The organism is Candidatus Nanopelagicales bacterium, from assembly GCA_037045355.1.
Lineage (GTDB): Bacteria > Actinomycetota > Actinomycetes > S36-B12.
Map to the genome: position 1 here is coordinate 230,685 of JBAOHO010000026.1, position 57,671 is coordinate 288,355.

A 57,671-nucleotide genomic window follows, 5' to 3' on the forward strand; every position below is an offset into this window, starting at 1 on the left:
GTCGAGCAGCAGGACATCCGGTTCGCGGATCAGCGCAGCAGCCAGAGTGAGGCGGCGCAACTCCCCGCCGGACATTCCCTCCAGCGGGGTCGCCAGGCCTTCCCGGAAGAAACCGGCCGAGACGTCCCCGAGCAGTCCGGTCATGATGCCGCGGATGCGGGCCGACGATGCCCACTCATGATCGGGCGCATCACCGACCAAGGCGTCACGGGCGGTGCGTCCGGGCATTGCATCGATCTGGCTGACAACGGCCGTGGTGGTCGCTCCTGTGCGAGTGACCCGACCGGAGTCGGGTTCGACCTCGCCGGCGAGGATCCGCATCAGGGTTGTCTTGCCGCTTCCGTTCCGTCCGACGATCCCCACTCGGTCCCCCGGGTGGATCCCCACTGACACGTCGTCGAGGATCACCCGGGTTCCACGTTGGACATGGACACTCCTCAGCGACGAGGTAGGGCGTCGGCTTCATCCCCGCCTCCGAGTGGCGGGCCGAATGAGCTGCGGTTGGACTGTCATGGTCGGACCACAACGACGAGTTCTGTCGTCGTCCCGGTTGCGAGGGCATGCAGTTGCTCAATGACAACTTCCACCGGCGCCCCGGGGGGCGGTGCGATCCGGCCGGCCAGATGGCTGACCGCGCGCTCGGCGAGGCGACGGGCACCGACGGTGTTGCCACGACGCAGGTGTGTGAGGGCCACTGCCGCTTGAGCGAGCCCCTGCCAGTACTCCCTCTCCGAAGCCGGGCAGGACTTCCAGCGGGTTTCGAGGACCTCATGCGCCTGGAACGGCAAGTCCCGGTCCAACAACTCCTGTGCCCGCAGGAGGGTCTGGTCGGAGGGGAGTGCACTGCTCGGCAGGTTCCGGCAGGATACCGACAGCGTCGCGCGGCAGGGGCCGTCCGAGGGCGTCGCGCGGGCGTGCGTTCAGGGGTCGACCTGATTCGTCGCGGTCACGTGGCATCCGACGTCCGTTCCGGCCACAGCAGCACCGAGGCCACCAGGAATCCGATGGCGCCCAGCAGCGTCCCGGCGTTGTCCCAGTAGATACTGCGATACACGCCAGGCGCCAGCAGTTCCGCACCCCATGCTGACAAGGCGAAGAAGATCGAGCCTGCGAGGTTGGCCCAGCAGATGGCCCGGGACTTCAAGGAGACCAGCGCGTGTCGTCGCTCGCGGGCGATGGGGTACCACGCAATGCCACTGGAGATCAGGAACGCCATGGAGCCCAAGACATCGGGGGTCCAGATCGACGCGTAGTTGGCATCCAACAACGCGCGGATGGTCATTGCGTTGAAGTAGACGGTGCCGACGAGTTGGATGGCAGCACTCATCAGGTCGGGGTTGCGGATTGCCTTGTGAAGACCCACGCGCTCGTCCTGAGGACGGTGGTCCAGCGCCGTGAACAGTTGGACTCCGGCAGCGAAGGTGAAGAACACAGCCCCCACGGCATAGAGCACGTTGATCAGGTTGGTGGCGGCGGAAGTGATCGCGCACGCCGCGCCGGCGCCGAAGAGGACCGAACCGATCCCGAACCCGAGTGCCATCTCACGCAGCCGCCGGAGGTCCCGATGGCGCTCCAGTAGGTCCGGGGAGCGGGCGGACGTGGTCATCCCGCTCAGAATAGAGGCGGCTTCGGAGCGAACGAGCCACTAGCCTCAGTAGATGCGAGCGCTTCGGATCGCCGTGGTCGCGGTGGTGGTCCTTGCCGTTCTGCTCGTCACCGGAACCGCTGGCTACTACTGGTTCCGACAGTGGCAGGCAGAACAAGAGCAGGCGCCCCTGGAGGCCTTCTACACGCCCCCCGAGCCACTGGAGGGCAGTCCGGGCGTCGTGATCAGATCCGAACCGGCACCGCTGTGGGATGTGCCTGGTGCTCGAGCACAACGGATCTTGTACGTGACGCAGGGATATGACGGGGGCCGTCGGGTCAGCGGTGGGACGGTGTGGATCCCGGAACGTCCGGCCCGCGGCCCGCGCAAGGTCGTGGCCTGGGCCCACGGAACCATCGGGCTAGGTGATCAGTGCGCACCGAGCCGGAACCCCGCAGCGATGCCGTTGATGAGTCAGTGGCTGCAACAGATGATCGCCAACGATTGGATCGTCACTGCCACGGATTACCAGGGTCTGGGAACTCCGCCACCTGCCACGTACCTCTTGGGACGCGCTGAAGCCAATGACGTCGTGAACTCCGTTCGTGCCGCGCGCTCGATGCCCGGTGCCGAGGCCGGTAGCGATTGGGCGGCGTACGGCCTGTCGCAGGGCGGTCATGCCGCGCTGTGGACGGGGCAACTCGCTCGCGACATCGCGCCGGAGCTCCGACTGACGGCGGTGGCGGCGGCAGCGCCGGCGGGGCCACTCGAGGTGATCCTCGCGCAGCAGTGGGACACGGCTGTCGCATGGGCCATCGGACCGGAGGTCATGGTCTCCTGGCCGGTCGTGGACCCCTCGTTGACGCCCGCCGCCATCGTCAGCGATGCGGGACTGGCGGCCACCGAGGCGCAAGCCGAGGACTGCATCATGACGGCGGCACTGTTCGGCCTCGCCCGCCAGAAACTCGGACAGCAGTACTTCGATCGCAGTCCGCTGTCAGATCCGAACTGGCTTGCCGCTCTGCGGACTCAGACCCCGGACCCACTGCCCGCCGACCTGCCGTTGCTGGTGCCGGTGGGCACCGAGGACAACGTGGTGCTTCCGTCCTCGATCGCCTGGCTGCAACGGCGGTGGTGCCGGGCGGGTTCTGACCTCACGATGGATTGGATGGGGGGCGTGGATCACATCCATGCGGCGACCGTCGCCGGTCCGCAGGTCGTGGACTGGCTCGACCAGCGGTTTGCCGGCAAACCGACTCAACCGAACTGCGATCAGAAACCGCCGGTGGCCCCGTATCGCGCGAAATAGGGTCCCTTCGGGTGGGGCCGGGAGTGCAGCGCCACCAATCCGACATCGGAGTCCACGACCTCCGTGGACCAGCCGTCAAGGATCGGCGGTGCACGGTGCACTCGTCTAGGTTCCGATCGGATGTCGGAGGTCGGATGTGGTGGAAATCGGCCCGCCGGCAGGCTTAGATGGCGCTATGAAAACCGCCTCCGCTGTTGCCGCGTCCGTCCTCGTCGCCGCTGGACTGCTGTCCGGCTGCTCAGGGTCCGTATCGATCGGGGGCGACACCTCGGCCAGTCCCACCCAGGCCACCCCTGATGCCACCACCGGAGTCGAACTCACGGAGACCTTGAGCAACTCCGAGTTCGGTTTCTCGTTCGGTTACTCACCGCCGTTCGAGGAGCGCGACGACGCCTCCTTCTCGAACGAGGGAGGCGCCACCACAAGCCAGACGTTCGCCGTGTTCGACACGGAGGGATCGCAGATCGCGGGGCAGTATCGGGATGCGTTCGTGGTCAACGTCTACCCGCTGCAGGTCGAGATCACCGAGGCCGATCTTCCCGCAGCCAAGCAGGAGTTGGAGCAGAACGTCATTCCCCAACTCAAGGCGAGCAGCCCCGGCATGAAGATCGCTCCTCTGACTGACAGCACGTTGGGCGGCAAGCCGGCGTTCTACACGGAGACGACGTTCGATGTCGAGGGAAAGCCGATCAAGTCCGAGATGTACTTCGTCTTCGACGGTGCCACCGAGTACCAGGTCCTCGCACAGTCCGCGGAGCAGAACTGGGAGCAATTGAAGCCCACGTTCGATGCGATGTTCAGCTCGTTCACGCTGACGGGTGCATCGGCCTCACCGAGTTCCTGAGGTAGGTTCCTGAGGTAGTTCCTGAGTTCCCGAACCCCGCGCAGAGAGCCTGCCCGACTCCCGCAGTGATCCTGGCGCCAAGGTCGCCTGGCTCACTGGGTGAATCAGCGAGAGCCGGTTCAGTCGGTCAGTCGGATCCGAGCAGGCGATCGACGTAACACCAGCGCCAGGACTCACCGGGTTCGATGCTGCGCATGACCGGATGTCCGGTCTGCTCGAAGTGGCCGGTGGCATGGCGGCGCTCCGACGAATCGCAGCATCCGATCTGTGCGCATGTCAGGCACATCCTCAGGTGCACCCATTGCGTTCCCTCCGCGATACATCCGGCGCAAGCGTGCGGCGGGTCCGGTACCGGAAGCGGCAGTGCACTACTCAGGTGCGGGCATCTGCCTGCGACGGCCTCGGGTGCCGTCAGTTCCGAGTCAGCCGTATCGTCATCGACGGCCCCACCGTCGAGCATGCCCTCCTCGACGTCCAACTGACGGATCACCCGGCGGATCACCTCGTCGGGGTAACCGCCGTGGTCGCGTGCTTCGATCACCGCTGTGCGCTCGCTGGCGAGCATCGCAAGTCGTAGTCGGGCGTAGGCCCGACTGGGGGTCTCGCCCCGACCAGATCGGGCCACCAACTCCCATGCTGCGTTGGAGCGCTCGACGGGGCGCTGCCGCAGCCGAGCGAGGACCTCGGGGGGATCCGACGGTCCCCCCACTTCCTCCAGGCGCGCGCAACCAGCGGCGGCGACGGCGTCGAGCAACGCGGCTTCCTGCAGCGCGAGTTCCGCTCGGTCAGGGGGCTGCAGGTGGAGGCGCCGGACCAGCCACGGAAGGGTGGTTCCCTGAAGCAGCAACGATCCCACGACAACGATGAAGGCGATTACCACCAGGACCTCTCGGTGTGGCAGTGCCAGCGGGAGCGTGAGCGCCGCCGCAAGGGTGACAACACCTCGCATCCCGGCCCAGGAGACGGCAGCGAGTTCCCCGGCGTCCATGGTGGTGCGTCGACGTCCGAACCAGGTCACCCGGGCGAGGCCGCCCCCCGCGAAGACCCAGGTGAACCGGGTGGTGACGGTGGCCAGATAGACGCCGATCGCGGCGATGGTCACGGTGGCCACCGGCAGTGGATCCGACGACAGGCCCTGCATCAGACTGGGCAGTTGCAGGCCGATGAGCAGGAAGACGATGTTCTCCAGCAGAAAGGCCACGGTCCGCCAATTCGCATCGGTCGTGAGGCGGGCTGCGCCGGACTGCACCAGAGGAGCCCGATGGCCGATCAAGAGGCCGGCGACTACAACCGCGACCACGCCGGAAGCGTGGATGGCCTCGGCGGGGACGAACGCGACGTATGGAACGGTGAACGACAACGCGGTGTCGAAGGCGGGCGTGGAGATCTTGCGTCGCAGGGGGATGTACAAGCCGGCCACAATCAGGCCGATCACGATGCCGCCGCCGGCGGCCAGTAGGAACTCCAGGCCGACCTCGAGGACCGTCAGCGAGCCGGCCAGGGCGGCGATGGCTGCGCGCAACGCGGTCAGCGCGGTCGCATCATTGACCAGGCTTTCGCCTTCGAGTACTTGGACCACCGAAATGGGCATTCCAACCCGCTTCGCGATGGCGGTGGCGGCCACCGCATCCGGAGGTGCGACGACCGCACCCAAGGCGATTCCCGCAGCGAGGGGAATCCCCGGTATCAACCACCAGGCGATCACTCCGACAACAACCGTCGTGAAGATCACCAGTCCGACCGAGAGTGAGGCGATCGTCCCCTTCCTCGCCCGGAAGTCGATGAATGACGTGTTGTAGGCCGCGCCATACAACAGTGGGGGGAGGATGCCGATCAGCACGACCTCGGGTTCGAGTACCACCTGCGGAATGAAGGGGACGAACGAAGCGGCGATCCCCACGACCACGAGCAGCAGTGGTGCCGACGTGCGCCACCGTTCCGCCAGCGCGGCGACAGCGACGACGCACAGCACTGCGGCGACCAACCAAAGGGCGACCTGCACCCGGCGAGTGTAGGGGCCACACCGCTCGCACCGTGTCTCGTTACGAGGTGACCGCCCGTCGACGGGAACTCTCGGTGATCCGGTCACAGACGATCAGCTGGCTGGCGTAGTCCCCCATGAGCCACACCTCGATGCCGTGATTCATGAGATAGGACCCGGATTTCTCCTGCCAGGCCCAGTTGGAGTAGAAGCGGTAGCGGGCATCGGGTTGGAGCCCGCGCAGCCGGACCCTTGTGCCGCGGCGGCCGATCCGGCTCGACGGGAGAAACACGAAGACGACTGCGCGGATGTCGTCGGTGTACTGGAACAGTCGGTAATCGTTGGGCGAGGGATTGTCCAGACGATCGAAACGGCCGTTCTGGATGGTGGCACGCAACTCCTTGTACTGCGCGACGAGCCGAGTCGAGGTAGCCATGTCATCGTCCGTGAACTTCGTAAGGTCCGCCCCGATGCCGAGACTGCCCATCATGGCCACGTGGAACCGGAACTCCAGCGGGATCGTGCGCTGCGTCAGGAAGTTCTTAGCGTCCGTTACCCACGCCCGCATGGCCTTGATCGGATAGACGAATGAGTAGCTGCTCTGGATGGTGAGGCGATCCAGTGCATCAGTGTTGTCGCTGGTCCAGAAGTCATCGAACACGGACAGGGCGCCGAAGTCGATCCGTCCTCCGCCCGAGGCGCACGCTTCGATGAGGACCTCCGGATGGCGTGCCTTGAGACGTTCGACGATGGCGTAGAGGGCCTCGATCTGGCGCAGCCACACATCCTGAGTCACACCCACCTGCGACATCGGTCGGTTCGCGTCCCATTTCACGTAGGCGATGTCATGACGGGTCAGCAGGTCGTCCACCATGTCGAAGACGAATTCGCCCACCTCAGGGCGGGTCAGGTCCAACACGAACTGGTCTCGGGCTGTGTCCGGCTCCCGATTGGGGTCGCGATGGATCCAGTCGGGATGCTGGTGGTATAGGTCAGAGCGCGGGTTGACCATCTCAGGCTCGACCCAGATACCGAACTTCATCCCGAGTCGATGGACCTCTTCGATCAGCGGTTCCAGACCGTTGGGGAACTTGCCGCGATTCACCTGCCAATCACCGAGGCCGTCGGCCTCCTCACCGCGCCGACCGAACCATCCGTCGTCGACCACGAAGAGTTCTGCCCCGATGCCCTGCGCCCGCTCGGCGAGGGCCCTCTGGTTCTGCTCGGTGACATCGAAGCCCGTCGCCTCCCAGGAGTTGTAGAGGACGGGACGAACGCCGACAGCCATCATCCGACGTCCGTACTCATGCAACCGGTGACTCATCGGGGCAAACCCACGATCGCTGTAGCCCGCCACGACTGTGGGCGTGCGAATGCTCTCGCCGGGGGCGAGCTCGAGGGCGAAGTCGTAGTCGTTGAGGCCGATCTGCAGACTGGTCCCGCCGTATTGGCGTTGCTCGACAGCAGCGCGGAAGTTGCCGCTCCAGTGCAACGCCGCGAACCACACCTGCCCCGACGTCTCTGACGCGTGACGGCTGAGAATCACGTACGGATTGTGGTGGTGATTCGATGAGCCTCTGCGACTCTCCACGACGACCTTGCCGTACCCGATCTGCTGCGTGAACTGCTGTTGTTCAGCCGCCCACAGGCCATGGACGTTGCGGAATTGCAGATCCTCGAACGGAATCGTGAACTGCGCTGAGTAGGCGCTCGAAACTGTGAACGGCTCGCTCGACCGGTTGGTGGTCACGGCCCACCGTTCGATCAGATCCAGTTCCGGCACGACTCGGTAGTGCAGGTCTATCCCGACGCCGTAGTCCGAGTCGAGCAGATGCACCACCAACTCATCTGGCGGCGCCTGATCCTCATCCGGCGGCGACGGCAACTCATCTGGCGGATCGATCTGGGAACTGCCGGTGAACTCCGGACGCAACTCGCGGGTCCCGTCGGCGAAGGTGATGCTCAGGCACTGTTCCTTGTAGCGGAACCGCCCGTGCACGGGATACTCCTCAGCTGCAATGTCGGCGAGCATGTCGTTCGTCGACAGGTCCCACAGTGGGAGCGGATCAAGATCGCCCGCGTCGTCAATACGGCCACCCCAATGGATGTGCCGCAGCAGCCCGGAGTCATCGACCGCCATCGCGTACGTCGTGTTCCGTGTGTTCAGGATGAAGCGTTCCACCTGTCGACGCTATCGGGGGTGATCCGTGGTCTCCACTGCGGCGATCAGCGTCGGGCAACCGACCTGGCCCGCGCATTCAGGCGCGGCTTCCCTGATCGCCGGGCCCGCTCCTGCTTGATCGACTTCGGATAGCGCCAGGGATCCACTTGCATCGTGTGACAGGCGGGGTCGAGGTACCGCTTCTCGCAGTCGGCGTGGTCACGTTCGATCCAGGTGCGCATGCTGCTGCGGCTGGGGAGCACGGTGGTGCCGACGATCAGGTCGCCGACCCACTGAGCCTGAGCCTCCAGCGCCGGGATCGTGGGACCGAACGAGTCGATGAACCCGACGAACCACAGCCCTGGCCGCTGCGGTGCGACAACCCGTTGGTAGAGCGGAAGTCGGTTGCCCGAGCAGTCGAGGACGTCTTTGGTGAGGAACGGGATGTTCACGTCGTAGCCCGTTGCATAGACGATGACATCGACTTGTTCCCGGCTCCCGTCGACGAATTCGACGGAGTCACTGGCCAGTCGCCGAACTTGCGGGCGGAGTTCGATGCCCCCCGTCTCGACTCGGTCGGCGAAATCCGACGACACACACGGAACACTCTCGGTTCCTGACTCACCGGGGCCTGTCGGTTGACCTGCAGTGACCTTGACTAGAGCCGCCAGCAGTGATTGCTCGACCGAGACGGGCAGCAGTGACGCGACGCCGGGACGCACCTGATCGCTGGGTCGGCCGAACATGTGACGAGGGATGACACGGAGGGCGGAACGGGTGGAGAGAAGCGTGCGTTCAGCGCGCCGAGATGACTCCACCGCGATCTCGACCGCCGCCGTGCCCGAGCCGATGACCAGTACCGTTCCCGCGATGAGGTCGTCCGGTGTCGCGTGGTCGCGGGAGTGCAGGGCACGCCCGCTGAATGCTCCCGGTAGCGGGGGTAGATGAGGGACCTGGTGGTGGCCGGTGGCGACGATGACGTTCTCGTAGTACCGCCGCGGACGTGATCCGACACTGACCGCCCAACCGTTGTGCCCGGGCAGGCCGGGTCCAGGTACCGCCTCGATGGCGGTGACCTCCGTGCCGAACTCGACGCGCGAGGCCAACCCCATGGTCTCGGCGAAGGTGAGCAAATACTCGTTCATCTCTTGAGCGCTGGGATAGTCCGCGCCGTTGCGCGGCAAGGGTGCGGCGGAAAAGGCGCTCATGGATCGAGAGGAGATCAACTGCAGTGATCCGTTCACCGGAGAGTCAGGAGACCCGTTCCAGACACCACCGATTCGGTCGGACTTCTCAAACCATTCGAAGTCGATATCCCGCTCGACCAGTGCCTGTGCCGCGGCCAGACCTCCCGGCCCGGCGCCGATGATCAGACACTGCGAGTCGAAGCGTTCCTCGGACTCTGATTCCGAGTGGGGCGACATACCCCGACCGTATCCTGCGGCCGGAAGTGATGGTTCAGCCGGCCGTGATGCGGGTGCCGATCATTCCGGGGCGTCATCGCCTGTGGCCGGGGGCTGGGCCGACTGCTCGGCCAGGGCCGCCGTCAACGTCGCGGATCCGTAGGTAACCAGGGTGAGCAGGTAGAGCATCAGCAGGATTGTGATGGGAACTGCGAAGGCGCCGTACTGTGGCTTGCCGAGCGACCAGGACACGATCTGCGACGAGAACGCCTTCAACACCTCGACGCCGACGGCGCCGACGAGGGCTCCCACTACGACCGGGCGACGGGCCGGCCGGATCCCGCCGAGGTGGTTGAACATCAGGTAGATGACCGTGAAGCTCAGCGCCGTCGCGATCGCGTTGGCGACCACCCAGACGACGACCGGTGCGACGCTGAACGAAGTCCCCAGCCAGTTCTGCACCTGTTGGGTGGAAAGTGCGAGCACGAAGCCGGGAGCGAAGGACAGCAGCATCAGCGGTGCGAGGACGAACAACCAACCCGCCATACGGATCCGCACGAGCACGAAGTTGCGCCCGTCCTGTGCGGTTCCGTAGATCTGGTGCAGGCTGTTCGTCGCCGCCGCCACTGACCCGGTGCCGGAGTACATCAGGATCAGCAAGCCCACGATCGACGACGTCTGCCCGAACGATTTCAGTTGCTCGGCGTTGATGCCTTGGTCACCCGTCAGGCCTGGGAATGCGTTGGACAAGGTCTCGTTGAGCAGGTCGGACAACGCGTCTGCACCGACCAGTGCCGCGATGCCGAAGGACACTGCGATCACGGCGAACAACGACAGGAACAGGTAGTACGTGGTCCCCGCAGCCAGCAGTGTGCCCCGGGCGTGAGTGAAACGGGTGATGGCGCGAAACCCGACGCCGGCGGCGACACTACGGTCCTCGATCGTGAGCAGAGTGCCCTCGGTGGGTTTGGGCAGTGGTTCGATTCGGCGGCCGGGAATGGGCGGCGGGGCGGCAGTGTCCCTCATGTGCGCCTCGCATCCGGACTCTCGGTTCGACCTCGCTACTGTGGCCATCATGGCGGACGTGCGGCCCGTGGTGGTGGTGCATAACTCCATTTCCGCGGACGGTGCGACAACCGGATTCCTGCCGCATCTCGGTCAGCATTACGACATCGCCCATCGGCTGGGGGCCCGAGCGCGACTGGTCGGCTCCGTCACCATGGCCAGCGGGTTGGACCATGTGTCAGCACCGGCGCCCGCAGACCCCGGCCCAGCAACCGACGTGCCGCCCACGGATCGCGATGAACTGCCATGGTGGTTTCTCGTGGATTCCACCGGGCGCCTGGATGGTCGACTTCACGAGCTGAGGGCCTTCCCTGGACTGCGGGACGTCGTAGTCCTGGTCTCGCGCTCAACACCACGCACCTACCTCGACTATTTGGATGAGCGTGGCTACCGGTATCTCGTCTCCGGAGGTCAGCGGGTGATGCTCGCGCAGGCGTTGCCGTGGATCCGCGACACGTTCGACGTCGATCGGATACTCGTCGACAGTGGCCCGGTGTTGACCCACGTCATGCTCGACCATGAACTGGTCGATGAACTCAGCCTGATGGTGCACCCCGTGGTCGTGGGCGATGCCGGACGCAGGGTTCTCGAGGGTTCGGCGACCAAGCATCGTCTCGAGTTGATCGCCGCTGAACGTCTGGACTACGACGTCCTGCACCTGCACTACCGGGTGCGCGATATCGAACCGGTCTGATCAGGTCACCGGGATCTGACGGTGGATTCCGTCAGTCGGGGTTGCAGCCGGCGAGCATCATGTCGACCATTCCGACGGTCGGGCGCCACGACTCCAGGTCCCACGTCGGTTTGGCGCGGGCGACGATCGACATCGGGTGGCAGAGGAACTGTCGGCGCAAACCCTTGCGGTCGGGGACGCCGGCACGGACCGCTTGCCGCCAGGCGATGTCGAGTTCGGAGTTGCCCGCCATCCGGCCGGCTCGAGTGGGACGAACCCGGTAGGTGGTTCCCGAGTAGTCCTGTTCGACCGTGACCGACGCGATGAAGTCACGGTTCACCGGGTTGTCGGGAGTGCGCTCCGCTCGCGACGAGCCCTGCATGCCCAGGATCGACTGGGATGTCACGGCGGAAAATCCGAGGTAGCCGGCAACAGCCAGAATCGCCGCTGCGATCACGACTTTCACCATGTCGACCTCCCCGACGCCCGGCTCCGCCCGACGGCCCTCACAACGCTACCCGCCACCGGTCCCATCCTTGACCGTGTGCGGTTCCGATTCGGTCTCGGCGGGTTGTTCGCCACGGACCACCATGGCGACACCGACCACGATCAGGGCGCCGCACCCGACGAGCGCCCATGTGAGGTTCTCGTCTTTGATCCACCAGCCCAGGGCCACGGCGACGACGGGATTCACATAGGCATAGGTCGCGACCAGCGACAGTCGGGCATTCGCGAGCAGCCATGTGTAGCACAGGAAGGCGAGGATCCCCGCCACCACGAGATACAGCCACGCGGTGACCGCCCGGGAGTCCCAGGTCGCTGGTGGGGGCAAGCTCTCGCCATCCAGCAGGCCGGCCATGAGCAAACCGACCCCACCAGTCGCGAACTGCCAGAAGGTGAGCACCAGCGGGTCGGTCGGGAGTCGTTCCTGCCGGGAGAATCGCGCGGCCAGGAACGATCCCAGAGCCCAGGATAGGGACGCGGCGACCACGGCCAACGTCCACATCAGCACAGCGGTCTCGCTCACATCCTGGTACCCGTAGCCGGGGCTGTCGGTGCTCCGGCTGGACGCCAGAACCAAGGCCGCGACACCCGCGAATCCGATGACGACACCCAGCACGGTCAGTGCTGCGGGCCGGTCGCCGGACATCCGTCGGAACACGACGACCCACACAGGTGTGACCGCGATCACCAGCGCCGCGATCCCCGACGGGACGAACCGTTCTGCGGCGGCGACGACGCCGTTTCCGCCGGTCAGCAGCAGGACTCCGATCAGACCTGCGAACAGGAGTTCTCGTCGAGTCACCCGAAGTGCGCGGACTCCCCGCACTGCCGCGATGATCAGCGCCATGACGACCGCGGAACAGACGAATCTGGTGCCCATTCCCAACAGCGGCGGGACCTGTTCGACCAGGACGGCCATGCCCAGGTAGGTCGATCCCCACACGACGTAGACAACGCCCAGCGCGCTCCAGACGGCAGCGTCAGTTCGCTCCCCACTGCTGGCCATGGATCCTCCGGGTCGTTCCCGGAACACGGTAGACCGCTGGGCTCGTGGTCCCGCCGGGCGGCGTCAGGGCACGGACTTGATGGGTACCACCGCGATTGCACCGATCAGGGTGATCACCGCGGTGGCGAGGTACAAGGACGTGTAGCCGCCCAGCACGGTCACGAACAGGGCACAAAGGACCGGCGCCAGAACCTGGGGCATCGAGTTCGCGATGTTGATGACGCCCAGGTCGCGAGCCCGGTCTCCGGCGGTGGGCAGCACCTGCGTGATGAGCGCCTGGTCGACGCTGAGGTACCAGCCGTATCCGAGGCCGAGGATGACGGCGGCGATCATCGCGAGACCGTAACCGGCGTTGTTCGCCGGTGTGAACGCCAGAATCACCCCGGCGATTGCCATGACGATCGTGGCGACGATGACGAACACCTTGCGCTTGCCCAGACGGTCCGAGATGTAGCCGCCCAGCACCGCCGTGATGATGATGCCCAGTGTGTAGCCGAGGAGCAGGTTGGTCTGGCGGGTCCCCGCTTCCTGGGCGGGGAAGCCGAGGTGGTCCTGGAGGAAGAACAGCAGGTACAGCGTCGACATCGCGAACCCCAAGGACACTAGGAATCGGGCCAGCCAGGCCCAGGCGAAGTCGGGGTGGGCCTTGGGTGACACCCAGAAACCCTTGATGAACGCCCCAAGGTCGAACGGGGGTTGCTTGTCTTTCGGTAGCGGTGGGTCCTTCAGGATGAACATGAACGGGAGGACGAACAGCACGAAGAGGAACGCGGTCAGGTACGAGCCACCGTTCAAGGACAAGACCACGTAGGTCACCAAACCGACCCCGATCACCGGGCCGATCGCCTGGGCGAGTCCCACCAGACCGGAGGCAACGCCTCGTTGATCGACCGGTACCTGGTCGGGGATCGTCGCGGTCAGCCCGGCGTAGGCGGCATTGACGGCGAACTGAACCACCAGCCACAGCGCGGTCAGGGCTATCACCGACGTCATGTGGGGCATCAGGAACAGTCCGACGAGTCCGAGGAGTGACCCCCCCAGCATCCATGGCCGGCGGCGCCCGAAGCGCGATGTCGTGCGGTCCGACAACGCGCCGGCCAGTGGGTTCCCGATGACTGATCCGATGACGCCGACGCCGGTGACGACAGCCAGGGCGGCCTCCTTGCCGTCAGAACCCGCGATTTCCTCGGAGAGGCGGGGCAGCAGGTTCAGAATCGGCGTGAAGAACGCCAGCATGATGCCCAGGTTCGCCAGCGCGAGGCCGATCATGAACACGGCCCGCACTCGGACGGTCGGTTCCGCAAGTGCCTCTGGGACAGTGCCCGGTGTCGTTGCGTCGCTCATGTCCGCAGGGTAGTGGCGCCGGGGCGCGAGTGTCGTGACAATCTGTGAGACACCCACCGTGCGGAACGAGGTAGTAATGGCCGACCTGTACGACTTCGCTCTTCCGGCGGCCGGCGGCGAGAAGCTGTCGATGTGGGACCTCCACGGCTTGGTCGTGCTGGTGGTCGTTCTCCCTCCCCAGGCCCGGTCCACTCCCCAGGCTGAGGGCGTCCAGAAGCTCTATCGCACGTTCTCCGGTCAGGGCTTGGTGGTCGTCGGTGTCCCGATGTCCGACCGGCCTGGATCCGGAACCGACTTCGGGGTCACTTTCCCGGTGATGGCACCGACACCGGTCGACGGCCCCGCGCCGGATCCGTTGTTCGCGTGGCTGCACTCCGAGCTCCCAGGCCCCTACGGAACAACGGATGTCAGCGGGTACACGAAGTTCCTCGTCGCCCGGGATGGCTCGGCTCTCGCCCGGTTCGAACCGACCGCCGACGCGCGGGGTCTGATCGACGCAGTCCAGCACGCCCTCGCGGCACCTGTCCCGGCGCCCCCGCCACGCCCGATTCCTGTCGTGACGCCAGAGGCAAGGACCGCCCCGGATGACACTCCTGAACGCCCGGTCAGCTCTGCCACGCATGACGCCTCCGGTCGTCTGCCTGTGCTGCCCGACCCGACGCCGCGCGGCGCGGATGGCGGCGAGATCGTCGATGCGGAGATCGTGTCGATGTCGGCAGCCGCCGAGATCACCGCCATCGAGGCCGACCTCGCCCAAGAGCCGCGGTCGGTCAGCGCGGAGCTGATGGACTTGGCGCAGGAGTTGCGGGTCATCGAAGGCGAATCCGCGGTCATCGACGAGCAGCGCAATCGGCCGCTGCCATGACCTGGGCCCGCCCGCTGTTCCTGACTCGCTACCGGGGTGAGTCGGGTTGGGTTGATCCGCCATAGGGTGGGGTCATGGCCACGCCTGTCAACCGACAGCGAGTGGGGCCCTTGCAGATCGCGGCCCTGTCCGTCGGGCTGACCGTCGGCTACCTGGCGGGTGATCTCCTGCCCGAGGTCGTCAATGCCCTGCAGGCCGACCTGGGGATGTCGGACTCCATGGCCGGTTCTCTCACCACGGCCCTCTTGCTGGCGACGGCGCTGACCGGACTGGTATTCGCCCGTCGAGCGGGTCGTCCCGGTCGCGCGCGGTTCGCGTTGGCCGGCGCGCTCGTGAGCGGGGCCGGGTTCGCATCCGCCGCATTCGCGCCGACGACCGGGGTTTTGATCGCCGGCTTCGTGGTGGCGGGCGTGGGCAGTGGTGTCGTCCTTGCTTCGGCAACCGCGGCTATCTCCACTGCTCCCGATCCAGAACGGGCCTCGGGGCTCGCCATCCTTGTGAATACTTTCGTGGGCGCGATGCTGTTGACCGTCCTTCCTCGGATCACAGGCACGCAGGCGACTGCGACCTTCCTGTTCCTGGCTCTGATTTGCCTGCTCGTTCTGCCGTTGTTCCGATGGCTACCCGACGCCGCCACACCGGAGTCCGAGTCACGGGCCGAAGACGCGCCCCTTCCAACGCCGGCGTTGGGGATCGTCATCTTCCTGGGGGCTCTGATCCTGGACCTCACGGACAACGGGCTGTGGGCATTCGTGGGAACGATCGTCATGGACAACGTCGGTCTTTCCAGCGCTGATCTCGGCACGATCCTGGCGGTGGCGACGATCGCCGGTCTCGCGGGTGCAGCATTGCCCATCATCGTGGGCGATCGGTGGGGATTGTTCCTGCCGATCATCGTCATGGTCGGCATCGATGCCCTCGCCAAGATCCTGGTAGTCGTCGTCTCGCAGCCCGTCGCCTACATCGTCTGCCAGTTCCTGTGGACCGGATCGTACGCGGTGCTCTTCGCGTATCTCCTGGCTGTCGGCGCCGCCCTCGATTCGCTGGGCCGCTGGGCGGCGATCGTCGGCTCGGCGTTCGCGATGGGAGACGCCATCGGCCCCATCGTGTTCGGTTTCACCAACGATCTCGGTGGCACCGGCTCTCTGATCGGCCTGGTGGTGATCAGTTCGATCGCGGTTGCGCTGTTGCTCGGGCCGGCGACCTTGACCTTGGACCGGCGCCGCAAGGCCGGCCGCTCGCCGGGCGATCCTGCAGACGTTGGTGCGGACGCGCTCGGCCCCTGACGCGGCGAATCACACACGCACCGGATACGCCAGGCCGCTCGAACTGCGAACAGCGCGAACAGGCCGAACCGGCCATCAGTTCGAGCAGCCTGAACAGGCGAACAGCAGAACAGGCGAACAGACAGACGCGAACCCGCCATGGGTTGCGCTGACCTCGCCGAATCCGGCGCGATCAGCGCAGCGGGGGGCGGCGGGGTGGCGCAGGACCGGCTCCAAGCGCGGACTGCCACAGGGCCATCAGGATCAGCAGGTTCAGCACCGCCGACGCGGGAAACCCCAGCATCCCCATTCCCCACCAGGTCGCGAAACCGGTCACCGAGATGTTCAGGATCATGACACCCGCCGCCACGGCGACGAAGACCGCCGGCATCGCGATGAGCCGGGGCACCCGGCGCAGCAGGGCTTCGCCGCGCCCGGCGACACCCGCCAACCACCACGCACCGGGCAGGACGACGATCACAACAGCGACGTGGAGGACCCACCACGTCGGGGACAGGGGGTCGGGGCGCAGACCCGAGACGAGCGTGAGTCCCACAGCCAGGGTCACCAATGGGATATGCCACAGGTAGATGCCCATTCCCCGTGCCCCCACAACGGCGACGGCCGTCCAGAGGCGGTCGCGCGTCAGCAATCTCCGCAGCGCTGGCCACAAGGCGGCGAGCAGCAGGATCTGGGCTGAACCGTAGAGAAGCAGCACGATGCTCGGAGGAGCCAGATTCGACAGTCGCGGGTCTGCTCCCACACTGATCATCGATCGGGAGTACGGGCCCACGATGGCCATCGCGACCGCGCTTGCGAACGCTACCGCCGCACCCGCCACCAATACGGGGCGCGCGGTGTCGCGCAACCGAGGCAAGTAGTAGCCGATCTGGTGCAGCAGTCCCCACACCAGAATCAGGTTCAGCCAGCTGATCGCCGTCGGACCGCCCGCCACGCGCTGCACGTCGATGATCACGACAACGATCGCCCACAGGCCGATCGTGACAAATGGCCGACTGGTCCAGCGCACGGTCAAAGGCACCGCGGCAACGACGATCAAGTAGACCCCGGCGAACCACAGCAACTGCGCGAGGAACTGGCCGACCCCCAGCGCGATTGCCGCCCAGCCGACAATCGGCAGCAGGACCACAGTCCACACGAGCGTGTACATCACGACAGGTGTCGTGAGGCGAAGGGTGCGGATCCGCAGGAATCCGTCAGTCCCGTGTCGGCGAAAGGAAGCGGCGTTCGAGACCGCACCCGCCGCGAAGAACAGGGGCAGAATCTGGAACAACCACGTGAGCACGGACATCGCCGGTGCCACTTCCAGGATGTTGGTCGCAGTTCCAGTGGGTGTCACATGCCAGGCGAGGCTGTGTCCGACGACGACGAGAACTAGGGCGCCCGCCTTCACAGAGTCCAGGACTCGATCGCGTCCCTCGGTGGCGACCACCACTCGCTCGACGAGCATGAGCCCACTGTGCCGGGGCTGAGCCATCAGAGGGACCTGTTTCGACGGTTCGTGTACTCCCCTCGTGGCCTCTGTCGGGCAGGCACCCGCGCCACTCAGGGCGCTAGGGTCACAACCGTGGCGGAGCTACTACTGGGAAGAACGGTTGGTGACGCGGCGCCCACGGCTGCAGCGGATGCGGCGCCTGCGCCGGGAGTGTCGGTGTCCACCGGCGATCTGGTGACCCACGGGGTCATCGTCGGCATGACAGGATCGGGTAAGACCGGACTCGGCGTCGTGCTGATCGAGGAGTGCCTGGCCGCCGGAGTGCCCGCGTTGCTCATCGACCCCAAAGGGGATCTCACGAATCTGGCCTTGGTGTTCCCCGGCTTGACCGGTGCCGAGTTCGAGCCCTGGGTGGATCCAGCCCAGGCTCAGGCCGATGGTTCCGATCTGCCGACCTACGCGGAGAAGCAGGCGACCCTCTGGCGGAACGGCTTGCAGCCCTGGGGCATCGGCCCCGATCAGATGGCGGAGTTCAAAGGGACGTTTGACCTTGCCATTTACACCCCGGGTTCGACGGCCGGGATTCCACTCGACGTCCTCGGCTCACTGGCTGCGCCGCAGGGCGCTGATCTGGAGATCATGACCGATGAGATCGAGGGCTACGTCACCAGCCTGCTGAGCGTGGTAGGCATCGCCGCCGACCCGTTGTCGTCGCGCGAGCACATCCTGCTGAGCAACATCATCAATGCCGCTTGGACGGCCGGCGAGGATATCGACCTGCCCACCCTGTTGGCCCGGGTGCAGCAGCCCCCCATGCGCAAGCTGGGCGTGTTCGAACTCGACCAGTTCTTCCCTGCCAAGGACCGCATGGAGTTCGCTCTGCGCCTGAATGCGGTCCTGGCGGCGCCTGGGTTTCAGAACTGGATCACCGGCCAGCCGATCGACATCCAGTCGATGTTGTGGACCGCTGACGGCAAGCCGCGGTGCGCGGTGATCACCACAGCGCACCTGTCCGACGCTGACCGACTGAACGCCACCTCATTGATCCTCGCCAAGCTGGTGACATGGATGCGGAGGCAGAGCGGCACCACGGACCTGCGCGCCCTGCTCTACATGGACGAAGTGGCCGGCTATCTGCCTCCCACGGCCAACCCGCCCACCAAGAAACCGATCATGCTGCTCATGAAGCAGGCCCGAGCTTTCGGTGTGGGAGTGGTGCTTTCGACGCAGAACCCCGTCGATGTCGACTACAAGGCGTTGAGCAATGCCGGCACTTGGATGATCGGCCGGCTTACGACAGAACGAGACAAGTCGAGGTTGCTCGAGGGCATGTCCTCCGCAGCGGGAGGAGTCGATGTCGCCGCGGTGTCAGACAGCATCTCGGGTTTGGGCAAGCGTCAGTTCCTGCTGCGCCGGGCCGGTGGCAACGAGGTGTCGGCATTCGCCACCAAGTGGGCTCGAAGCTACCTGCGTGGTCCGATGACGCGCGACCAGATTGCCCAGGTCATGGCCGGGAGACCCGTGCCCGCGGCACCAATCTCGCAGGCAGTGCCCGCGACTCCGACTGTGCCCGCAGCTCCGGTGACTCCCATGGCTTCCCCTACGGCGCAGGTCACGGAGGTGGGCGCTTCGCCCGCGCTGTCCCAACCGAACGGCTCCGCTCCCCCTTCAGCTTCAGCTGCGGCCCTGGCCGCTGACGAGACTCCGGTGATGCCGGCGGTGGCCACGGGGACCACGGCAGCATTCCTCGATCCAGCAGCGCCGTGGGCGGGTCAGATCGGGGCGGTGCCTCCGACTGCCGCCGGCCCGCGCCTCGAGGCTGGGGCTGCGGCTCGGGTCATGCTGCGGTATGACGATGCTCGTGCGGGCGTGGTGCATGACGAGGAGTACGAGGCGGTGGTGTTCCCACTGCCCGCCCAAACGGCCGCACTCGCCCCGCTGGTGGTCGACTACGACGACCGTGACCTACTCGCCGACGTGCCGGCCCAGGCGAGGTTCGTCCTGCCGACGGCCAAGATCGACACCAAGACCTACTGGACGCAGTTGACCCGGGACCTGACCGATCACCTCGTGCGCAGCAAGGCGGTGCAGGTGTTCGCGAACAAGACACTGAAGGTCTACTCCAGGCTGGGGGAGACGGAGGAGGACTTCCGAGCGCGGTGCCTGGCTCTCGCCATGGAGCAAGCGGACAAGAAGACCGCAACTCTTCAGACCAAGTACCAGACCAAGTTGCGGTCGTTGCAGACCAAGTTGGCAACGGCGTCGGGTCAGGTGCAGGCCGCCGAGGCGCAGCGGAACACGGGAATGCTGGATTCCGCGGCATCCGTGCTCGGCGGCTTTCTGGGCGGCCGCCGGTCGACTGCATCGATCGGGGCTGCCGCTCGTCGCGCGCAATCCGCCCAGGCCAAGGCGAACGCAGCGCAGGCGAAGGTCGGCGACCTTCATGGCCAGGTGGCTGACCTCGATGCCCAACTCGCCGGGGAGGTCCAGGCCATCAGCCAGGAGTGGCAGGCCAAGGCGGCCGAGGTCGTCCCGGTACCGATCACCTTGGCCAAGTCCGACGTCCGCATCGTCGACCTGCGCTTGGTCTGGGTGCCCGTCTCCTGATCCGACCTGCACGTCTGCTCGCAAGGGAGCATCATGGGCGAAAGCGCGCTCTGGACACTGGTTGTGCGGGCGATCCGGGAGGTGATCGTGATGCCCATGTGGGAGATCATCATCATCGCCACCTGCATCGCGGTCCCGATCATCGTCATCGCCATCATCGCAGTGCTCAAGATGCAGCGGGATGGTCGCGAGATAGCGATCATCGAACGGCGCGGCCACTACTACCGTTTGGTTGCGGAGAAGAAGTGCGAGGCGCTGGTCGATGAGGCGATGCGCAGTCGAGAGACCCGGACTGCGCTCATCGACATCATCAACCGCTCGGGATACGAAATCTTCACTCCCGTCCCGCTGGGGACCCCGCTGGCCGCACGTGCGCAGCGCCTCCTGGCTCTGCCAGAAGCGACCGATCGTGCCATGGGTGTCTACATCCTCAACCTGTTCCAGGAACCCGCGGGACTGGACGCCGCCCGCACGGCGATCCACGACGCCGATCCCGACGTCCACCTGACTGCGGTCCGGGTCCTCGGGCTCATCGGGAACGACCATTCGGCGAGCATCCTGGTCGATGCGCTGAGGCGCGGTGAGGTGGCGTGGGAACGCGTCGTGGAGCGGTTCAACGGCCCGTGGGCGCTCCCTGAACTGATCAAGGCGATCCAGACACCGATCACAGAGAGCACCCGGGAGAAGCACTTTCACGCCCGACTCGCGCGGGCGCTAGGCCTGCTCGGCGATGCGGCCGCCGAGCCCCACCTGCAACGCCTGCTGGGGGAGGGAAACGTCGAGGAACGCATCAACGTCGTCCGCGCCCTCGGGCAGTGAGGTACACATGAGTCCCTGGCGCTCATCCAGGATTTGCTCAGAAACGACGAGTCGCCGCATGTCAGGGCGCAGGCAGCAACAGCTTTGATCCCTCTGCCTGACCGAAGCAGCGTGCCCATTCTGGTGCAGTCGATGTTCGACTCATCTTGGTGGGTGTGCTCGAACTCCGCACGCGCACTGGGCTCCTTGGGTCTCAGGGGCAAACGCGCTCTCGAAGAGGTCAGGGAACGCGCGCCTGGAACCCTGGCCGCGCGGCGCGCCTCGGAGCAGCTGTCCATTCTCGAAGTCACTGCCTGAAATCAGGTCAATGGTTCTCGTCGTCCTGCAGTTCACGCTCTCGGTGGTATTCCTCCTTTACTACGCCTACGTGAATGTGGTGTCCCTGGCGCTCACCTACTGGGGGCTACGCGGTGTGTCGGACTTCGTGCAGCGGCGACCGTTGCGCGTCTATCAGGAAGTCGCGGAATCGCCGCTGAGTACGCCCATCTCGATTCTCGTGCCTGCCTATAACGAGGAACTCACCATCGTCGATTCGATCGGAACTCTGCTCTACAGCAACTTCGCGAACTTCAACATCATCATCATCAACGACGGATCACAGGACAAGACGGTCGAGCAACTCGTCAATGCTTTCAAGATGGTCGAGATCGATTTGACCGCCAACGCTCATATCCCCACGCAGGAGGTTGTCGGGACCTACATGAGCACCAAGGATTCTCGGATAGTCCTCATCGACAAGGTGAATGGAGGAAAGGCAGACGCCCTGAACACGGGGATCAACTATGCACGGTATCCACTGGTGTGCTGCCTTGACGCGGACACCCTGCTCGACGAATGGGCGCTGGCCCGTATCGTCTTCGAGTTCGAGGCGGACCCGACCACTGTCGCCATCGGGGGGATCGTTCGCGTCGCCAATGGCTCAACAGTCCAGAAGGGGCGGCTCACCAACGTCAGCACACCACGAGGCTTCCTTCCCAACGTCCAGATAGTCGAGTATCTGCGCGCATTCCTCGGATCACGGATCGGGTGGTCCACCGCCCGATGTCTTCTCATCATTTCGGGAGCGTTCGGCGTCTTCAAACGGGAGACCCTGCTCAAGGTCGGCGGGTACGACACAGACACCGTGGGCGAAGATGCCGAGCTCGTGCTGCGTTTGGACAAGTTCCACCGAGATCACAAGATCCCGTACCGCATCGCCTTTCATCCGGACCCGATTTGCTGGACGGAGGTTCCGGTCAACGCGAAGATCCTCTCCAGTCAACGGGATCGGTGGCAGCGTGGCCTGGCGCAACTCCTCTGGAGACACAAGGAGATGATGTTCAATCCGAAGTACGGCCGCATGGGAATGATCACGCTGCCGTTCTTCCTGATCGTGGAGCTTCTTGGGCCTGTCATCGAACTGGCGGGGTACGCCTATGTGGTGCTGGGCTTCATATTCGGCTGGTTGTGGACCGAACTCGTTCTCCTGATCACCCTGATCAGCCTGACCACCGGAGTTGTCCTCACCCTGTTGGTCATCGTCATCGAACAGCGCGCGTTCGCCCGTTACCCCAGTTGGCGCGATCTCTGGTACATGGTGTCGATCACCTTCTTCGAGAGTTTCGGGTATCGCCAGTACCTGGCCTGGGTCCGAGCGAAGGCGCTCCTCCTCATGGTGTTCCGCAAGACAGGGTGGGGAACCATGACTCGGAAAGGGTTCTCGGAAACGCCCGTCCCGCTGGCCGAGGACTAGCCCAAAGCGCGCCGCGTCGCGCGGGTGGATCAAGGCTCAGCAGGGCTGATCCCCGCCGAGGCGGAGATAATGGCACTTGTGATCACTCGTCGCTTCGGCCGTACCGGCCTGGACATGCCGGTCTTCAGCTGCGGAGGAATGCGGTTCCAGAGCAGCTGGCGCGACACCGGACAAGAGATCGACCCGAGCGCCCAAGCCGCGCTGGCCGACACTGTTCGCACCGGACTCGAGTTGGGCATCAACCACATCGAAACTGCACGTGGGTACGGCACCTCCGAGCGTCAACTCGGCATGTTGCTGCCGGAGTTGGATCGCGACGCCCTCATCTTGCAGACCAAGATCAGTCCTCAGCCCGATCCGACCGTCTTCTTGGATCATGTCCGTGAGTCACTGCGTCGACTGAACACCGACCGAGTGGATCTGCTCGCTCTGCATGGCGTCAATACTTGGGAGAAGTTCTGGTGGGCGGTGCGTCCGAATGGCTGCCTCGCTGCCGCCCGCGAACTGCAGCAGCGCGGGCAGGTCGGTTCGGTCGGCTTCTCGACGCACGGAACCACCGACCTGATCACGTCAGCCCTGGAACATGAGGGCGACGGAGGATTCGACTACGTCAACCTGCACTGGTACTTCATCACCCAGCGACACCAACCGGCGCTGGATGTGGCCACGCAGCGCGACATCGGGGTGTTCATCATCAGCCCGGCTGACAAGGGTGGGCGTCTTTATGAGCCACCGCAGAAACTGGTCGATCTCTGCGCCCCGCTGCATCCGCTGGTGTTCAACAACGCCTGGTGCCTGGCCAATCCGCAGGTGCACACCTTGAGTCTCGGGGCGGCCCGGCCCTCGGACTTCGATCCCGTCCCGGATTCGCTCGCGGCGCTGGAGCACCCCGAGTTGCTCGCTGCCATCGAACAAAGACTCCATTCCGCCATGCGAGATGCGACCGGGGTCGACCATCCCGATGAGCTGTGGCAAGGACTGCCCGACTTCGCGGTCGCCCCGGGATTCGTCAATCTCCGCGTGATCACCTGGCTGCGTGGATTGGTACTCGGTTGGGACATGGAGAAGTACGCGCAAGGCCGGTATCGAATGCTCGGCACCGCCGAGGACTGGTTCCCTGGCTTGAATGCCGCGCATGCGACCGAGTTGGACTTCGCGGCCGCTGTGCGCGAGTCCCCCTTTGCTGACCAGATTCCCAGCTGGTTGGCCGAGACTCACCTCATGCTGGGCGGGGAATCCGTCGCCCGGCTCAGTCAGAGCTGACCCTGGGCGCAGCCCCACGACTGAAGTCCAGCAGTCTCCCGAGGCGGTCTTTGTCTCACCCGGTCGGCGCTCGCCCGGCAAGAAGGCCCCTCGTCGGGCATGACCGTCAAGCGGTGCGGCGCAAGTGGTTCATCGACTCGGTCAGGCCGTTGACGGTGAGTGGGTACATGTCGATCACCGAGGCGATGACGTCGATCGTCGATCCCGACCAGCGTGATTGGGGCTCCGGATTCAGCCACACGCTGGACGGAAAGTGGTGCCGGAGCATCCGCAGCCACTCGAGGCCGGACACTCCGGTCCGGTCGTCCGGGGCGATCTGGCCACGCTGCCCCAGTTCGTAGGGCGCCATGTAGGCATCGCCGACGACGATCAGTTTGTAGTGGCTGCCGCACTGCCGCATGAGATCGTGCAGCCAGATCGGGTCAGTGAAGTGGTCGGTGTCGTAGACCTTGCCGTAGGGCAGGTTGTGGAAGTAGTGCGTGCGCAGTTCCTTGAAGTGCGTGGCCTTGCGGGTGGCGCTGAACAACTGGGACATGAGGCTGCTGTAGGGGTACATCGATCCACCCACGTCGATCAGCAGGATCACATGCGTATTGGGTCTGCTCGGGGGCCGGACCACGACTTCGATCTCGCCGGCATTCCGAGCAGTCGCATCGATGGTGCGTTCGATGTCGAGTTCGACGTCGGCTCCCTCGCGGACGAATGCCCGCAGGCGACGAAGCGCGACCTCCATCTGGCGGATGTCCAGCACGACGTCGGAACGGTAGCCCTGGTATTGCCGGGCATCAGCGGTGTGGAACGCCATGCGACCACCCCCCGAACTGCCGGTGCTGATCCCACCGGGCGCGAACCCCGCTTCTCCGAACGGTGACGTACCCGACGTGCCGATCCACGTATCACCCCCGTCATGGCGTTCGGTCTGTTCCCGTTTGCGCTGCTCGAACAACTCGCGCAATTCGTCGATGTCGATCGAATCGATGAACTCCTGTTCATCGATGCCCAACTCCGCCAGTTCCGCGCGAGCTTCGTCGAGCCACTGCCGCAGTTCGTCAGTGAGGGTAAGGGCTGCGTCGTCGATTCCCTTGTACTCCGCCAGGAACGCCCGATCGAACGCGTCCAGATGCCCTTCGTGGTGGATCAGGATCGAGCGGGCCAAGAAGTAGTAGCCGTCCAGCGATTCGTTGTGCAGCCCGGCTTCCAGGGCATCGGCCAGTGCAACCGCTTCCTGCGCCCCGACGGGAACCCCGAGCTGACGCAGCCGGTAGATCAGCGGAACGAAGAAGGGGCGGGTGCGGTCGGTCATCACATGAAGCGGCGTCGGTTGCGGCCGTTGGCATCGTCGTCAAAGGTCCGCAGATCCTGTTCCTTCTTCAGCAGCGTGCCGAGGAAGGGCGTGTTTGCGTCTTGGGTGACTTCCGTGACCCCCATGGACTGCAGCATCGCGATCCAGTCGATCAACTCGCTGGTGCTGGGGCGTTTGCGCAGCCGGTCCATGTCGCGAACTCCGTAGAACACGTCAAGGGCGTTTTGCAGCAGTTGCTCGTCGAGGCCGGGATGGTGCACCTCGACGATGCGGCTCATCAGATCCCGGTCGGGGAAGTCGATGAAGTGGAACACACAGCGGCGTAGGAACGCATCGGGCAATTCCTTCTCGGCATTAGAGGTGATCACGACGATGGGTCGCCGGCGGGCAGCAACGACGTCGCCGGTCTCGGCCACGGTGAATCGCATGCGATCCAGCTCGTGCAGCAAGTCGTTCGGGAACTCGATGTCTGCCTTGTCGATCTCGTCGATCAGCAGCACCGCTCGGCGCTCGGATTGGAACGCGCGCCCCACCGGACCCATGTGGATGTACTCACGGATATCGCGAACGTCATGGTCGCCGAACCTACTGTCGTAGAGCCGCTGCACGGTGTCGTAGTGATACAAACCGTCCTGTGCGCGGGTGGTGGACTTGATGTGCCAGGTGATCAGGTCCAGGCCCTCGGCCTCGGCGATCGCCTCGGCCAGCAAGGTCTTGCCCGTGCCCGGTTCGCCGCGCACGAGCAGTGGTTTCTCGAGCACCAGCGCAGCGTGAACCGCGGCCTCGAGAGCGGCGTTGGTCAGGTAGGAATCGGTGCCGGAGAATCCGGTGGGTGTGTCGGTCACCGGGTCAGTTTACGTCGCGATCTTCCGGGCCTGTGGGCACTGGCCGCGGACTCGCGTAGCGTGAGGACATGGCTTTCGGAACATCGATCACTGTGGACCAACCGTTCGACGAAGCGCTCGCCGCGACCCGCGAAGTGCTCGCCCGCCAGGGATTCGGTGTCATCACCGAGATCGACATGCAGGCGACCATGAAGAACAAGTTGGGGGAGGAGTATGCGCCGTTCGTGATCCTCGGGGCCTGCAACCCGAACTTCGCACACCAAGCCCTCGGGGTCGATCCTTCCGTCGCGACACTGCTGCCCTGCAATGTCGTAGTACGCGAAGAAGGCGGAGCCGTCGAGATCTCGACACTCGACCCCCAGTTGCTGGTGCAGGCGACGGGCACTGACGAGTTGGCACCGCTGGCCGGGCAGTTGACCGACTTGCTCGCCGCCGCATTCGCCGACCTGGCGACCTGACTGCCGGGGGGCGTGACTGCGTCCCTACTCACCCCCCCTGCACCGAGGCGCCGACGCGCCGACGCGCCGACCCACGGGCTTACTCCGCGCTCTCGCGCTCGATCTTCAGCCACGCCTTCATGGTGGCCATACCGCCGGCCAAGGTCGCCGCTTCGAATCCGCGCTGGGTGAGTACCCGAGCCGCCAGGTAGGACCGGAATCCACTCGCGCAGTAGGCGTAGACCGGCCGGCCGGTGGGGATCTCGTCGAGACGCTCCCGAAGTTCCGTGTGGGGGATGTTGATGCTGTCGGCGAGGGCGCTGCGGGCGTGTTCGCGAGGGGTGCGGACATCCAGCAGCACGGATGCGGGGGGCAGCATGGGGAGATCCTCCCCGTACCAGAACGTCACATCACCGCGAAGCAGGTTCTGGGCCATGAAACCGGCCATGTTGATCGGGTCTTTTGCCGAGCCGAAGGGCGGCGCATAGGCGAGTTCCAGTTCCGCGAGGTCGTCGACGTTCATTCCGGCCCTGATCGCGGTGGCGATCACGTCGATGCGTTTGTCGACTCCCGATCGGCCGACTCCTTGAGCGCCCAGGACTCTGCCGTCGGGAGAGAAGAGCAACTTGAAATGGATGGCGGAGGCGCCTGGGTAGTACCCGGCATGGTCGTTCGGATGCAGATACACCTTGTGATGCGGGACGCCCTGTGCCGTCAGAACCTTCTCCGACGCCCCCGTGGTCGCCGCCGTCACTGTGAAGACGCGAACGATGGCAGTGCCCAGTGCCGGCGGGCGATGGTCCTGTCGTCCGAACAAGTGGTCCGCCGCCGCACGGCCTTGACGATTCGCCAAGCCGGCGAGGGGGACGACACCCACCTGGTCCGTGACCGCGTTCGTCACCTCCACGGAGTCGCCGACCGCGTAGATGTGCGGATCGCTGGTCAGGCTGTGTTCATCGACCCGGATGGCATCACGCACGCCCAGTTCCAGGCCGGCGGCGGCGGCCAGGTCGCTCTCGGGACGGACCCCAATGGCCAACACGACCAGGTCCGCGGCGATGCGGGAACCATCGGACAGCGTCACATCCGCGGCGTCGATGGATGTTGCGCTCACTCCCAGTCGGACATCGACTCCGGCCCGCGCTAGTTCCGATTGCACGGTTCGAGCCATCTCCGGGTCCAGCGGTGACAGGACTTGATCGGCCAGGTCCACCAACGTGACAGTGACTCCGCGATGAACGAGCGCCTCGGCCATCTCCAGCCCGATGAACCCTGCCCCCAAAATCGCGGCGGTCCGTGCGCCGCCGTCGACCAAAGTCGCGATCGCGTCCACATCGGGTACCGAACGCAGCACGTGGGTGCGCGAGCGCACGGCGGCCTGATCCAGGCCTTCGATGGGGGGGACGATCGGGGCGGCGCCCGTGCTGAGTACCAGCACGTCATACGGTTCGACCTGCGTGCCGGTCGCTGATCGAACAGTGATCGTGCGGGACTCGCGATCAATACCGACTACCTCATGGCCGATCCGGACGTCCAGATTCAGCGACTCCGCCAGTGTCTGCGGAGTGTGCAGCAACAGGTCCTCGCGGCGGCTGATCTCACCGGCCACGTAGTAGGGCAGGCCACAGTTGGCGAAGGAGACATACGGGTCACGTTCGAAAACCACGATCTCCGCCGACTCGTCCAAGCGTCGGGCGCGAGCAGCGAAACTCATCCCCCCAGCCACACCACCGACGACCAGAATCCGCATGAAACCCTCCACAGCGTCCACTCGGGTGTACCCCAAGGGGTATACGGGAAACGCCGGCGGCTCAGCCGCCGGACTCGATCCGGCGCACTCGGGCGCGACCCTCGGCAGCGGGCAGCGTGCGCATCGAGGCGTCACCGCGCGCGAGCAGCGCCTCCACCCGCTCGGTCAGACGATCGTCTCGGATGATCTGCTGCAGTCGACTGCCGGGGCACGCGGTCTGATCTGAGTAGTTGCGGTGTCCCGCGATGGTGCTGGGATCAAGTCCCCAACGGTCGGCAGCCGCTGCCATGAGGCGGGCGACGGACGTCATCATCGCCGCGGGGGGCCGTTGGGTCTGGTAGTCACCCTCGCAGCAGATGAGGAGGTGGCCCGTCGGGTCGTACTCGGTTTGGGTGTCGCCCCGGAATCTCGCGTCGCGGCCTTGGTAGATGTTTCCCCGTCGGTCGATCAGATAGTGGTAGTCGATGTCCGGGTGCCCGATGGACAGATGCCATTGCTGGTGCTGACGCACTCGAGCCGGGCCGAGAGTGTTGTCCGTCAGTCGAACGCCCGAATGATGCAGGGTGATGCGCTCGAGCGAGTGGCGTCGAAGTCCGTCGCGGACAGGGCGGGCGCCCCATGCCGAGCGGCCGATCACCTCGACACCACTGGCAGCTGCAGGGGCGACGTCGGCGCGCGAGCCCCACGCGGCAGCCATGGGGCCCAACGCCGCGGCCACCAGAAACGATCGACGGTCCACGGTTCCTCCTGTCGCTCGATGATACGGGTCCGCGGAAAGGCCGGGGCGCAGGGAACGTTTGGTCATCGGTCGGCAAGCGCCTGCGTGATCAAGGTCAACGTCGGTCCGATGCGATCGTGGATGACGACATCCGCCCCGGCGTCGGCATGCGTCGGATCGCCGTTGATCACAACCAGCGGGGAGCCGCCCTGCACGGCCAAAGTGGCGAGAGAAGCTGCCGGTTGCACCGTTAACGTCGACCCGATCGCGAAGGCGATGTCACAGGCCATCGCCGCCTCCTGGGCGGCAGTCCAGGTCTGGATGGGGAGTGCCTGACCGAAAGCGACCGTCCCGGTCTTGAGTATCCCGCCGCAGTCCTCACAGGTGGGGTCCGGATCGCCGGACTCCACCCGGGCGAACACCTCCGAGATCGGCCGGCGATCGTCGCAGTCCAGGCACATCGACTCCCAATACGAGCCGTGCAGTTCCAGGACCTCAGAGCTGCCGGCACGCTGCTGCAGGCCGTCGATGTTCTGGGTCGCCACCGTCACCCGCCGCTTGCCCTCCCAGGCCGCGATAGAGCCGTGTCCGGCGTTCGGTCGGGAGGTGCGGATCTCACTGGCCATCCGCATCCGCCACGCATCACTGCGCAGCTGCGCATCCGCCCGGTAGGCGTCAAGGTCGAACATTCGTTGTGCCTGTGGGTTGCGGGTCCACAGTCCGTCTGGACCCCGGAAGTCCGGGATGCCTGACTCGGTTCCCATCCCTGCCCCAGCCAGGACAAAGACATGAGCAGCGTCGGACAGCAGCTGCGCGGCGGCGTGCACAGGCGCTGGATCGGCCATCACGCGAGCCTCGAGAGGGTCGCCGTGGCAGAGGTCGAGTCGGTCACCCTGCGAGGGTACGGTCAAGCCATGACCCGGTGGGACGAACTCTTGGCTGCGATGCCGGTGGCGATCGACGGTGGCCTGGCATCCGAGCTGGAGGCTCGCGGCCACGATCTCACGGGTACTTTGTGGTCTGCGCGGCTGCTTGCCGACGACCCCCAGGCGATCGTGGACGTCCACCGCGCCTACTTCGCCGCCGGAGCCACCGTGGGTGTGTCCGCTTCGTATCAGGCGTCCCGGGCCGGTTTCGTCCGGCACGGGCGCAGTGAGGAGCAGGCCGACGAACTGCTCGCGCTGTCGGTCGATCTGGTGCGGCGGGGACGGGAACTGGCCCGCGGGGATGGCGCCGACCAGCCCATGCTGGTGGCTGCGTCGGTCGGGCCCTACGGCGCCACTTTGCATGACGGATCGGAGTACCGCGGGAACTATGGGGTGCCACATGAGGACCTCGTGGCATTCCATTCCGAACGCATCGCGGTGCTCGTGGCAGCGGAGCCGGATCTGCTCGCAGTCGAGACTGTCCCCGACATCGACGAGGCCCGCGCGATCGTCGCGGCACTCGATGCCGCGGGTGGCGGGCTGCCCACTTGGCTGTCGTTCTCGTGCGCTGACAGTGCCACCACGTGTGCCGGTCAACCGATCGAGCGGGCGGCCGAACTGGTCGCGGAGGCGGATTCAGTGGCCGCGATAGGCGTCAACTGCACTGCCCCCGAACACATCGAGGAGTTGATCGGCCGTATCCGCAGGACCGCTGCGGATCTGCCCGTCGTCGTGTATCCCAACGCCGGTCGAGTCTGGGACGGTCAGGCCTCCGTCTGGCGCGGTGAGGGCGCGGACGTGTTCCCGCCAGAGGCGATCCAGGACTGGCTCGCTGCCGGCGCTGCGCTGGTCGGTGGCTGCTGCGGGCTGGGCCCGGATGCAATCAGAGGCGTGGTTGACGTGGTCCGATGAACTTCGGGAACTCGTGCCGGCTGCTCGAGACGCTCGTGGGTCGGCTCGTCGAGCGACATGTGGCGTCCGCCCGGTTGCCCTTCTTGCGGGTCGGCAGGTCCCCCGACGACAGGTAGCGAGTGATCCAGTTGCGGGTGCAGGAGTTGCCCAGACTGTCGGCGTGTGTGGCGCCGCCCTTGATCTCCACCAGGGCCGAGCGGGGGAACAGCCGGCGCACCGTCAAACTGCCGCTGAACGGAGTGGCCCCGTCATGCGTGCCGCTGACCAGAAGGATGGGCGGCACGGCTGTGCCATCGACGTCCACCCGCGGGCCAGGGCTGGCGGGCCAGGTGCGGCAGGGGGCGTTGAACCACGCGTTCATCCACGCGACCTGGGGAGCCTTCTGATAGGTGGCCCAGTTGTCCCGAGACCAGGTGGACCACGCAGTCGGCCATGGAGCATCGGTGCACTGAACGGCCAAGTAGACGGCGAACCCGTTGTCATCGCCGAAACCGACAGTGCCCTTGTACGCCTGGACGAGGGCACCACCGTTCTTGCGTCGGGCGTAGTTCGAGAACAGAGATGCCATCGGCGACCAGAACGATTCGGAATAGGTCACCTGGTTGAAGATGTCGGTCCACTCCGACGGTCCGACCTTGCCCTTGGCCGGCTTGTCATCCAAGGCGTTCTCGATCTGTAGGTATCGCTTCGTGACGGCCTTGCGGGTCTTGCCCAGTCGGTACGTGTTGTGTTTGTCCGCGATCCAACTGAACCACTTGTTCAGGACCTTCTGCATGGCGATGTCCTGGTCGAGGTTGACCTGGTAGAACACGCCCTCGGGATCGACGTTGGAGTCGAAGATCATCCGGTCGACCCGCTCGGGGTGCTGTGTCGCGTAGACCTGACCCAGGTAGGTGCCGTACGAGAAGCCGAAGTAGTTGATGGTCTCCACTCCGAGTGCCATCCGGATGGACTCCATGTCCGCCACCGAGTCGGTGGTGCGGATGTGGTCGAGGATGGCACCGTTGCGGCGGCAGTCGTCGGCGTAGTTCTCCGAGCGGCGCAACCACTTGTCCAGAATCCGTTGGGGTCGTGGGAAGTAGTTCGGGCGATCGAAGCCGAAGTAGTCGCTGTCGCAGGTCACCCGGGGCCGACTGGCCCCGACGCCGCGAGGATCGAACCCGATCCAGTCGTAGCGGCGGCTCACCCGGCTGGGCAGGGACTCGTTCACCAGCGACATCGTCAGTCCCGCGCCGCCCGGTCCCCCGGGGTTCAGCAGCATGACACCGCGGTAGTCCGCCTCCGAGGACGTGTGTCGAATTCGCGACAGTGCCAGGCTCACGGTGGGGCCACTCGGATCGGTCCGGTCCATCGGGACGCGCAGAGTGGCGCACCTCGCACCGCTGAGCGACAGTGCGCGATTACGACACCTCCCCCAGTCGAGGCTGTCTGTGGCGGAGACGGTGGTGGTAGTGGTGGCGGTCGGCTCCGCCGGTGCGGTTTCGGCTGCCGACGCCACCGCAGCGGTGACCGGGAGGGACAGAGCGAGACAGGTGACCAGAATCACGGGTGTGCGGAGAGTGGGCAACGGGGCCTCCTTGTGAGCCTCCACTGTACTGACGCCGCCCGCCTGTGATCGGTTCCCGGTCAACGGGCTTCCGCGGGCCGTCTTTGCCACAGTGGTGCGGCACGGGAGTGGTGCGGCACGGGCCGAACGAACCGAAGCGGCCGAACTGGCCGAAGTCCGGCAGGACGTCAGGGGAGGATCATGGCTGAGATCGAGATCGCCGCGTCCCTTCCGCGGCCGGTCGCCTACGTCCTGGCCGGTGGTGCCGCCTTCGGCTCCACCCAGGTGGGTCACATCCGTGCCCTGGCCAAGACAGACCTCACGCCGGATCTCATCGTGGGCACCTCCGTTGGGTCGCTGAACGGTGCGATTGTGGCCGACGATCCCGAGGCGGCACCGGCGCGACTGGCTGAGCTGTGGCAGACCGTCACGCGGCAGGAGATCTTCGGGACGACGGTGGCCAAGGCCATGAACCTGGCCACCGGCAAGCCGTCGGTGGTCGGCAACGACGGGTTGCGGGAGTTCATTGAGCGGGCCCTTCCTGCCCGCGACTTCTCCGACCTGGCCGTCCCGCACACGGCCATGGCCACCGACTTCGACACGGGCCGGGCCGTCGCGCTGGACGAGGGGGATCTCGTAACCGCTCTGCTCGCCAGTGCGGCTATCCCACTTGTCTTCCCGGAGGTGGAACGAAACGGTCGTCGACTCGTCGATGGTGGTCTGGTCGCCAACGTCCCGATCGGCGTGGCGGCGGGTCTTGGGGCGCGGACCATCGTGGTCCTCGACTGCGGGTTCACACTGATGCCTCCCCAGCGAGAAGACACCTACGGCGGTCGCATGTTGCGGACCGCGGCGATCATGGCCGCCCAACAGGTTCGTCGTGACCTCGAAAGGGTCACCGACCGCACAGTGTTGTATTTGCCGGGACCGTGGCCGATGCGCATGAAACCGGATGACTTCAGTACCGCCACCGAGGTCGCCGCCAAGACGTACGGAATGACCATGGCATGGCTCCACGCGCTGGAGCCACGCGGGCCGGGACGATATGGTTCCGCGCCGACCGACGCGCTCGCGAAGCCCGATCCCCTGCCTCGCCCCGCCAAGGCGGGTGCCGACTCGGATCATTGAACGCCAGGTGAACATCTGGCATACGAGCCACCGGAACGCGACATTCTGGGCGTAGCGTGCGCCGCAGCCGGTCGGGAAGTGCCTACGCTCGCGCTTGTGTCTGACGACTTGGACAAATCGCACAAGGCTTGGCGCCGCGCCGAAGCGGCCTACACGGAAGCGGCCGCGCCGTACATCGCCGGATCGCACAAGCTCACCAAGAAAGCCGCCATCGAACTGTCCGAGTTGAGGAGCAAGGCCGACGCGCGAATGCAGCGCTACTTCAAACGCGCTTTGTGAGAGGCCTCGCTCGGTAGGGGACACTGCTGGCATGACCACCGTGCTTTACAGCACCCAAGCGCCTACCGGCGCCGCAAGGCTCTCGAGCCTCGGAGCGCCCACCGGCACCGCAGGATCCGACACGCCAGGACCCATCGCGACCCTGCAGTTGGACAACCCGCGGCATCTCAATGCGCTGAGCAGGCAGCTCACGGGAGACCTCGTCGAGGCGCTCCACCGAGCCAAACGGGATAGGTGCCGGGTGGTCGTCCTGCGGGCCGCGCCAGGAGTGACGACCTGGTCAGCCGGCCACGACGTGAATGAATTGCCCGGCGACGGCCAGGATCCGTTGCTGTGGAACAGTCCCCTGGAGAAACTCCTGCGCGCGGTTCGCTCCGCCCCCTTCCCCGTCATCGCGGCTGTGGAAGGCGGGGTCTGGGGCGGCGCCTGCGACCTGGTCTCGGCGTGTGACATGGTGGTGGCCACGCCGGGAGCGACCTTCGCGATCACACCGGCCAAGTTGGGGGTGCCGTACAACGCGGCCGGGGTTTCCCATTTCCTGGGTGTCCTTCCGCTGCATGTCGTCAAGGAGATGTTCTTCACCGCGCAGCCGATCTCGGCGCAGCGCGCTGAGCAGTACGGTCTGGTCAACCGCATCGCCGACCCGGCTCACACTTTGGCTGAGGTGACCACCGACCTCGCGGCACAGGTCGCGCGGACGGCACCGCTGGTCGTGCAGGCAATCAAGGCCGAGATCGCGGCGCTGACCGACGCCTCTCCCATCACGCCTGAGGTCTTCGAGCGCCTGACCGCCCTACGCCGGGCAGCGTGGTCCAGTGCTGACTACGCGGAAGGGCTCGCGTCGTTCCACGAGCGGCGTCCCGCCCACTTCACCGGGAAGTAGCGATGGCCGCTGACGTCTCCGAGATCCCCGAGCAACTGCGACCAGATCGCGACGAACTCGGCCTGGTCAGCGACTTTCCCGAGCTGCAGCGGCGCATCGAACGCGCGTGGGGTCTGTTCGAATCCATGGCCTCCGACATCGACCTCCAGCGCCCGACACGCTCCCGTGGTCGGCGGGCGCGGGAGTTGCTTATCCCCCTCGGAGCGTGGTCGGATGCCCGGGGTATCCGCGAGATGATCGCCGATGCCAAGACAGGCGCTCCGGCCACGGAGTCGGAATCGCAAGCCTCGCAGCGTCTGCGTGCCTCCCACGCCGACGCGTCCGACACGGAGATCCGCGACGCGTTCCGCACCGCGGCGGATCACGTCCGCCAGTGGGCGGCCAGTGAAGCCGCTGCTGGCGAGTCCCGGCTGGTCGGTCCATCTCCGCTGGGGCCGGTACCGATCGGAACGATGATCCATGCCGCCTCTTTCCAACTCGCGGTCATCGCGAGGGACCTGCGACCCGCGGGAGCACCGGACCTCCCCGAACTCGATGCCTTGGGGGTAGTGGCGCTGGTGGACAGTTCCGGTGCTGTCGCGGCACGTTTGGACGCCACTGCCTCCATCGCGGCCGTCAGCCCCGAGGTGGCTGCCGGCACCGGGACCGCGCCGCGGCGATGGCGCACGGTGGTCACCGACAGCGAACACGAACAACAACAATTGGGTCCGGCCGTCCTCGGGCCCTCCGGCCTGCTTGTGGACATCGCGGCGGGTCGGATCGACCTCGTCGAACTCGCCCGTCGACTGCGCGTGCGTGACGGTCGCGGACTCGTCGCGATGTCGGTGGTCCTCGACGGCATCCCCGACCTACCCGCCGCGGCGATGCTGCGCCGGGCAGGGGGAGTCCTGCGTCTGGGTGGACTACGCCGCTGACTGCCGTCGCGACTGCGCCTTGCCATCGCACCCCGCTGGTGACGCTCGCTACTCCGAGGATCGTGAGCGCCGGTGGGCCACGACGACCGCATCGACCGAGTCGCCCCGGGTCCGGGTCTCGGCAACCTCCACGTGGGCGTCGGGCCCCAGCTCCGCGAGAATCTCTGCCACCGGGTAGCGCACTTCCGCAGGGGGCGGCCCGGGATGGCTGGCATCGTGGCCGACCAGGAGAAGTGTTCGCCCCGTCGCCGCCCAGGCGGCCCGGTGCACGGCGCGACGTACCGCCGGCTCGGCGTGGAAGAACTGGACCGACACCAGGTCGAAGCGTTCCTCCGGCGTCCACTCGGTCAGGTCGGCGCGCACCCAGTGAACCGGGACACCCGCCTGCTCGGCCTGCTCGGCGGCGTGAGCGAGACCTGCCGCCGAGAAGTCGATGCCGGTGACATCCCAGCCGCGTTCGGCCAGCCAGATGGCATCGGCTCCTTCGCCACAACCCACATCAAGTGCGGTTCCTGGTTCCATGTCGGCGGCCACCGCCACGAGCCAAGGGTTCGGGTTGCCGGACCACACGCGCTGCGGCGCGGAGTACCGCTCGTCCCACATCTCCTGTGTCATGAGTCCCTCCCATCGTCAAGCAGGATCATCCGAACAGATCGAGCTCCGTCTCCGCGCCATCCGGCCCCGTTCGGGAGATGTGGATCGGCAACGACCCGGAAGTGCCCGCAACGCCGAGGGCGGGGAGAAGTTCGTTGGCCAAGGTCAGCATGGCCACCGGGTCCACGACAGCTTCCGGAGGGTGGACGCCGGGCGTGGTGATGGCGCCCCGGGCCATCAGCAGGGCCCCGAGTGCGGCAGGGATTCCCGTTCCCTCGGCTGCTCCCGACCCCTGCGACGACAAGGAGAAGACGATCCGGTGCTCCTCGCCCCCGATGGTGCCGGCGATGTCGACCCGCAGGCACCCGGCCGGTCCGGTCACACCCGATTCGGCGAGCAGCGAGGGTCGGTGGGCGATCAGTTGGGCGACGGCGTCGTCGACGGGAGTTCCTGCGCGGACCAGTTCCGCCGTCATGTCGAAATACGACAGCGGGAAAACTACACCGCGATTGGTCACGCGGCGGACTCCCGGCAGGTGGACTGGCAGCGTGATCGTCTCGGGATGGGGATACGGATAGACGGGGTAGGTGCCGACATCCCGAAAGTCCACGTCGGTGACGTACGCTGCGCCGCTGTCTTCCAGCATGCGGACACTGCGCATCGCCGCGTCCTGCCACACGGGAACATCGCTGACCATGGCATGGATCCGGTGCTTGAGCACCGCCGCACCTTCGCTCGGTTCACCGCCGTGGATGTGCATGATGTCGACGGCCGTGACCGTCTCGAGCAGGTGGTCCGCGCAGTACCGCACCAGCACATTCGCCAAGCCCGGGGAGTTGCCCATGCCGATCAGGGCGGGAACACCGGCGGCGTGTGCGTCATCGAAGAAGGTGAGCATCTCCCGGGTCGGATCGAGGTCGTCGCACACATCGACGTAGGGGACGCCGGCCTGGATCGCGGCCCGCAGGGTCGGTGGCCCAAATCGGTAGAAGGGCCCCACGCAGTTCACGACGAGGTCCACCTCTGCGAGGGCCGCGGCCAGGGCCTCCTCGTCGGAGACATCGAGGGCCTGGGAGTGCACCCGAGTCCCTGAAGTGGGCCAGGTGTCGACCTCACACTGCAACGCAGCAGCATTGAGATCACTGGCGATGAGCCGTTCGAAGGAGCCCGCAATCACCAAGGTCCGGGCGGCCATGGCCCCGATCCCACCCGCAGCGCCCAGGACAAGTACGTCAGTCATCGTCAACCCTTCGTCACGCGACAGTCTGACCGATCCCTTTCCCCGTGTGGTGCGGCGCGGGTCATGTGACACTTCCGCTATGACGCAGGTCGCCGAATCCCCGACCCTTGCCGGGCAGGCCCAGCCGCGTCGATGGCTGGAGCTGCACGCAGTCTTCGCCGTGATCGCCGTGGTCGGGGTGTTGGCCCCGGTGGGAACGTTGGGCGTCCGGGTGTTGCTCCTCGTCATCGGCTACAGCGTGGCCGTCGTGGTACTCGCTACCAGAACCCACGACCCGGTTCTGCTGACCTACTGGATGGTTCTCGCGCCCTTGAGCGTTCTCATGGTGCTGCCCGACTGGTTCCTGTCCTCAGTCCTCGGGATCCTGCAGTTCCCCGATACTGGTGCTCCATTCCTGGACACGATGCCTCTCTTCATGGCCTTCATGTGGACCGTCGCCCTGCTGCCCATCATGCTCATCGGCTACGTCATGGAACGGTCGCACGGACTGGTGGCCGCCTTGGTGGCAGTCGTGGTGGGCGGGTTGGTGATGTTCACCTTCGCCGAACTGATCGCGCCCGCGATTCCCCTGTGGCGACCCGTGGATGTCATGCAGGTCGCCGGCGTCGCACCCTACGTGCTGCTCCCCGAAGTCGGCCTGACGATCGCCACATACCTGCTGGTGCGCGGCGCCGGCGAGAGGTCGCGCTGGGCCACGGCCGCCGGCGTGGTGGCCGTTCCGTTCCTGTACCTGGGCATGCTGACGTCGAGCTACCAGTTCGTCGGATGAAACCTCGTGTCCCCACCGAGGTCTTGCGCCAAGGCGTCTCCTGGTGGGAACGCCGGTACGGAGATTGTCCGCCGGCCGACAAGCCGGGCTCCACTGCCGATGCACACCGTTGGCGGGAGGCTGTCGATCCCGACGGTGCCGGCTTGTTCGACCGTCGGATCTCGTGGGACGGCTGGGCTCAGTCTGACGTCCCGTGGCTGCTCGGCCCACCGGCGCCCGGCGAACCGCCCACCTGGTGGCACGACCTGGAGTGCATGTCGGCCGCCTGCCAAGAGGCCGACCCGCCCCGAACACCCTCTTCCGAATCGGTCGCCTTTGCCGAGATCCTCGAACCGCTGGTGACGTGGAACTGGGACAGACTCGCGGCCGAACTCGATCCTGCCGTTGTCGAGCCGCTGGCCCCGCCGGCACGTGAAAGTCTTCGCCAGGTGCTTCTAACCGCGCTCTCACAGGCTTGCGCGCCATCGTGCGTCGCCGACTTCGGCGCCGATCGACCGATGGGCCGGACCCTCCTGCTGAAGCTCGGTGTCACCGCCGGGAGCCTGTCGTCGCAGCGGTACCTGCAGTGGTGCCGGACCGAGTTGGCCGACGGACTCGATGGGCTGCTGAGCAGGCATCCCGCCTTGGGACGGATCATCGCCGTGACAGCAGCGAATTGGCGCACGAACACCGCAGTGATGCTGCAGCGGGTGGCCACCGACCGAGAGGCGATCAGTGCGGCTTTCGACATCGCCATCGATGCCCCCATCTGTGCGGTGCGCGCGGGGCTGAGTGATCCGCACCGCGGGGGTCGAACAGTTGCGGCGCTCGGCTTCGGGGACCCCGACACACCCCGCTGGATCGTCTACAAACCCAAGGATCTGCGGATCGAACGCCGCTACCACGATCTCGTCAGCAGCATCGGACGACTCCTGCCCGACGGGCCCTGCGGTCTCACCGTCGTCGCAGTAGGGGCCGACTACGGCTACGTCGCTGCCGTTGCCCACAGCCCGTGCCTCCCCCACGAGTTGCCGCGGTTCTATCGCAACGCCGGTCGGCTGCTCGCGATCCTGTACTTCATCGGTGCCACCGACGCTCACTTCGAGAACCTCATCGCCACCGATTCCACCCTGCACCTGATCGACGCTGAAACCCTGTTCCAGGGGAGCCTGACCGAATACACCGAGTCGAATCGGCCCCCCGGCGAGTCGCGCAGCGGGCCGCTGGCCGCCTCCGTGCTGCGCGTGGGCATGCTGCCCGGATGGCTGCTCGCCGGCCCTCGGAACACCCCCCACGACATCAGTGCGCTGGGGGTCGCCCCAGTCACCGAACCCGTAGCGCAGCCGGGATGGCACAGCATCGGTACTGACGACATCGCCTGGGGCGTCACTCTGAGTTCCCCGTCACATCCAGCCTGCCTGCCGGTGCCGGCGGGCCGCGACAATCCGCTGGCTGCCCATGGGGACGCCGTGACGACCGGATTTACCGAGGTCTATCGATTGGTGCGTGACAACAGATCGGAGATCCGCGACCGGGTCCTGGACTTCGTCGGGGTGTCGCGTCGAGTCGTCCTGCGCGCGACCAGGGTGTACGCGGAGACGCAACGGGCGGCGTTGAGCGCCGACTCCCTGACAACGGTCAACCTGCGCGGTTTCGAACTCGAACGCCTCTCGCGCAGCAGCCTCATCGCCGGGCAACCCTCCCCGTACTGGGAGGCCTTTCACGCTGAACTGCACGACATGGAGCAGATGGACATCCCCTACTTCGATCACGAACTGGGCTCCGATGTGGTGCGCTCGAGTCTCGGACCCATCACCGGGATCCTGGCGTCGGACGGAATCGCCGAATCCATCGAACGGATCGACTCCGCGTCGGACGCCGACATGGCCTGGCAGGTGCGGCTGATCCGGGGAGCGATCACCGCCCGGTACCGCACCGTCAACTCCCCGCCCCCCACACATGGGGCGACGGCTCCGATCCCGCCGCCCGCTGATGATCGGTCCGTCGTCAACCAGGTCCTGGATTCGCTCGCACGCTCGGCCGTGACCGATGGCCACGGCCACAACACGTGGCTGGTGCTGTCGATCATCAGCGAGTCGGAGGCGGTGCAACTGGGGTTGATCGGGGGCGGACTGTACGACGGGCGAGCCGGACTGGCCGCTCTATTGGCCGTCGAACCCCGACCCGGCCCATTCACCGCACACGACGTGATGGCTCCGATGTTCGAGTCCCTGAGCGCGCCCGACCCCTACACGCGATTTCGCTTCCTACGCGACTTCGGGCTCGGGTGGACCGGGGTCGGTGGACTGCTCCGTGCCCTCGAGTGGCTCGGCAGTCCGACGACGTCTGACGAGATCGGCAGCGTGATCGAGCAACTGACGGTCGAACTCGTTCGCCGCGACCAGTACCTGGACCTCATCGGCGGTGTGGCTGGGCTGGTCGGTCCCCTCGCGCGGGCATATGTCAGCGACCCTGATCCCCACCGACGTGAGCTGTTGCGCACCGCGGCGACACACCTGACCGACCGCCAGGGCGCCGATGGCGGCTGGCCCTCACGACTGGGCCCCCGACCGCTGACCGGACTCTCCCACGGTGCCAGCGGGATGGGGCTCGCGCTCCTCGAAGCCGGTGTGGCCCTCGGTGACGACGACGTCGTCTCGGCAGGAGTTCTGGCCTTCGCCTACGAGGCGGAGGTCTTCGACGTATCGGTGGGCAACTGGCCCGACTTCCGAGAACCGACACGTCACCCCACCGCCTCCGGCACGGGCTACCCATCGGTGCCGGGCGCGGGATTCATGACCGCCTGGTGTCACGGAGCCCCGGGGATCGCGCTGGCTCGACTCAGGGCCCTGGAGTTACTCCCCGATCACCGCGAAGCCGCCCGCTGGCGTGTCGAACTCGACAGGGCCCTGGCCACTACGACGAATGCGCCGGAGCCGGCGAACGACCACTTGTGTTGCGGGCTCACCGGGCGCGCGGCGGTGCTGCGGATCGCGGGCCGCGCTTTGGGCGCCCCCGAGTGGGTGACCGCCTCGGACACACTCACCGACCGGGTGTGCACCCACTACGCGCAAGCCGGGCACTTCCGGCTTCCCCTGGGAGATCCGACCGATCCGCGCCTGGCCACTCCGCAGCTGATGTCCGGATCGGTCGGGATCGCGTTGCACCTGTCGACACGTCTGCATGACACCGATCTGCGGGGCTTGCTGGTGCCCTGAGCGGCCCGCTTCGGCCTTCCGGCGGATGGGGAACGCGCCCCGCCTCGGGTGTACAAAAGAAGTGTCATGACAGCACCGGGAACTCCGGAACTCCCGCGGCCCGTGCCGGGGCGACAACCCGCGCCGCTGTACCGCGCCAAGGCGGTCCAGGCGCTCGATTCCACCGACCGGCTCGACCAACTTCTGCCCGTCACATCTCTGCGGCTGTGGTTGATCGCCGTGGCCGCGGCGATCCTTGTGCTCGGCGGCGTCGCCTACGCCGCCGTCACTCCCCGAAACGTGACCGTGACCGGCGGCGGGCGCATCGTGGACAAGGGCGGGGTCACCTTGGTGACGGCATCGGTTCCCGGCCAGTTCGGCAAATACACCGTGGCTGCGGGAAGCAAGGTCGAACTCGGCCAACTCGTCGGCTACGTGGTCAGCGGCGACCGTAAGGTTCCCCAGCGCGCCCAGCGCGCCGGTACTCTGCTCGGCTACCTGCTGCGGCCGGGAGACCCGGTCGACGTCGGCGAATGGATCGCCGAGATCGCGCGCAAGGTCGACGACGGGACCACCGCGCTGATGATGGTCGACCCCGACGAAGCCGCCAAGCTGGTGGCGGGGCAACCGGTCACCTTGTCAGTGATCGGAGGACCGACCGTCTCCGGTCAGGTGGGGCCGCAACGCAGTGGCGCCCTCTCACCCGCCCGGGTGCAGGAGGGCTTGGGACTGCTGGAGCCGCCGTCCGAACCCATGGTCGTGATCGAGTTGGATCTGGATGAACCCGCTCCACCGGGAGTCGAGTTCGAGGCCGTCGTATTGGTCAGTGAACGGACCCTGCTCCGGCAGTTGCTGGGCATGTCATGACCACGGTGCTGGCGACCACCGACCCGCCCCGCCGGCACCGGGTGCGCACCCCCGCGCGGCTGCAGATGGAGGCCACCGAATGCGGCGCTGCTTCGCTGGGAATCGTGCTCGCCCACTTCGGCAAATGGGTCTCGCTCGAAGAGTTGCGCGACGCCTGCGGTACGTCGCGGGATGGGGTCAATGCCAAGTCGGTCAAGGTCGCGGCCCAACGGTATGGGCTCCAAGTCTCTGCGCGTCGCTGCGAACCCGACGACCTGCGCCACCACCAGACGCCTTTGATCATCTTCTGGCGGTTCAACCACTTCCTGGTCGTCGAGGGTTGGTCCAAAGACGGTTGGTACCTGAACGACCCGGCTCTGGGTCATCGCACCTGCAGTGACGAGGAGTTCAACGAGTCCTTCACCGGAATCATGCTCGAGATGAAGCCCGGCCCCGATTTTGTCCCCGGGGGCGAACACCGGGGCATCCTGCGCCGTCTCGGTTCCTACCTGGTGGGTTCCCGCGACGGTGTCGTGCTGATCGGCGTACTGGGCGTGCTGCTGATTGTCCCGCAGATTCTGGTCCCCGGGGCCGCTCGCCTGTTCGTCGACTGGTTGACCGGTGGGCCACCGGTGAACATCGAGACGTTGTTGACCGTCCTGGTGCTCATTGCCGTCCTGCAGGCAGGACTCATCGGGCTTCAAGGCGCCATCGGCATGCGCCTCGCCACCAAACTGTCCATCGTCCTGCAGTCCCGGATGATGGCTCGGATCTTGCTGCTCCCCGCCGCGTTCCATGCCATGCGTGGGTCAGCGGCCCTCGCGCAACGGTCCCTGCAGCCCGCAGGGGTGGCGGCGACCGTGTCGGGTATCTTCTCGACCCTCGCGGTCGGCGTCATCAGCAGCAGCACGGCGATCCTGCTGCTCCTCGTCAGTTACCCACCCGCAGGGGTGGTCGCGCTGGTCGCGGTCGCCGGTGTCGTCGGGGCACTGCAGTGGTCGTCCCGGCTCCGTCGCATGCTGGCGATGCGCATGGTGCGCGAGCAGTCCGAGGTCTCGATCGTCAGCGCCGGCACTTTGGGTCAGGTCGAAGTGGTCAAGGCGTCCGGGGCGGAAGACCATTCGATCGCGCGCTGGACCAGCGCCCACAACAGGTTCCTCGCTGCGCTGCAGGAGCTCGGGGAACGGACCGTCCTGGTGTCCCAGTTGCCCGGGTTCGTGGTCACCGTAGGAAACGCGGCCGTCACGATCGTCGGACTGTACGGGGTGACCAGCGGTCGGCTGACCCTCGGCGGATTCGTGGCGGTCCAGACTCTCCTGGGACTCGCGCTGGCTCCGGCCGCGACGATCGTGAGTCAGATGCAACAGGCCGAGACCTTGACCGGCGAACTGGATCAGATCGACGACGTGCTCAACACGCCGCTGCCCATTCGAACGCCACCAGTCGACCCGCGGCCCGCAACCCTGGTCGGCGAGGTGGCATTGCGCGGGGTGACGTTCGGGTACGACCCGAACCGTCCTCCGCTGCTGCGCGACCTCGACCTCACCATCGCGCCCGGCGCGAGGGTCGCGCTGGTGGGTCCCAGCGGTTGTGGCAAGTCAACGGTCGCTCGGCTGTTGGTCGGGCTGTATCAGCCATGGGCGGGCGAGGTGCTCATCGACGGGCAGCCGCGGGACTGGTGGCCCGAGCAGGTGCTGCACACGCAGATGGGGCTCGTCGATCAGGATCCCGTGATCTTCGCGGGGTCCTTCCGCGACAACATCACCTTGTGGGATCCGACGATCGGCGAAGCCGCGGTGCTGCAGGCCGCGGTCGACGCGGGGATTCACGACGACATCGCGCGGCGGCCCGGCTCCTACGACGGGCTGCTGCGCGAGGGGGGTGACGATCTGTCGGGCGGCCAGCGTCAGCGTCTGGAGATCGCCCGTGCCCTGGTGCGCAACCCCGCGGTCATCATCATGGATGAGGCGACATCCGCCCTCGATGCGGCAACCGAAGGTCATATCGACGCCGCCATCCGGCGGCGCGGCGCTTCGTGTCTGATCGTTGCGCACCGGTTGTCCACGGTGCGTGATGCCGACGAGATCCTGGTGCTCGAGAAGGGCGCCGTGGTGGAGCGGGGCAGGCACGATGAGCTCATCGGTCACGACGGCCCCTACCGGCGGCTGGTGACGGCATGAGTCGGGAACTCGACGCCAGTCGGACGATCGGTCTCTCCGACGGTGAGGTCTTGAACGTGGAGACCGGAACGGTCCTGGTGTTCGTGGTTCCCGACGGTGGTCGCCGGATCCCGGTCCTCACTTGTCGCGGTCCCGGACTGGTGGCGGGGATCGCCGTACCAGGTGGGCGCCTGCTCGTCGCAGGGATGCCGGGCACGCGGGTCGCGCCGGGAACCGATCCAGGGGAGTCAGCCCGGGCCGAGATGACCATGGCTGTGGAATCTGCGCTGGTCGGCGCCGCCCAATCACGGGAGACCGAGACTGAGAGCCAGGTCCTACAAGCCCACCACGACGAGCGGCTCGTGGACGACTCGCTGCTCGGTCTCGCGGCCGTGGTGCCCGGGCGCAAACCCCCGCTGCTGGGAGGCGCGGAACTTCCGCACGACGTAGCCGTGGTCGACTTCGTCGCACGCCAGATCGGGCTGCATCCCGACCCGCTGGCCCTGCGTCGGGCCGTGACGGACGCCGCCGTCAGCGGACGAGAACCCCTCACTGCTTTGGCAGCTGCCGCCGGAGCGGCAATCCGGCGGGTCGAACTTGCCCCGGACTGGTGGCGCCGCGAGGGCCCACCTTTGCTGGTGCATCGCCCCGAAGAGCCGCAGGCCGACACGGCCGCTGCCGTCTGGCGGCGCGGCGGGTACCGGCTGTGGCAGCCCGATGGCGGACTCGGCGATGTCGTGGCTGCTGACGCAGCTGCGCAGTGGTCGCGTTCCGCCGTGCTCTTGGAGCCCTTGCTCGACGCCAACAAGACGGCCCGGTTGTCCGACCTCGCCCGGTTGGGGCTGCGCGGAAGCAACAACAGCATCGCCCTCGTTGTGGGGCTGACCGTTGTCGTGGGTCTGCTCGCCGCAGTCATACCCGTGGTTGCCGGCGCCTTGACCCAGTCGGTGTCCAGCCAAACGTCCTCGACATTGCTGGTCGTCGGGTTCGCGCTCGTCGCCTTGGCGGCGGGCGACCTGCTGCTGCGGGCAGTTCGGTCGTTCGCTCTACTGCGTATCAGGGGGCGGGCTGTGTCGGTCACAGCGACAGCCGTGTGGGATCGGTTGCTGCGCCTTCCGATGTCCTGGCACACGCGGCGCACGGTCGCGTCCCGCATGACGGACGCCAACGCCGTCGACACCGCGTCGCTGACGGCGCCCGATCCGGTCATCACGGCGCTGTTGGACGTCGCGGCCGTCGGCGGGGCGATCGTCGGTGTGTTCACCACTTCGTGGCCTCTTGCCTTCGCGCTCATCGGCTTCCTGATCGTGCGCGGTGTTGTCGAAGTGATCCTGGTGCGCCGCTCAGCGCGGTTGACGGCCGCCGTCCTCGATGCGACGACCCAGAGTCAGGCAGTCACCTTGGACCTCATCACAGGGGTGAACCGCCTGCGGGTCTCCGGCGCCTCGGCACGTGCGTTCGCCCTCTGGGCCGACTCCCAGGCTCGGACGACGGAGGTCGAGGTGCGGCGGCGTCGACTCTCGGTGGTCCAACAGATGACGGGGGCGTTCTGGCCCACAGTCGGACTGGCGATCCTTCTCGTGGTCACCGCCGCCGCCGGTGCCGACGTGGGTCAGCTGGTCACCGCCCAAACCGCACTGACCGCAGCCACTGGCGCCCTGGCCGCGGCGGTCGCCTCCATCGGTGCCGGGCTGTCGGCCCGGGCCGTGCTCCGGCGCGCGGAGGAGGTCCTGCAGTCCGAGCCCGAATCGCGCACCGGGCAGGAAGTCGCCGAGCTCGGTGGTTCCGTCGACGTGCGCGACCTGGTCTTCCGCTATCGCGACGACATGCCGGCGGTCCTCGACAGGCGTCAGTTTGTCTGTTCCAGCCGGCTCCCACGTTGCCATCGTGGGCCCGTCGGGATGCGGCAAGAGCACTTTGCTGCGTCTGTTGTTGGGCCTGGAAGACCCGGGATCCGGCATCGTGTCGTACGACGGACGGGACCTGTCCGGGCTCGACCGTTCGTCCGTGCGCCGCCAGATCGGGACGGTCATGCAGGGCTCACAGCTGATGCCGGGCAGCATCCGTGAGAACGTCGACTTGGGTCGCGGGCTCACCACAGACGAGGTCTGGCAGGCGCTGGCGGATGCGGCCGTCGCCGAGGAGATCCGGGATATGCCGATGGGGCTTTCGACGGTGGTGATCGAAGGGTCCGGGGCGGTCTCCGGTGGGCAGCGCCAACGGATCTTGCTCGCGCGCGCCCTCGCCGGCCGCCCCCGGATTCTCATCCTCGACGAGGCAACTTCGGCCCTGGACAACGTCAGCCAGGCGGCAGTCGTGGCGAGCCTGGACCGATTGGCCATCACCCGGCTCGTGGTCGCTCACCGGCTCTCCACCATCGAGCAGGCCGATCGAGTGGTCATGCTCGCAGACGGCAGGGTCGCCGCACAGGGGACCTATGAGCAGCTCATGGATGAAGACGGCCCGTTCCGCGACCTTGTGCAGCGGCAACAGATATGACCGCACTCGGTCACAGAGCACTGGGTAGTCTGCCCTCAGGCACGCTGAACCCGACCTCGGATCGAACGTCTGTCATTGACCACTCCGCTCGCCCCCGCTCGCGCTGATCCTGCCATCAGCGGATCACGCTGGCGGTACATCCCGGGTTTCGACGGGATCCGCGCCATCGCGGTCGTCGGGGTACTCGTCTACCACAGCGGAGTGACGCTGTTCCCGGGCGGATTCCTGGGCGTCGACGTGTTCTTCGTCCTGTCCGGCTTCCTGATCACGTCGCTGTTGCTGGAGCAGCTCGAATCGCGCGGCACCGTCTCGTTCCGTGGCTTCTACGCCGGGCGGGCCCGCCGATTGCTGCCCCCGCTCGCGGTGCTCCTCCTCCTGTGCTCCGTACTCGTCCTGACCGTCGCACGCGACGCTGCCGCTCAATTCCGCGAACACGCGGTAGCCGCGTTCTTCTATGTGACCAACTGGGCGTTCATCGCCCAGGATCAGTCCTACTTCGAGGCCATGGGTCGGCCGGCCCTGCTGCAGCATCTGTGGTCGTTGGCGGTGGAGGAGCAGTTCTACTTGCTCTGGCCACTGATGCTGTACGGGTTGTACCGCTGGTCGGGGCGCTACGCCGTCGGTGTGGCTGCCTTTGCCGGAGCTCTTGCATCGACGGTCCTCATGACCTCGTGGGCGGTGTTCGCGGACATGCCGGCCAGTGCCGATGCCAGTCGGCTGTACTTCGGCACGGACACGCACTGCATGGGTCTGTTACTCGGCGCTGCCGTCGCGACGGTGTGGCGCCCCACGCGATTGTCCGAGCATCTCGGGCCAGCGCAGCGGACGGGACTCAACGTCATCGGTTGGCTGGGGGTCGCCGGCATCCTCGCCGCATTCGTCTTGGTGCGGGAAGACTCGGTGTGGTTGTACCGCGGGGGGTTCCTCGTCGTGGCAGTGGTGAGTGTCGCCGCCGTGGCGATGGCCGCTCACCCGGCGATCTCCTTCGGCGGAATCCTGGGACGTGAACCGCTGCGGTACCTGGGGCGGCGCTCCTACGGTCTCTATCTGTACCACTGGCCGATCTTCTTGGTCTTGCGTCCCGGAGTGGACCTGCCGTTCGACGGGATTCCGGTGATCGTGGTGCGGCTCGGGCTCACCTTGGTCGTGGCTGAACTGTCCTACCGGTTCGTGGAAATGCCGATCCGACGCCGGGGGCTGGAACGTACGTGGCGGGCATGGACCGAGCGCGGACGGCTGCGAGCGGTGGCCTTGGCCACCGCCACCCTGGGTGTCGCCGCGGCGGTGGTCACTGTCGCCGCAGCATCGGTGGCGTCGGTTCCAGCGCCGCGCGACGTGCTGGCGGGCCGGACCGCCGTCGGCCAGGATCGAACGGACAAGTCGGCGGCGCAACGTGCGGCTGAGCTCGACGGGGAGCAGAACCCAGGCCCGGACCCGATGATCGCGCCGGACTATTCGGATCAGTACGTGACCGCCATCGGTGACTCGGTCATGCTCGGTGCCGCCTCAGGGTTGTCGCGGAGGCTGCCGTACGTCGGCATTGACGCAGAGGTCTCGCGCGACTGGCCCGGTGTGGCGGAGGCGATCGCCACCCGTCGGTCGTGGGGAACCCTCGGCGAGTCCGTGGTCATCCACACCGGGACCAACGGTCCCGCCGACCCCGACGGGATCGCCTCCATCCTGCGGTCATTGCGCGACCGTGACGTCGTCGTGCTCGTGACCGTGAACACCCCCCACTGGTGGATGACCGACAGCAACCGAGTGCTGAACGATGCCGCACAGCGGTGGCCGAATGTACGACTGGCCGACTGGGCCGCCGTGTCCCGGGGTCACCCGGAGTACTTCGTCGCGGACGGTACCCATCTGACCAGTGCGGGGATCGATGCCTATGCCCGACTGATCCGGCAGACGCTTCGCGGCGATGCGGCCGTGGCTCTGGACTGACGCATCGCGCCATGGGTGGCGGGGTGATCGGCTGCTGTCAGACGGCGGTACGAGCGGGACGGCGCTTGGCCGCAGATCCGCGGCGCGACGCAGTGCGTCCTGCTTTGCGCGCCGCGGTCGGATTGACGTCCAGTTCACCGTGGGTGATCCGCTCGAACGTGAATCCCGGCCCGTTGCGCTGCGCGAACCACCAGGGAGACATCTCCGACGAGCAGAAGTGCTGGACGTGCTCACCGGCCGGGCCACCCCGACCGGCCATGAGTTTCTCCTTGACCATGGAGTTGTACTGCACCGCGCTCGATTCCGGGGTGTTGGAGTTGAGCACCACCTCGAACCCGGTCTCCGCGAAGTAGCCCCGCAAACCGGGGATGTCCGATGACTCGGGATCGTAGGCCTCGGGCATCATGCCGTTCTCGGACGACGTCCACACCCCGGAAGATGTGTTCAACACGATCGAGTGGTTGCCGACCGTATGTCCGGGAGTGTTGATCAGCGCGACTCCTGGCCCCAACCAGACGTCCTCGTCGATGAGTTCGATGTTGTCGGTGCGCACGGCTGGGTACGTGCTGCCCTGGAACCACCGCCGCTGCAGGGGATGCTCTCCGGGGAACTGCTCCCACTCGCGGCGCATGATGAGCAGCTTCGCGTTCGGGAAGAGCGCGGCCACGGGCTCGTTATTGGCGGCCATACCCTTGGCCGCCAGATCCGGCTGCGGCTCCCGAGTGCCGAGCCACCGACGGATGTCCTGGGTGTGCAGATGGTCGAACGTGATGTAGTCGATGTCAGCCGGATCGAGTCCGATGTCCGCCAGGTGTTCCACGACGGTCTGGTAGCGCTTGACGACGATCGACTGCACCGGTCCGGGCATGGTCTGCCCCAGTGCCTCGAAGTAGGCGGTGTTCTCGGCGAGTTCCACGTCGGTGGGCCCGACCAACATGGTGCGCAGCACGCCGTCGTGATCGTCGAACTGCACGACCAGGAAGCGGTTGGTGATCCGCACGAAGGGGGTGGCGAGCGACGAGTGCGCCCGGAACAGCGCGTACTCGGTGGGGTAGGGCAGACCGACAAGGTCGAAGGTCCGGACAGCACGCACGGTACCGGCTCGCGAGAACCACTCGTGGAATGCCGGCCCCGCCTCCTTGATCGCCTGAAGTTGCCGACCGGGCAAGGTCTGCTGATTGGCCTCGGCGAAGATGTCGACTGTTCTCATGCGCCCCTCCGGACTTGACGATGCTGTCAGGTTACTGTCCCGGCTGGGATTCCACGACTGCGGACCGTTATGCGCTCGGCGGCGACCGACCCAGCGTCCTCGACTACTCCGTGCCTAGTCCTGGGGTGGGCCCAAGGTCACGACGACGACCGCGCCATGGTCGTTGTGCCAACGCAGCGACCCACCGGCTGCAACGGCGAGTCGCTCGGCGATCGACAGGCCGAGCCCAGTGGAGCCTGGGGTTGGTGTGGGGCGTTCGATGGCGGGGAAGCCCGACCCGTAGTCACGGACGACCAGGACAGCCCCACCAACCGCGCCAGATCCCAGAGATACCTCGTAGGCAGTGCCTTCCGGGGAGTGGATGAAGACGTTCTGCAGCAAGATGTCGACCAGGGTCGTCAGATCATCGTCCGTGAGGCGCACCCACAGCGGGCCCGCCGCTACGGAGACCGTGGCAGCACGGTGCTGATCCTCGGCGAGGACGTTCCAGAACCCAGCTCGCTCGCCCACCACTTCGGCCGCATCGCAGCGGGCACGCAGGCCCTCTCGAGTCGAGCGGCGCGCAGTGGTGATGATCTCGTCGGTCTGGCGCTGCAGTGCGAGCACGTCCTCTTGGAGGCGTGCTCGCACTTCGCCGTCAGCCACTCCGTCGATGTCGACGCTCAGGACGGTCAAGGGTGTCCGCAACTGGTGGGCCAATTCGGCGGCGTTGGCGCGCTCGTCGGCGAGCAGTTCTTGGACCCGGGTTGCCAGCCGGTTGAGCGCGGTCGAGACATCGTGAATCTCCTTGATGTCCGAGGGTGCTGCCCGCGTGGAAAGGTCTCCATCGGCCATTGCGTCGGCAGCCTCGGCCAGCCGACTGATCGGTGCCGCCGTGCGGCGAGCCAGGATCCACGCTGCCACCGCAGCGAACGCCAGCAGGGCGAGCGAAACAGCGGCGAGTGCAGCCAGTCGTGGCGCGAGCCCCTGGCGCAGGTTGTCGGAGTTCATGGTCACGAGCACAGCGCCGGTGTCGTCATCCAAGATCACCGGTGCGGACATGAAGGCAGCATCACCGACGTCGAGGGATGCCGATTCACCGTCCTTGGCCGAGTCGATCACCGCCTGGGCGCGCGCGTCGATCGGCCCCCCGGTCGGTTGGCCCTCGGGGGGAACCAGGGTCACGACACCATCGCCAGGAGCGATGGATACCCCGGTCGGGGTTTTCTTCTCAGACCCCTTCGCAGACTGTTGCCATGCGTCGGCCACGATGCGGGCTCTGTCGGCCCCCTCCCCGATTTCCTCTGTGCGCACGATGTCGCGAGCGGCCATCGCCAGGGGGATGACCAGCGCAAGCAGTGCCACGCCGACGACAGATAGACCAAACAGAACAAGGCGGCGATACATCAGTCGGCCGCGACGTCGAGGTCGCGGGTGGCCAACTGGTCCTCGAGCATCACCCCGACGCCGCGATGGACATGGATGAAGCGAGGGTCATCGGGTGAGTCGCCCAGTTTCCGACGCAGCCAGGAAAGATGGACATCGACGGTGCGGGCGCTGTCGGTGCGCTGCCACACCTCCCGGAGCAACTCCCTGCGACTGACCACTCGGCCGGGATTCGTGATGAGGTAGGCGAGGACGTCGAACTCCAACCTGGTCAACTCGATGGGACGTCCATCGACCTCGGCCGTGCGACGTGCGAGGTCGACGGTCAGGCCCCCGACCCGCACAGGTGCCGGTGCGACGTCCGGAACCGTCGTGCTGCGACGCAACACAGCTCGCAACCTGGCCTCGAGCTGTTCAGGAGAGTACGGCTTCACCAGGTAGTCGTCGGCGCCGGCATCGAGCAGCTCGACGATGAGACCTTCGTCGTCGCGTGCGGTGGCGACGATCACGGGAGTGTCGCTGACCGCACGGATCATGCCGAGGATCCGTTCGCCGGGCACGTCGGGCAAGCCCAGATCCAGGATCACGACGTCAGGCTGCTGGGTCAGCATGGCTTGCAGGCCATCGAGTCCGGATGTGGCCGAGTCGACGGCGTGGCCTCGGGCGGTGAGTGAGCGGATCACCGCAGAACGGATACCACCGTCGTCCTCGACGATCAGTACGTGGGCCACGTACCCCACCCTAGTTCTCGGTTCTCGGTAACCAGTTCTCCGTTGCCGGTCTCTGGCGTGAGTCGCGGTCTCGTCGTGCGCGGCGCGGGCTTCTCGCATCATGGCTGTGGGGTCTCCCGCCGTCGACCATGGTCTCGTTTCATCGGGCGGGGGGGTCTTGTCGTCGGGTGGGGGTTTCTTGTCTTCGGTGGGGGCGTCTTGTCTTGTGGGGGAGGAGAGCCGCAGTGCCGCGGCCGGGCATGTTGCCACCGCGACCCGGGCAGCCTGCTCCAGTCGGGTGGGTACGGGTACCCCCGCGGTGGTCACGCCGTCGGGATAACCCCACCGGTCGGGGCGCAACTGCTCGCCGAACGCCGCGATGCACACCCCGTGCCCGACGCAGCGCGTCCAATCGATCGTCAGTGTGCTCATCGTTGTTCCTTTCCGATCGCCGTCAGTGCCGAGCGCACGGTGGCAGCGGTTGCGGTTGGGTGGCCGCACAATCCACGACCGTCAAGGGATTCGAGGAGTGAGTCGATGTCAGTCCCGGGATTCTGCAGAGCTCGGGCGAGTTCCGGAAGCCCGTGAACGCAGGGTCCGCATTGGCCGGCGGACTCTTGGGCCAGGTACGAGACGATGCTGTGCAGAGTGTGGCGGGGATCCAGGTTCTCGGGCAGCCACACGAATGATCCGACCCCCCATCGGCCACCTGATGCCGCGATCGCGTCGCGGTGAAGTGCCGTGTGCGCGACGTGGGGCCAAGGCAGCCAGGTCCCCTGCCATCCTCCGAGGATGAGATAGCGCGGGGTTCCGGTGAGTCCGGCGATCGTGGCCAGGTCGGCGATCGACCACGACGTGGGCACTTCGTAGACGCCGGGAGCGCTCACCGCCCCGGAGACCGTGGTCAGGGCCGTCGTCATCATCCGGCCTCGGGTGGCGAGTGCGAGTCGGGCGAAAGTCTCGGTGTTGCTGAGGAACACATGGCCGCGCCGCAGTCGGCTGCGTGGGTCCCGCGGAGGGCGACCCAGATCGGCCGGGACGGCGTCGCCACCGCTGATCGAGTTGATGACCGCCGATGCCTCGCCCGCGACGAAGCCACCGGTGTGAGTGGAGACCATCCAGTGGACGGCGTCATCGCGTTCAGCGATCGCGCGGGGAAACCGCAGCGATGTCTGCCGACCGATCCGCCGGAATGACGATGACTGTCGTTTCTGCCCCCAGGGCGTGCGTGACGGCCCTAAGCGCCGTCGAGGACCAGGTGGGGATTGAGCCGGAGCAGAGCGGAGTCCTTGGCGCTGGCTGATTCGCCCTCCGATCCGTTGACGACCACTCTTGTCACTCGGCGCCCCGCCAGCGAGGTCAGCTTGCGGTGGGTCGGGAAGGCGGCACCGCCCGCGCCGACCACTCCGGCGGTGTCCGCGCATGCGGCCAGTCCCGGGGCTGACAGCAGCGGCTGGCCCGACCAGCGAAGACGGTGTTGATCGAGGGAGACTGGCCCGTCGGGTGAGGCTCCGGCGAGCAGGTCAACCCCGGCCAGACGCATTCGATCCGGTCGGTGGTCACCGAGAGCCCCGGATAGTTCGGGAATGACATCGGTTGCCATCGTGAGGGAGGTCGTTGGGTAGGTCGTAAGAGAAGTCATCGTGGTCCTCCAGCGTTGAGGGGTTCGCGCTCGGTGGGCACCGTTGGGCGCACTGCCGTCGGACTTGGGCTATCGGGCACGGCGGGCCCCCTGGCCATCCGCCAGGTTGCGGCGAACGTCACCGCCGCGAGACTGAACAACGCCGAGGCGCGCACCAGAAGTGCATCCGTACCGATGACAAGTGCATGGAGCCACGCCAGCGCCAGCGCGGCGTACGCCAAGAGATGGACCCGCCGCCAGACTATGGGCGCCCGCATCCTCGTCCAGGAGGTGACCAGTACCAGCAGGATCAGGTCGACGGCCGCCGGTCCCGATCCCCCACCCACAGCGGCTCCCACGCCGCGATCCCGGGCACGACAGTCGCGAGCGGTGGAGATGTCGACGAATCGAGTTCCAGTACCGCCAACACCACATGTGCCACGAGCAGCACTGATCCCACGGAGGCGGCGGCGTTGTGCGTCGAGATGGCCACCAGCCGTCGGCGTGGCGTTCGGATCGAGGGGCTCAAGATCCCCAAGGCGACGGCCAACGTCAGGACGGCGATCGCCACTACTCCGGTGGTTCGCAGCAGGACCCAGGCAACGGGAATCTGGTCCATCAGGCAGCCCTCCCGGTGGTTGTCGTGGTTGTCGTGGTTTCGCCTTTCGGCCAGCGGCCCAATCGCAGATCGGTGCCGTCGGGGCGTACAAGTCGGCAGTCCAGTGCCTTCAGGTGCTCCGGTGCTTCGCGGCCAGCAACGATGGCTGCGGTGCTGGCGGTGTTCGCCACCTGGGCATCGACCGCCCACACGGATGCGGTGTGCCAGCACGTGGCGGCTGGACATCCGGTTCGTGGGTCGATGATGTGATGCGCCTCGGCGCCGTCACTAGTCTGCCAGCGACGGCGGCCGGTGCCGCTCGTGGCCATGCCGCCGTCTGTCAGAAGGAGTTTCTGCAGCGGTATTCCGGGCAATCCGGGGTTCACCGCGACCGCCCACGGTTCCCGACCGACGACGCGGATGTCGCCGCCCATGTCGGCGAGCACGTCACAGTCCCAGGCGCGGGACAACCGGGTGGCGAGGCGATCAGCCAGCCATGCTTTTCCGATCGCTCCCAGATCAAGGGCTGCGCCCGGCGGAATCCGAACTCGGGCCCCGGAACCAGTGGGTTCGAGTCCCGATACGGCGCCACAGATCCATGGTCGGGCGGGGTGTGGAGCCGGACGACGGGCGCCGCTCCGGTGCGCCAGGAGCGGTATCCGGCTGCATCGACCTGACGGCCCAGAATCGGGCTGACGAGACCGTCGGTGCTCTCGGCGGCGTCTATTGCGGCTGTCAGCACCTCGACGAAGTACCACGAGACGTCCACCCATCGGCCGGCACCTCTGTTCACCGCACTGAGTTCGGAATCCGGGGTGAACCGGTTGGCGGCATCGTTCAGCCGATCCTTCTCGGCGACCAGGACATCACGCACCTCGGCGCTGCGATCGTGATCTGTGCGCGCCAGCAAGCGTAGGTGCGTGCGCCATGTGTCGATCCTGGCCGAGCTGATCATGACGACCCCGAGCTGGCAGCCGGGGGAGCCTGCGCGGGCGCCGGTTGTGGCGCGGGTGCGCTACCCGTGGAGGATCCGGACCCACCACTACTCCCGCCACCACCGGACCAGCCGCTGGATCCCGACCCTGACCAGCTCGAAGCTCCCCCTGAGGAGGATGCCGTGCTGGGGGCGTCGGTATACACGGGGACCTTGCGGTAGACGATGATCGGCTTGGAGGGCACGTGCTTGGTGCGCACGATGGTGACCACTCGGGGCTTGACGGCGCGGGCCGCTTCGGATGACGTCTGTTGCTCCGCGGTGGCGCGAGCCTCCTGCAGCAAGTGAGTGCTGTATAGGCCGAGTGCCAGCCCGGATCCGATGATGATCGCGCCACGTGCCGTGGTGGCCAAAGTACGGGGATTGATTGCCATGACCCAAGCATCCGCGCATCCGGCTCAAGGCGACCCACGGCGCCGGGTCAAGGCTGTGTAAAGCGGCATTACACACGTCCTTGACAGTCACATGGCATCGCCCGAAACCGGGCGTCGGTCACACTGGGGACGCGCTCCGCCGGAGCCGATATCGGGAGGCACATCATCATGCGATCAGTTCTGATCTGGACAGGCACGCTCGTCGGAAGTGTGGCGCTCGGTGCGGGCATGTACACCTTGGTGGTGGCGCCCGGGACCAGCGGGCTCGACGTGTCAGGGACGAGCGCGGCGCTCCCTTCGCCGCAGCCGACCGTCCTTCGCTTCAAGACCGACGTCGTCAAGGATCCGCCCAAGAAGAAGATCGTTGATGTGCCGGTTTCGGTCACGCGCGAATCCGAACCCGAAGCCGCGCCCGCGCCGCAGGTGCGTTCCTACGCGCAGGGATCGGCGGACGACGACGCCGAGTCGGGCGGAGGGAACGTGGGTCGATCCCACGATGACGAGTCCGACGACTGGTCCGGTGGCGATGAATCGTCCGATGGGGACGACTCGTCGGGCGGCGGGGGCAACTGGTCGGGTGGCGATGATTCGTCCGACGAGTGGGAGTCCGACGACGACAGTCGCAGCGAATCCGGCGCAGGGGAGTCGGACGACGACGGTGGGTCGGACGAGCAGTCTGAGGAGCGCGAAGGCGACGACGACTGAGACGCCACTCGACCGGATCCACCGGTTCACCGCTCCTGTGCCCACGATCGCCACGTCGAGGACTGTTGGATCCGGGTCGAGGACTGTTGGATCCGGGTCACGGTCTCGCTGTCAGGGCCGCGGTGAGCCTGTCGGTGAGCCCGGATGCCCGGACCACGCGTCGCCGCACCGCCGCTTCGACTGCCTCGGGGCGGGCTACGATCCGCACCCGACGGCGGGCGCGGGTAACGGCGGTGTAGAGAAGTTCCCTGGTCAACAGCGGCGACTCGACTTCCGGCAGGATCACGGTGACCGCATCGAACTGGCTCCCCTGGCCGCGATGAATAGTCATCGCGTCCATGTTCATGATGGCGTCAAGTCGTGTCGGGGACACCAACAAAGGGGCCTCGGGCCGATCGAACGCCGCTGCCCGTCGGCCGTCGGGACCCACGACGATGACACCCGCATCGCCGTTGTACAGCCCAATGCGGTAGTCGTTCGCCGTGACGATCACCCCTTGCCCCACCGGCCAGGGGTCGTCGGTATTCGCACTTCCGCCCACCCAAGCGCTAACGACGTCATTCCAGTGGGCTACCCCAAAAGGTCCGGCGCGGTGTGCACACAACAGCCTGTGGCTGTCCAGCGCGCTGAGAGCGGCCCGGGCGTCGCCACTGCGGGCCGCGTCACGGATCGCTGTGGTCGTTTCGATGACGTCACTTCGCAGGCGGCTGAGCGTCTCGGTGCCATCCTCGGGTGTCCACTGGACGAACTCGAGGTCCGGATGCTGTCCAGTGAGCAACTCCAGAACCTTCGGTCCATCGCCGCTGCCGATCGCGGTGGCCAGCGCGGCGATGGTGCCGGTGAAGCGGTGCCCGCGGGACAACACGACTGTCCCGCACCCTGAGACCTCGTCCACCGGGTCAGCGGGGGCGATGGCCCGCAGCAGTTCGGCTCGGGCTCGCGCCAGAGGGGCGTGGACGGCGACCAGGTCGCCGAGGACAGCCCCTGCGTCGATTGCAGCCAGTTGGTCGGGATCACCCACAAGCACCAGGCGCGCAGCGGGGCGCATCGCGTCCAGCAGGCTGCCCATCAGGTTGATGTCGACCATGGAGCATTCGTCGATCACCACAACCTCGGCGGTCAGGGGGCTGTGACGGTCGTGGCGGAACGGCCGGCTGGGGTTGGCTGTGGCGCCGAGCAGCCGGTGAAGTGTGGTGGCGGGGATGGGCGACCCGAGCCGCCCACCGGCGGGGAACCAGCGCTGGAGAGTGGCAGTGGTGGCCTGCTGCAACCGGGCGGCGGCTTTGCCGGTGGGCGCGGTCAATGCGATTCGGACGTCGTGAGAGTGGGTGTGACGCAGAGCCG

Annotated in this window: 52 protein-coding genes and 1 pseudogene (2 of these 53 cut by a window edge); 23 read left to right on the forward strand and 30 right to left on the reverse strand. The window is 66.4% G+C overall.

Annotation, left to right across the window (positions count from 1 at the left end):
- The 3 genes from V9E98_13755 to V9E98_13765 all read right to left on the reverse strand — a co-directional run.
- Window positions 1–393, reverse strand: partial view of an ABC-F family ATP-binding cassette domain-containing protein gene (locus V9E98_13755; GenBank protein MEI2718029.1) — the beginning only. Its footprint begins 1,509 nt before the window's first position; the window shows 393 of its 1,902 coding nt (coding positions 1–393); the start codon lies at window positions 391–393; the stop codon falls past the left edge of the window.
- Between the two features lie 116 nt (window positions 394–509).
- Window positions 510–875 (reverse strand): DUF309 domain-containing protein, encoded by a 366-nt coding sequence (locus V9E98_13760; protein MEI2718030.1) that lies wholly within the window; start codon window positions 873–875, stop codon window positions 510–512.
- 71 nt (window positions 876–946) lie between these two features.
- Window positions 947–1,606, reverse strand: coding sequence for a hypothetical protein (locus V9E98_13765; GenBank protein MEI2718031.1), 660 nt, complete (start codon window positions 1,604–1,606; stop codon window positions 947–949).
- 52 nt (window positions 1,607–1,658) lie between these two features.
- Here V9E98_13765 and V9E98_13770 point away from each other — a divergent pair, with 52 nt between their 5' ends.
- Window positions 1,659–2,894: a lipase family protein gene (locus tag V9E98_13770; GenBank protein ID MEI2718032.1), complete on the forward strand. Its 1,236-nt coding sequence runs from the start codon at window positions 1,659–1,661 to the stop codon at window positions 2,892–2,894.
- Window positions 2,895–3,069: 175 nt separating this feature from the next.
- The gene (locus tag V9E98_13775) at window positions 3,070–3,738 is read left to right on the forward strand and encodes a hypothetical protein (protein ID MEI2718033.1); all 669 of its coding nucleotides are present in this window, start codon (window positions 3,070–3,072) and stop codon (window positions 3,736–3,738) included.
- 127 nt (window positions 3,739–3,865) lie between these two features.
- On the opposite strand, the gene V9E98_13780 is transcribed toward V9E98_13775, so the two are convergent.
- From V9E98_13780 to V9E98_13795, 4 genes are read right to left on the reverse strand one after another with little or no spacing between them, the layout of a single operon-like run.
- A complete protein-coding gene (locus tag V9E98_13780; GenBank protein ID MEI2718034.1) occupies window positions 3,866–5,740 on the reverse strand; it encodes a Na+/H+ antiporter in 1,875 nt (624 codons plus the stop codon).
- 40 nt (window positions 5,741–5,780) lie between these two features.
- Window positions 5,781–7,901 carry an alpha-galactosidase gene (locus V9E98_13785; GenBank protein ID MEI2718035.1) on the reverse strand — a complete coding sequence of 707 codons (2,121 nt, stop codon included), beginning with the start codon at window positions 7,899–7,901 and terminating at the stop codon, window positions 5,781–5,783.
- A gap of 44 nt (window positions 7,902–7,945) precedes the next feature.
- Window positions 7,946–9,304, reverse strand: a complete 1,359-nt coding sequence (locus V9E98_13790) for an NAD(P)-binding domain-containing protein (protein MEI2718036.1) — start codon at window positions 9,302–9,304, stop codon at window positions 7,946–7,948.
- Between the two features lie 60 nt (window positions 9,305–9,364).
- Window positions 9,365–10,309 carry a YihY/virulence factor BrkB family protein gene (locus V9E98_13795; GenBank protein MEI2718037.1) on the reverse strand — a complete coding sequence of 315 codons (945 nt, stop codon included), beginning with the start codon at window positions 10,307–10,309 and terminating at the stop codon, window positions 9,365–9,367.
- 49 nt (window positions 10,310–10,358) lie between these two features.
- On the opposite strand from V9E98_13795, the gene V9E98_13800 reads away from it, so the two are divergent.
- A complete protein-coding gene (locus tag V9E98_13800; protein ID MEI2718038.1) occupies window positions 10,359–11,042 on the forward strand; it encodes a dihydrofolate reductase family protein in 684 nt (227 codons plus the stop codon).
- 31 nt (window positions 11,043–11,073) lie between these two features.
- On the opposite strand, the gene V9E98_13805 is transcribed toward V9E98_13800, so the two are convergent.
- From V9E98_13805 to V9E98_13815, 3 genes are all read right to left on the reverse strand, one after another.
- Window positions 11,074–11,490, reverse strand: a complete 417-nt coding sequence (locus V9E98_13805) for a DUF2599 domain-containing protein (GenBank protein ID MEI2718039.1) — start codon at window positions 11,488–11,490, stop codon at window positions 11,074–11,076.
- Window positions 11,491–11,535: 45 nt separating this feature from the next.
- Window positions 11,536–12,531, reverse strand: a complete 996-nt coding sequence (locus V9E98_13810; GenBank protein MEI2718040.1) for an EamA family transporter — start codon at window positions 12,529–12,531, stop codon at window positions 11,536–11,538.
- 63 nt (window positions 12,532–12,594) lie between these two features.
- Window positions 12,595–13,875, reverse strand: coding sequence for an MFS transporter (locus V9E98_13815; GenBank protein MEI2718041.1), 1,281 nt, complete (start codon window positions 13,873–13,875; stop codon window positions 12,595–12,597).
- A 76-nt stretch (window positions 13,876–13,951) separates the two neighbouring features.
- On the opposite strand from V9E98_13815, the gene V9E98_13820 reads away from it, so the two are divergent.
- Together V9E98_13820 and V9E98_13825 are read left to right on the forward strand one after the other, a co-directional pair.
- The gene (locus V9E98_13820; GenBank protein MEI2718042.1) at window positions 13,952–14,740 is read left to right on the forward strand and encodes a hypothetical protein; all 789 of its coding nucleotides are present in this window, start codon (window positions 13,952–13,954) and stop codon (window positions 14,738–14,740) included.
- A 74-nt stretch (window positions 14,741–14,814) separates the two neighbouring features.
- The gene (locus V9E98_13825; protein MEI2718043.1) at window positions 14,815–16,026 is read left to right on the forward strand and encodes an MFS transporter; all 1,212 of its coding nucleotides are present in this window, start codon (window positions 14,815–14,817) and stop codon (window positions 16,024–16,026) included.
- Between the two features lie 172 nt (window positions 16,027–16,198).
- On the opposite strand, the gene V9E98_13830 is transcribed toward V9E98_13825, so the two are convergent.
- Entirely contained in the window at window positions 16,199–17,503 is a 1,305-nt protein-coding gene (locus tag V9E98_13830) for an acyltransferase family protein (GenBank protein MEI2718044.1), read from the reverse strand.
- Between the two features lie 90 nt (window positions 17,504–17,593).
- On the opposite strand from V9E98_13830, the gene V9E98_13835 reads away from it, so the two are divergent.
- The 4 genes from V9E98_13835 (at window position 17,594) to V9E98_13850 (ending at window position 23,882) form a co-directional block, all read left to right on the forward strand.
- Window positions 17,594–20,068 carry a helicase HerA-like domain-containing protein gene (locus V9E98_13835; GenBank protein ID MEI2718045.1) on the forward strand — a complete coding sequence of 825 codons (2,475 nt, stop codon included), beginning with the start codon at window positions 17,594–17,596 and terminating at the stop codon, window positions 20,066–20,068.
- Window positions 20,069–20,101: 33 nt separating this feature from the next.
- A complete protein-coding gene (locus V9E98_13840) occupies window positions 20,102–20,887 on the forward strand; it encodes a HEAT repeat domain-containing protein (GenBank protein MEI2718046.1) in 786 nt (261 codons plus the stop codon).
- A gap of 307 nt (window positions 20,888–21,194) precedes the next feature.
- On the forward strand, window positions 21,195–22,619 hold the full coding sequence (locus V9E98_13845) for a glycosyltransferase (GenBank protein MEI2718047.1): 1,425 nt from the start codon (window positions 21,195–21,197) through the stop codon (window positions 22,617–22,619).
- A 78-nt stretch (window positions 22,620–22,697) separates the two neighbouring features.
- Window positions 22,698–23,882 (forward strand): aldo/keto reductase, encoded by a 1,185-nt coding sequence (locus tag V9E98_13850; GenBank protein MEI2718048.1) that lies wholly within the window; start codon window positions 22,698–22,700, stop codon window positions 23,880–23,882.
- A gap of 106 nt (window positions 23,883–23,988) precedes the next feature.
- Here the strand turns inward: V9E98_13850 and V9E98_13855 are convergent, their stop codons facing one another.
- Together V9E98_13855 and V9E98_13860 are read right to left on the reverse strand one after the other, a co-directional pair.
- Window positions 23,989–25,185: a VWA domain-containing protein gene (locus tag V9E98_13855; GenBank protein MEI2718049.1), complete on the reverse strand. Its 1,197-nt coding sequence runs from the start codon at window positions 25,183–25,185 to the stop codon at window positions 23,989–23,991.
- The gene (locus V9E98_13860) at window positions 25,185–26,030 is read right to left on the reverse strand and encodes a MoxR family ATPase (protein ID MEI2718050.1); all 846 of its coding nucleotides are present in this window, start codon (window positions 26,028–26,030) and stop codon (window positions 25,185–25,187) included. The genes V9E98_13855 and V9E98_13860 overlap by 1 nt, the downstream gene beginning before the upstream one ends.
- Window positions 26,031–26,098: 68 nt before the next feature.
- Here V9E98_13860 and V9E98_13865 point away from each other — a divergent pair, with 68 nt between their 5' ends.
- A complete protein-coding gene (locus V9E98_13865; protein MEI2718051.1) occupies window positions 26,099–26,488 on the forward strand; it encodes a DUF302 domain-containing protein in 390 nt (129 codons plus the stop codon).
- A gap of 79 nt (window positions 26,489–26,567) precedes the next feature.
- Here V9E98_13865 and V9E98_13870 read toward each other — a convergent pair whose 3' ends face one another.
- From V9E98_13870 to V9E98_13880, 3 genes are all read right to left on the reverse strand, one after another.
- Window positions 26,568–28,217 carry an FAD-dependent oxidoreductase gene (locus V9E98_13870; protein MEI2718052.1) on the reverse strand — a complete coding sequence of 550 codons (1,650 nt, stop codon included), beginning with the start codon at window positions 28,215–28,217 and terminating at the stop codon, window positions 26,568–26,570.
- 61 nt (window positions 28,218–28,278) lie between these two features.
- A complete protein-coding gene (locus V9E98_13875) occupies window positions 28,279–28,956 on the reverse strand; it encodes a peptidoglycan recognition family protein (protein ID MEI2718053.1) in 678 nt (225 codons plus the stop codon).
- Between the two features lie 62 nt (window positions 28,957–29,018).
- Window positions 29,019–29,780, reverse strand: coding sequence for a Sir2 family NAD-dependent protein deacetylase (locus V9E98_13880; protein ID MEI2718054.1), 762 nt, complete (start codon window positions 29,778–29,780; stop codon window positions 29,019–29,021).
- Window positions 29,781–29,849: 69 nt separating this feature from the next.
- Between V9E98_13880 and mmuM the strand changes: the two genes are divergently transcribed.
- On the forward strand, window positions 29,850–30,773 hold the full coding sequence (gene mmuM, locus V9E98_13885) for a homocysteine S-methyltransferase (protein ID MEI2718055.1): 924 nt from the start codon (window positions 29,850–29,852) through the stop codon (window positions 30,771–30,773).
- Here mmuM and V9E98_13890 read toward each other — a convergent pair.
- Window positions 30,745–32,340 (reverse strand): alpha/beta fold hydrolase, encoded by a 1,596-nt coding sequence (locus V9E98_13890; protein ID MEI2718056.1) that lies wholly within the window; start codon window positions 32,338–32,340, stop codon window positions 30,745–30,747. The genes mmuM and V9E98_13890 overlap by 29 nt on opposite strands.
- A 180-nt stretch (window positions 32,341–32,520) precedes the next feature.
- Here V9E98_13890 and V9E98_13895 point away from each other — a divergent pair, with 180 nt between their 5' ends.
- From V9E98_13895 to V9E98_13910, 4 genes are all read left to right on the forward strand, one after another.
- Window positions 32,521–33,447, forward strand: coding sequence for a patatin-like phospholipase family protein (locus V9E98_13895; protein MEI2718057.1), 927 nt, complete (start codon window positions 32,521–32,523; stop codon window positions 33,445–33,447).
- A gap of 96 nt (window positions 33,448–33,543) precedes the next feature.
- Window positions 33,544–33,726, forward strand: a complete 183-nt coding sequence (locus V9E98_13900; protein MEI2718058.1) for a hypothetical protein — start codon at window positions 33,544–33,546, stop codon at window positions 33,724–33,726.
- Between the two features lie 31 nt (window positions 33,727–33,757).
- Entirely contained in the window at window positions 33,758–34,609 is an 852-nt protein-coding gene (gene scpB / locus V9E98_13905) for a methylmalonyl-CoA decarboxylase (GenBank protein ID MEI2718059.1), read from the forward strand.
- A 2-nt stretch (window positions 34,610–34,611) separates the two neighbouring features.
- The gene (locus tag V9E98_13910; protein ID MEI2718060.1) at window positions 34,612–35,523 is read left to right on the forward strand and encodes a hypothetical protein; all 912 of its coding nucleotides are present in this window, start codon (window positions 34,612–34,614) and stop codon (window positions 35,521–35,523) included.
- Window positions 35,524–35,571: 48 nt separating this feature from the next.
- On the opposite strand, the gene V9E98_13915 is transcribed toward V9E98_13910, so the two are convergent.
- Both V9E98_13915 and V9E98_13920 read right to left on the reverse strand, forming a co-directional pair.
- Window positions 35,572–36,138 (reverse strand): class I SAM-dependent methyltransferase, encoded by a 567-nt coding sequence (locus tag V9E98_13915; GenBank protein MEI2718061.1) that lies wholly within the window; start codon window positions 36,136–36,138, stop codon window positions 35,572–35,574.
- 25 nt (window positions 36,139–36,163) lie between these two features.
- On the reverse strand, window positions 36,164–37,357 hold the full coding sequence (locus tag V9E98_13920) for a saccharopine dehydrogenase NADP-binding domain-containing protein (GenBank protein MEI2718062.1): 1,194 nt from the start codon (window positions 37,355–37,357) through the stop codon (window positions 36,164–36,166).
- Between the two features lie 79 nt (window positions 37,358–37,436).
- Between V9E98_13920 and V9E98_13925 the strand changes: the two genes are divergently transcribed.
- From V9E98_13925 to V9E98_13955, 7 genes and pseudogenes are all read left to right on the forward strand, one after another.
- Complete coding sequence (locus tag V9E98_13925) at window positions 37,437–38,126, forward strand: hypothetical protein (GenBank protein ID MEI2718063.1); 690 nt, start codon at window positions 37,437–37,439, stop codon at window positions 38,124–38,126.
- Window positions 38,123–41,323 carry a type 2 lanthipeptide synthetase LanM gene (gene lanM, locus V9E98_13930; GenBank protein MEI2718064.1) on the forward strand — a complete coding sequence of 1,067 codons (3,201 nt, stop codon included), beginning with the start codon at window positions 38,123–38,125 and terminating at the stop codon, window positions 41,321–41,323. Before V9E98_13925 ends, lanM begins: the two co-directional genes overlap by 4 nt.
- Before the next feature lie 66 nt (window positions 41,324–41,389).
- Complete coding sequence (locus tag V9E98_13935) at window positions 41,390–42,169, forward strand: HlyD family efflux transporter periplasmic adaptor subunit (protein MEI2718065.1); 780 nt, start codon at window positions 41,390–41,392, stop codon at window positions 42,167–42,169.
- Window positions 42,166–44,328: a cysteine peptidase family C39 domain-containing protein gene (locus V9E98_13940; protein MEI2718066.1), complete on the forward strand. Its 2,163-nt coding sequence runs from the start codon at window positions 42,166–42,168 to the stop codon at window positions 44,326–44,328. Before V9E98_13935 ends, V9E98_13940 begins: the two co-directional genes overlap by 4 nt.
- Before the next feature lie 248 nt (window positions 44,329–44,576).
- Window positions 44,577–45,878 (forward strand): annotated as a pseudogene (locus V9E98_13945) (ABC transporter transmembrane domain-containing protein).
- Window positions 45,879–46,194: 316 nt separating this feature from the next.
- Window positions 46,195–46,806: an ATP-binding cassette domain-containing protein gene (locus V9E98_13950; protein ID MEI2718067.1), complete on the forward strand. Its 612-nt coding sequence runs from the start codon at window positions 46,195–46,197 to the stop codon at window positions 46,804–46,806.
- Window positions 46,807–46,881: 75 nt separating this feature from the next.
- Complete coding sequence (locus V9E98_13955; protein ID MEI2718068.1) at window positions 46,882–48,750, forward strand: acyltransferase family protein; 1,869 nt, start codon at window positions 46,882–46,884, stop codon at window positions 48,748–48,750.
- Window positions 48,751–48,787: 37 nt separating this feature from the next.
- On the opposite strand, the gene V9E98_13960 is transcribed toward V9E98_13955, so the two are convergent.
- The 10 genes from V9E98_13960 to V9E98_14005 all read right to left on the reverse strand — a co-directional run bounded on the left by V9E98_13960 (window position 48,788) and on the right by V9E98_14005 (window position 55,622).
- A complete protein-coding gene (locus V9E98_13960; protein MEI2718069.1) occupies window positions 48,788–49,960 on the reverse strand; it encodes a hypothetical protein in 1,173 nt (390 codons plus the stop codon).
- A 114-nt stretch (window positions 49,961–50,074) separates the two neighbouring features.
- On the reverse strand, window positions 50,075–51,304 hold the full coding sequence (locus V9E98_13965; protein MEI2718070.1) for a HAMP domain-containing sensor histidine kinase: 1,230 nt from the start codon (window positions 51,302–51,304) through the stop codon (window positions 50,075–50,077).
- 41 nt (window positions 51,305–51,345) lie between these two features.
- Window positions 51,346–52,467, reverse strand: coding sequence for a response regulator (locus V9E98_13970; protein ID MEI2718071.1), 1,122 nt, complete (start codon window positions 52,465–52,467; stop codon window positions 51,346–51,348).
- Window positions 52,464–53,153 carry an NADH-ubiquinone oxidoreductase-F iron-sulfur binding region domain-containing protein gene (locus tag V9E98_13975; protein MEI2718072.1) on the reverse strand — a complete coding sequence of 230 codons (690 nt, stop codon included), beginning with the start codon at window positions 53,151–53,153 and terminating at the stop codon, window positions 52,464–52,466. The genes V9E98_13970 and V9E98_13975 overlap by 4 nt, the downstream gene beginning before the upstream one ends.
- A gap of 119 nt (window positions 53,154–53,272) precedes the next feature.
- Window positions 53,273–53,677 carry a hypothetical protein gene (locus V9E98_13980; protein MEI2718073.1) on the reverse strand — a complete coding sequence of 135 codons (405 nt, stop codon included), beginning with the start codon at window positions 53,675–53,677 and terminating at the stop codon, window positions 53,273–53,275.
- A complete protein-coding gene (locus V9E98_13985) occupies window positions 53,674–54,003 on the reverse strand; it encodes a hypothetical protein (protein MEI2718074.1) in 330 nt (109 codons plus the stop codon). The genes V9E98_13980 and V9E98_13985 overlap by 4 nt, the downstream gene beginning before the upstream one ends.
- On the reverse strand, window positions 53,967–54,275 hold the full coding sequence (locus V9E98_13990) for a hypothetical protein (protein ID MEI2718075.1): 309 nt from the start codon (window positions 54,273–54,275) through the stop codon (window positions 53,967–53,969). The genes V9E98_13985 and V9E98_13990 overlap by 37 nt, the downstream gene beginning before the upstream one ends.
- A complete protein-coding gene (locus tag V9E98_13995) occupies window positions 54,275–54,748 on the reverse strand; it encodes an FAD:protein FMN transferase (protein MEI2718076.1) in 474 nt (157 codons plus the stop codon). The genes V9E98_13990 and V9E98_13995 overlap by 1 nt, the downstream gene beginning before the upstream one ends.
- Window positions 54,637–55,209 carry an FAD:protein FMN transferase gene (locus tag V9E98_14000; GenBank protein ID MEI2718077.1) on the reverse strand — a complete coding sequence of 191 codons (573 nt, stop codon included), beginning with the start codon at window positions 55,207–55,209 and terminating at the stop codon, window positions 54,637–54,639. The genes V9E98_13995 and V9E98_14000 overlap by 112 nt, the downstream gene beginning before the upstream one ends.
- Window positions 55,206–55,622, reverse strand: a complete 417-nt coding sequence (locus tag V9E98_14005; protein MEI2718078.1) for a hypothetical protein — start codon at window positions 55,620–55,622, stop codon at window positions 55,206–55,208. Before V9E98_14005 ends, V9E98_14000 begins: the two co-directional genes overlap by 4 nt.
- A gap of 168 nt (window positions 55,623–55,790) precedes the next feature.
- Here V9E98_14005 and V9E98_14010 point away from each other — a divergent pair, with 168 nt between their 5' ends.
- Window positions 55,791–56,327 carry a hypothetical protein gene (locus V9E98_14010; protein MEI2718079.1) on the forward strand — a complete coding sequence of 179 codons (537 nt, stop codon included), beginning with the start codon at window positions 55,791–55,793 and terminating at the stop codon, window positions 56,325–56,327.
- Window positions 56,328–56,424: 97 nt separating this feature from the next.
- On the opposite strand, the gene recD is transcribed toward V9E98_14010, so the two are convergent.
- Window positions 56,425–57,671: the 3' portion of an exodeoxyribonuclease V subunit alpha gene (gene recD / locus V9E98_14015; GenBank protein MEI2718080.1), read on the reverse strand. Its footprint extends 655 nt past the window's final position; 1,247 of the gene's 1,902 nt are visible here — the last part of the coding sequence; the start codon falls outside the window, past its right edge; the stop codon is at window positions 56,425–56,427.

What these genes read in the sequence shown, in the direction of transcription:
- V9E98_13765 (MEI2718031.1), bottom strand. Translation starts at nt 1,606, where the DNA reads ATGACCACGTCCGCCCGCTCCCCGGACCTACTGGAGCGCCATCGGGAC.
- V9E98_13770 (MEI2718032.1), top strand. Translation starts at nt 1,659, where the DNA reads ATGCGAGCGCTTCGGATCGCCGTGGTCGCGGTGGTGGTCCTTGCCGTT.
- V9E98_13775 (MEI2718033.1), top strand. Translation starts at nt 3,070, where the DNA reads ATGAAAACCGCCTCCGCTGTTGCCGCGTCCGTCCTCGTCGCCGCTGGA.
- V9E98_13790 (MEI2718036.1), bottom strand. Translation starts at nt 9,304, where the DNA reads ATGTCGCCCCACTCGGAATCAGAGTCCGAGGAACGCTTCGACTCGCAG.
- V9E98_13795 (MEI2718037.1), bottom strand. Translation starts at nt 10,309, where the DNA reads ATGAGGGACACTGCCGCCCCGCCGCCCATTCCCGGCCGCCGAATCGAA.
- V9E98_13800 (MEI2718038.1), top strand. Translation starts at nt 10,359, where the DNA reads ATGGCGGACGTGCGGCCCGTGGTGGTGGTGCATAACTCCATTTCCGCG.
- V9E98_13805 (MEI2718039.1), bottom strand. Translation starts at nt 11,490, where the DNA reads ATGGTGAAAGTCGTGATCGCAGCGGCGATTCTGGCTGTTGCCGGCTAC.
- V9E98_13810 (MEI2718040.1), bottom strand. Translation starts at nt 12,531, where the DNA reads ATGGCCAGCAGTGGGGAGCGAACTGACGCTGCCGTCTGGAGCGCGCTG.
- V9E98_13815 (MEI2718041.1), bottom strand. Translation starts at nt 13,875, where the DNA reads ATGAGCGACGCAACGACACCGGGCACTGTCCCAGAGGCACTTGCGGAA.
- V9E98_13820 (MEI2718042.1), top strand. Translation starts at nt 13,952, where the DNA reads ATGGCCGACCTGTACGACTTCGCTCTTCCGGCGGCCGGCGGCGAGAAG.
- V9E98_13825 (MEI2718043.1), top strand. Translation starts at nt 14,815, where the DNA reads ATGGCCACGCCTGTCAACCGACAGCGAGTGGGGCCCTTGCAGATCGCG.
- V9E98_13830 (MEI2718044.1), bottom strand. Translation starts at nt 17,503, where the DNA reads ATGGCTCAGCCCCGGCACAGTGGGCTCATGCTCGTCGAGCGAGTGGTG.
- V9E98_13840 (MEI2718046.1), top strand. Translation starts at nt 20,102, where the DNA reads ATGGGCGAAAGCGCGCTCTGGACACTGGTTGTGCGGGCGATCCGGGAG.
- V9E98_13845 (MEI2718047.1), top strand. Translation starts at nt 21,195, where the DNA reads ATGGTTCTCGTCGTCCTGCAGTTCACGCTCTCGGTGGTATTCCTCCTT.
- V9E98_13855 (MEI2718049.1), bottom strand. Translation starts at nt 25,185, where the DNA reads ATGACCGACCGCACCCGCCCCTTCTTCGTTCCGCTGATCTACCGGCTG.
- V9E98_13865 (MEI2718051.1), top strand. Translation starts at nt 26,099, where the DNA reads ATGGCTTTCGGAACATCGATCACTGTGGACCAACCGTTCGACGAAGCG.
- V9E98_13870 (MEI2718052.1), bottom strand. Translation starts at nt 28,217, where the DNA reads ATGCGGATTCTGGTCGTCGGTGGTGTGGCTGGGGGGATGAGTTTCGCT.
- V9E98_13880 (MEI2718054.1), bottom strand. Translation starts at nt 29,780, where the DNA reads ATGGCCGATCCAGCGCCTGTGCACGCCGCCGCGCAGCTGCTGTCCGAC.
- mmuM (MEI2718055.1), top strand. Translation starts at nt 29,850, where the DNA reads ATGACCCGGTGGGACGAACTCTTGGCTGCGATGCCGGTGGCGATCGAC.
- V9E98_13895 (MEI2718057.1), top strand. Translation starts at nt 32,521, where the DNA reads ATGGCTGAGATCGAGATCGCCGCGTCCCTTCCGCGGCCGGTCGCCTAC.
- scpB (MEI2718059.1), top strand. Translation starts at nt 33,758, where the DNA reads ATGACCACCGTGCTTTACAGCACCCAAGCGCCTACCGGCGCCGCAAGG.
- V9E98_13910 (MEI2718060.1), top strand. Translation starts at nt 34,612, where the DNA reads ATGGCCGCTGACGTCTCCGAGATCCCCGAGCAACTGCGACCAGATCGC.
- V9E98_13915 (MEI2718061.1), bottom strand. Translation starts at nt 36,138, where the DNA reads ATGACACAGGAGATGTGGGACGAGCGGTACTCCGCGCCGCAGCGCGTG.
- V9E98_13920 (MEI2718062.1), bottom strand. Translation starts at nt 37,357, where the DNA reads ATGACTGACGTACTTGTCCTGGGCGCTGCGGGTGGGATCGGGGCCATG.
- V9E98_13925 (MEI2718063.1), top strand. Translation starts at nt 37,437, where the DNA reads ATGACGCAGGTCGCCGAATCCCCGACCCTTGCCGGGCAGGCCCAGCCG.
- lanM (MEI2718064.1), top strand. Translation starts at nt 38,123, where the DNA reads ATGAAACCTCGTGTCCCCACCGAGGTCTTGCGCCAAGGCGTCTCCTGG.
- V9E98_13935 (MEI2718065.1), top strand. Translation starts at nt 41,390, where the DNA reads ATGACAGCACCGGGAACTCCGGAACTCCCGCGGCCCGTGCCGGGGCGA.
- V9E98_13940 (MEI2718066.1), top strand. Translation starts at nt 42,166, where the DNA reads ATGACCACGGTGCTGGCGACCACCGACCCGCCCCGCCGGCACCGGGTG.
- V9E98_13960 (MEI2718069.1), bottom strand. Translation starts at nt 49,960, where the DNA reads ATGAGAACAGTCGACATCTTCGCCGAGGCCAATCAGCAGACCTTGCCC.
- V9E98_13970 (MEI2718071.1), bottom strand. Translation starts at nt 52,467, where the DNA reads ATGAGCACACTGACGATCGATTGGACGCGCTGCGTCGGGCACGGGGTG.
- V9E98_13975 (MEI2718072.1), bottom strand. Translation starts at nt 53,153, where the DNA reads ATGGTCTCCACTCACACCGGTGGCTTCGTCGCGGGCGAGGCATCGGCG.
- V9E98_13980 (MEI2718073.1), bottom strand. Translation starts at nt 53,677, where the DNA reads ATGACTTCTCTTACGACCTACCCAACGACCTCCCTCACGATGGCAACC.
- V9E98_13990 (MEI2718075.1), bottom strand. Translation starts at nt 54,275, where the DNA reads ATGGACCAGATTCCCGTTGCCTGGGTCCTGCTGCGAACCACCGGAGTA.
- V9E98_14000 (MEI2718077.1), bottom strand. Translation starts at nt 55,209, where the DNA reads ATGATCAGCTCGGCCAGGATCGACACATGGCGCACGCACCTACGCTTG.
- V9E98_14005 (MEI2718078.1), bottom strand. Translation starts at nt 55,622, where the DNA reads ATGGCAATCAATCCCCGTACTTTGGCCACCACGGCACGTGGCGCGATC.
- V9E98_14010 (MEI2718079.1), top strand. Translation starts at nt 55,791, where the DNA reads ATGCGATCAGTTCTGATCTGGACAGGCACGCTCGTCGGAAGTGTGGCG.